The sequence below is a fragment of the Hydrogeniiclostridium mannosilyticum genome, assembly GCF_003268275.1.
Classification (GTDB): domain Bacteria; phylum Bacillota; class Clostridia; order Oscillospirales; family Acutalibacteraceae; genus Hydrogeniiclostridium; species Hydrogeniiclostridium mannosilyticum.
Window position 1 is genome coordinate 57,396 of the sequence record NZ_QLYR01000010.1, and the last position, 45,396, is coordinate 102,791.

Sequence of the window (45,396 nt, forward strand, 5' to 3'; positions counted from 1 at the left end):
AGGATAACGCCATAAAACAACAAAAGCGCCCGCCGTGGAATACAAACCCACGGAAGGGCGCTTCTGTTGTTGAGGCTCACAGCACCCGAACGCCTTGAAAATATCCATCGGCTCAGGCAGAAGCGTCTCCTCCTCTCCCGCACGTTCTTTCTTATACGCCCGGTAGGCCGCTGTCGTTCCCCTGGAAGCTTTAGCCTGGGCCGCATATCGAGCCAATCTTCTTTTGATTAAAACGCCTCTCCCGCTGTAAACGGGAGAGGCGTTTTATTTTCAGCGGTTCGACCGCCGCCAAATATGCATTTTTTCCGCTTCGGCAATCAGCTGCTCACGGAAATTCGGGTGCGCTACAGAAATAATTGCCTCTGCCTTTTCCCATGTAGACAGCCCCTTTAAATTAACCTTGCCGTACTCGGTGACCAGATAATGGATGTTTGCCCGGGTATCTGTAACAATGGAGCCGGGGTCAAGCGTCGGCAGGATCCGTGACTTCAGCTCGCCGTCCTTGGTTGTAAAGGTAGAAGAACAGCAGATGAAGCTCTTGCCGCCCTTCGAAAGATAGGCCCCCAGCACAAAGTCAAGCTGCCCGCCTGCGCCGCTGATTGGCTTCGTACCGGCGGATTCCGCATTGACCTGGCCGAACAGGTCCAAGTTCACGGCGTTGTTGATGGAGATAAAATTATCCAGCGCGGCAATCGAACGGACATCGTTGGTATAATCCACCGGAACGCTCATCAGCTCAGGGTTGTCGTTCAGGTAATCGTACATTTTTTTGGTACCGGCGCCAAAGGCAAAGGTCTGACGGAAGCGGTCGATGCTCTTTTGAGAGCCGTTGATTTTGCCTGCCAAGGCAATATCTACAAACGCATCCACGTACATCTCCGTATGAACACCTAAATTCTTGAGGTCGGAGTCCGCTATCATTGAACCGACGGTATTCGGCATCCCGCCAATCCCCAGCTGCAGGCAGGCGCCGTTTGGAATTTCCTCCACAATGAGCTTCGCCACTGCCTGATCGACCTCGGTGGGCGCTCCGCCCGCGCCCATTTCGGCAATCGGCGGGTTGCCGCCGGTAACAATCATATCGACCTGAGAAATATGGATTCCCTCCTGCATGCCGCCGAGGCAGCGGGGAAGGTTGTTGTTGACCTCAACAATGATGATCTTGGACTTTTCGCAGACAGCCGCCATATGAGACGCATTCGGGCCAAAATTGAAATACCCGTGCGCATCCATAGGCGCTACCTGAAACATTGCCACATCATTGGGCACAATATTTTCGCGGTAATAGCGGGGAAGCTCCGAGTACCGGATTGGTGAATAAAAAACCAGGCCATCCTTAACAAGCTTGCGCTCTATACCGGACATGTGCCAGGAATTCCACGTAAAATGCCTGGCGGCATCCGGCGCCTTAAAAATCTCCGGAACGCGCAGCAGGATGCCGCCGCGCAGCTTAACGTCGTGCAGCTCTTCCGCCCGGGCCGCCAGGGCCTTATCGAGCGCATAGGGCGTCGCGGTACACCAGCCGTAATCAACCCAATTACCGGATTGAACCACCTTTACCGCCTCTTCTGCCGTCGTCAGCTTTTCCTGATATTCCTTTTCAAAGCTCATAGATAGGAGGACCCCCTTGTTAATTATTTATCATTTTCTTCTATTATAAATGTACCTGCGGGGATAATCAAGCAGATCCTGTGCAAAAGGCAATTTTTTACGAAAAACCAGCGGTTTCCCCTGGAAGCTTCCGCAAAAAAAATTCTTTTGCACTTCCACAAAAATATTTTGAGGGCCTTCAATCATAAATACCGTTTTTTGGTGCATGCTAAAGGCGGAGGTGTATCAGAGATGATTAATGACGTTGAATTATTGCAGGATATCTGTGAAAGCTCGGAGATGGGCAGAGACTCCATCATGCATGTCATCAAGTTAACAGACGACCCCGGTTTTCGCAAAACCCTGGAAACGCAGCTGACGGAGTTTGCAAACATGTATGACACCGCGGACAAAATGCTGCAGGAGCGCGGCAGCCGTCCCTCCAGCATAGGTCCGGTAGCAAAGGCGGCCTCCTATGTAACGGCAACCATGAAGACGCTGAAGGAAAACACCCCCTCCTGCATTGCAGAAATGATGATTCAAGGCAGTACAATGGGCATTACCAAGTTGACCCGCCAGCTCAATGAATATGACGGCAGCGACGATTCCGCCGCACGTCTGGCCCAAAAGCAGCTGAAAACCGAGCAGGCAAATATTGACGAGATGAAAAAATTCTTATAAAAAGCATCCGCCAAACCATTTTACAGACTTAGTTCCCTAGTAAAAACAAACTTGACAAGAAAGGAGCAGCTTCAGCATGGAAGAAGCCTATACCCTTACAGACCTTTTGCGGAACGACACAAAAGCAATGGAGTTTTATGACAAACTGCCCGACTATGTGCAGGAGGCTATTGCACAGCGGCCGGAAGGCGTCGGCTCCTTTGAAAGCCTTCGCCATTACGCAGACAACCTGCTGGCAGGCGACCGTTAAGCATGGAAAAAGTGGATTACCTGGCTAACCCTGAGCTGGGCGAATACTTCGCCGCGCTTCCGCCCCGGGTGCAAGACTTCATTACCAGTTCAAACGCCGAAATCAGCACCTTAGGTGAGCTGATGAAAATAGGCGAGCATTTTAAACAAGAGCTTTAGGCAGTTTGTGAAAACGGGGAAACGCTTGCAAAAGCGTCTTCCCCGTTTATTGAAGGGCCAAGGAAATTCCTTTAATAATAAAGCCGCTGCCAGCGCACCCATTTTACTCTTTGTAAACCCGTGCATCCACGGAAGGCAAGCGGTATTTTTACAAAACGGCTGTCTTTTCCAACCGGCTTTGTCCGCAGGGAATCTACCGGGAATGTGTATATTTACCCTGCGGACAGGCCAGAATACCGTTGGAGGTGTAAGATGATGGATCACTATTCAAAAAACAAAAAAAATACAAAAGGCTTTTATATTGCGCTGGGCGTTTGCCTAATTGCGGTCGGCGTCGCCGCATGGACAACGTACGACAGCGTGTCTAATTTCATTTCCCCTGCCAACGAGAGCTCGCAATCCAGCACGGCGCCAGTCAGCTCATCCGGAGACAAGGCCGTGGACAAAACAATCAGCGGCGTACATGCCTCCTCTTCATCTGCGGCAAGCTCCCCAGCCTCTTCCGCGGCCCCTAAGAAGCCGGAGTCGCAGGCCTCCTCCAAGGCAGAGGAGCCGGCGTCTTCCAAACAGGCGCAGCCCACCGATGCGCCTGTGGTACAAACGCCCGATTCCCTGGCCTATCCCGGCGGCAAAACAATCATTAAAAACTTCAGTGAGGACCCGATTTACTCAGAGACAATGAAGGATTGGCGCGCGCACACTGGAATGGATTTTTCCGGTGCGGAGGGTGACGAGGTCAAGGCTGCCGCGGCCGGCGCCGTCAAGCAAATTTACACCGATGACTTCTACGGCGCTACTGTGGTCATCAGCCACGGGGAGCTGGAAACCCTTTATGCCGGGCTCGACCAGATTTTAGTCAAGGAAGGCGACGAAGTCAAGGCAGAACAAAAAATCGGCACCCTGGGCATGATTCCCTCTGAAAGCGCGGACGGCACTCATCTGCATTTTTCCGTACGGCGTGGAGAAAAGTGGATTGACCCTGCCACTCTGCTAAAATAATACGCCTATTTTGCCGTCGTTCCGCATAAAAATAGGATAAGACCGCCAGCCCTCGGAATGGATCTCGTTTAGGGGCGAAAAGTTGCCGGTTGACCTTTTCAGGTTGGCACGGCTTCTTTTTTGCGCTTTTTTACGTAAAAAGAACTGCGAAATAACAATAATAACAAAGATGTAACTGGTATTTTTCAGGATTGTGATATAATGATTATAGGAAGATGAAACAAAACCCGACGTTTTTCCTTTTTACAATTTGTTAATCTATTATACACGGCTTGTTTTGGAAAACATAGGTGAAGCAGTTATAATGGTGATAGTGGCGGGTGGCGCACAGAAAAAGCCAACACACATTAAGGTAGAGCCAAAAGAACTGTTTCCACCATTGCGGCAGCAGCGCGGCAGAAGCCGGGGTGGAGTTAAAGGACAATGAACGATTATAAAGCGTGTTCCAATATGGGAAAGGAGACCACAACTATGAAAAAGAAAACGGCGGTGCTTGTTTGTGTGACAGGCCAAAGAGATTGCGACCGTTTAATAAAGGCAGGCAGAAAAATTGCGGACCGGGAGGGGCTTTCGGTACAGGTGCTCTGTGTCCTGCCCATCCAGGCCGGCAGTAAGGATTGCAGCGAAGAGCTGGAGCATCTGCGCCAAACAGCCCGGGATGCCGATGCGGAAATGACTGTATTTTTCCATGATGACCCTGCGCTGATGGCCGTGGGCTTTGTCAAGCAAATCGGTGCAGTCCACATCGTCACCGGCATGGCAGAGGCCCCCGTCAATGGGTTTGTCGACGTCATCCATAACCTTCTGCCAAAAATTCCGATTGCCATGGTCGGCAAGGACGGCACCGTGTATAACCTGCTTCCGGAAAGTAACAGAACACCGGTGGTTCAAGCCCTGGCATAGCAGCAGCCGGCGGCCTGCTCCCCTATTAACCAATAAAAGGGCCCGGGCTTAATCGCCCGGGCCCTTGCCGCCTCTTCCGGTATTTTTAAAAAAGCATTAAATTGTAAACGTGAGCGCCCTTGAGCGGAAAATCTCCGCTGCCAGCTCTAATTCCTCCTGCGAAGGCTCCGGGGCTTCCGCCAGCGAAAACGGGAGCTTCATTGCCTTCCATTTATATGCCCCCAGCTTATGAAATGGCAGCAGCTCCACCTTTTGCACGCAGGTGAAGGGCTTGATAAAGTCCGCCAGCCGTTCCAAGCCTTCCCGGGTCAGTGTAATACCCGGTACCAGAACATGGCGCAGCCAGACCGGTTTGCTCCCCCGCTCACAATAGCGCAGTAAATTCAGCGCCTCGGTGTTGTCCCTGCCTGTCAGCGCTTTACAAAGCGCGGGTTCCAGCGCCTTGATATCCAGCAGCAGCAGATCGGCCTCATCCACGGCCTTACGGCAGTGTTCCAGGGGAACGGCTCCCGAGGTATCCACCGCCGTATGCAGGCCCTCCGCGCGGCAGAGCCGCAGCAGCTCCGCACAAAACTCCGGCTGTGCCAGCGGTTCGCCGCCGGAAAGGGTCACGCCGCCCTTCTGAATAAAGCTGCGATAACGGCTGATTTCCGCCATCAGCTCCGGCGCTGTAAGCGTCCGCCCCTGCTGAAATGCCCAGGTATCCGGGTTGTGGCAGTACCGGCAGCGCAGAGGACAGCCCTGCATAAAGACAACAAAACGCACCCCCGGGCCGTCCACCGTGCCGAAGCTTTCCAGCGAATGGATAAAGCCCTGTATCTCCTGCCCGGGTTTTACCTCAAAATCTTTCATGGAAGGTTCTGTGGATAACTTCCATCTGCTGTTCCCGCGTCAGCTTAATAAAGTTCACGGCATAGCCGGAAACACGAATGGTAAGCTGCGGGTATTTTTCCGGGTGGTCAACCGCATCCAGCAAGGTCTCCCGATTCAACACATTGACGTTGATATGGTGCCCGGTCTCCATAAAATATCCGTCCAAAAGGGTCACCAGGTTTTTCTCCTTATTATCCTCATCCTTGCCGAGCGCCTTGGGCACAATAGAAAAGGTATAGGAGATGCCGTCCTCACTGTAATCGTAGGGCAGCTTCGCCACGCTCATCATGGAAGCAACGCAGCCGTTGCTGTCCCGCCCATGCATGGGGTTGGCGCCCGGTGCAAATGGCTCGCCCTTTTTGCGGCCGTCCGGTGTGGAGCCCGTCTTTTTGCCGTAAACCACATTTGATGTAATGGTCAAAATAGAAAGCGTAGGCTTCGCTCCCCGATAAGTCCGGCATTTTTCCAGTTTTCCCATAAAACGCTTGACCACATCGCAGGCAATGCTGTCCACGCGCGGGTCGTTATTGCCGAACTTCGGGAAATCCCCCTCGGTAATAAAATCTACCGCCAGACCGGTCTCGTCCCGTACCGGCTTCACCTTTGCATAGCGGATGGCGGAAAGGCTGTCCGCCACTACGGACAGGCCCGCAATGCCGCCGGCCATGGTACGCAGCACATTGTCGTCATGCAGCGCCATCTGCAGTTTTTCATAGCAATATTTATCATGCATGTAATGGATGATGTTAAGGGTGTTGACATATAGCTTTGCAAGCCAATCGCACACAGCGTCGAATTTTTTCAGCACCTCGTCATAGTCCAGATATTCGCCGCCCGCAGGGGAAAACTCCGGTGCGACCTGCTCGCCTGTACGCTCGTCCCGCCCGCCGTTAATGGCATAGAGCAGCGCTTTGGCCAAGTTGGCGCGCGCGCCGAAAAACTGCATCTGCTTACCAGTCCGCATAGCCGAAACACAGCAGGCGATGGAATAGTCATCCCCGAATTTCGCGCGCATCAGGTCGTCGCTCTCATATTGGATAGAGGAGGTTTCTATCGACACCTTTGCGCAATACTCCTTAAACGCCTCCGGCAGGCGGTCGCTCCAAAGTACGGTGAGGTTCGGCTCTGGGGCCGGGCCCAGGTTCGTCAGCGTATGCAGGAAGCGGAAGCTCATCTTCGTGACAAGCGGACGCCCGTCGGCGCCGATGCCGCCAATGGATTCCGTCACCCAGGTCGGATCACCGGAAAACAGCGAGTCATACTCCGGTGTGCGCAGGAACCGTACCAGGCGCAGCTTCATTACAAAGTGGTCTGTCATCTCCTGGATCTCCGCCTCGGTATAACGGCCCTCCTCCAGGTCCTTGCGCGCATAAATATCCAGGAAAGTGGAGACACGGCCCAAAGACATCGCAGCGCCGTTCTGCTCCTTGACTGCCGCCAGGTATGAGAAATAGACCCACTGGAAGGCCTCCTTGGTGTCGCGCGCGGGCCTGGAAATGTCATAGCCATAGGACTGCGCCAGCCGCGCCAGCTTTTTCAGGGCGCGGATTTGCTCCTGAAGCTCCTCGCGCAGGCGGATAGCCGGGGAATCCATCACGTCAAAGGTCATGCCGTCGAGGGATTTTTTCTTCTGCTCAATGAGAAAATTCGTTCCATAAAGCGCCGTGCGGCGGTAATCGCCGATGATCCTTCCGCGGCCGTACGCATCCGGAAGGCCGGTGATAATCGCGTTGTGGCGGGCTTTGCGAATTTCATCGGTGTAAACGTCAAACACGCCGTCATTGTGTGTCTTCCTGTACTGAAACACCCGCTCAACCTCGGGATCCATAGTTCTGCCATAGGTCTCCAGCTCCTTGCGGACGAGCCGGATTCCGCCAAACGGCATAATGGCACGCTTGAGGGGGGCGTCGGTCTGAAGACCGACAATTTGCTCCAGATCCTTGTCAATATAACCGGGCTGATAGGCATCGATGTCCGAAATGGTGTGCTCATCAATATCCAAAACACCGCCCGCCTCTCGTTCCTTGGCAAGCAAATCGGTAATTTCAGACCAAAGCTTAACGGTCCGCTCTGTCGGCGGCGCTAAAAACTCCGCGCCGCCCGTATAAGGCGCGTAATTGCGCTGAATAAAATCCCGCACATCAACCGCATCGCACCAGTGCCCTTCAATAAACGTCATATAAAACCAACCAATCCCGGCCGCCCACGGTTTCCTTCTCCCCAGGCCGCAGCCGTTAGCCGGGGAGAAGGGTGATTCCTGCAATCAGTAGCCGAATGAGCCGGCCATGGATTCATCATTTTGAATCCATTCGTCCACATAGACCTCGGCAAACTCCCCCTTGGTCTTGCGAATAACCACTCGTTCGATTCCCGCATTGATGACCAGGCGCTTACACATAGAGCAGGAGGATGCATTTTCCACATAATCGCCCGTTTTCGCATCCTTGCCCACCAAATAAAGGGTTGCGCCCAGCATGTTTTTGCGCGCCGCGCTGATAATGGCGTTGGCCTCCGCATGTACGGAGCGGCACACCTCATAGCGCTCGCCGCGGGGGATGCCGAGCTTTTCCCGGATGCAGACGCCGGTGTCGATACAATTCTTCCGGCCCCGCGGCGCGCCGTTGTACCCCGTCGATACAATCTCGTCATGGTTGACGATAATGGCCCCAAAATTTCTACGCAGGCAGGTACCGCGCTCCGATACAGTTTCCGCAATATCCAGGTAATAATTTTCTTTGTCCGTCCGCAAGATTTGACATCCCCTCTCAAAATATGATTTCTTACTTTATAATCATAAAAGATATTCAAAAAATAATCAATGGTAATTACCGATGGATTATGTTATAATAACTTCATCAAATACTGGTAAAATCGTATATATAGTATGTTCATCTGCAAAAATCCCATAATATAGGATGTTTTATATGTTTTGTTTCGCAGTCCGGCCCCCGCAGGCCCGGCCCGCGAAACCGGGGCTCAGCCGGAGAGCAACACCGCGCTGGGCAAGAGGGAGGTTCCATGAATAACTTAGCAGATCCGGGCGTAATCAGCGATATTCTCAAGCGGCACGGCTTTACGTTCTCAAAGGGGCTGGGGCAAAACTTCTTGGTCAACCCAACCGTCTGCCCCCGAATGGCAGAGGCCTCCGGGGCCGGTCCAGGCGTAGGGGCTCTTGAAATCGGCCCCGGCATCGGCGTGCTTACCGCGGAGCTGGCCAAACGCGCCGACCGCGTTGTCAGCCTGGAAATTGACCAGCGCCTGCTCCCTATTCTACAGGAGACGCTCGCCGGGTTTGAGCAGGTGAAAATTTTGAACGCGGATGTTTTGAAAACCGATCTTCACCGCCTTATCGCGGAGGAATTTGCGGGCCTGGAAGTCGTAGTCTGTGCAAATCTGCCGTACTACATCACCTCGCCGGTCATCATGAAACTGCTGGAGGAAAACCTTCCGGTAAAAGCCGTTACCGTCATGGTGCAAAAGGAGGCGGCTCAGCGCCTGTGCGCCCTGCCCGGCACCCGTGCGTGCGGAGCCGTCAGCGCCGCCGTTCGTTTTTACGCGGAGCCGGAAATTCTCTTCCCCGTCTCCTGCGGCAGCTTCCGGCCCGCGCCGAACGTCGATTCTGCTGTTATTCGCCTGCAAATCCGAAAAGAGCCGCCGGTGGAGGTCCTCAGCCGAAAAAAATTTTTCGCAACCGTTAAGGCGGCCTTTGGCCAACGGCGCAAAACCATTCTCAACGCGCTCACCTCTCTGCTCGCTCTTCCCCGCGACCGGGTTGCACAGGCCTGCCAGGCTGCCGGCCTCCACGCCTCTATGCGCGCCGAGCAGCTGTCGTTGCAGGATTTTGCCGCTTTGTCAAACGCCCTGTTCCCCGATAGCTACGATTAAGCATAATCAAACGAAAGGTGGTTTTACTTTTGACAGACAGCAAACTGGCCTTTATCTTTTTTGAAATTGGTACCGCTCTGGCTGTGATCTCCATGATCCTAGGGCCGTTCAACATCAAAAGCTGGTCCATTGCCTGCGCCATTATCGCCAGTTTTATGGCCCTTGCCGGAATTTACCTTGCCGTCAACGGCTGGAATGAGCCGGACGAGCCCACCCCCTCGCAGCCCACTACTCCCGATTCCCCGCCTGTTTTACCAGAGGCGGACCACCGCCGGGAGGAGTTATGAAAAAGAACGAGAAAAAGCTCCGCAAAAAAATCAACTGGGGAAAAGTCGTTGCCATTGCGGTTTTTGCGACTCTGCTCTCCTCCATTCTCTTTATCGCTATCGCCATGGCGATGGCACCCTCTGAACCAAACCCCGCGGAGCCCTACCGCCGGGTCAAGGGGGATTATGTGCTTATGCTGCTGCAATGCATTGTCGGCGTGGCCGCTATGCTGCTGCCCAGCCTGCTAAAGCGGACCCTCAACCTGGTTATTCCCTCAAAGATGATGCTGCTGTTTGCTGTTTTTCTCTACTGCGCCATCTATTTAGGCGAAGTACGGGCCTTTTACTACAATGTGCCGCATTGGGACACTATCCTACACACCTTCAGCGGCGCCATGCTGGGGGCGCTTGGCTTCTCCGTCATCAATTTTTTGAATAAGACCGACCGCGTCCCCATGAACCTGAGTCCGCTTTTTGTGGTTGTTTTCGCCTTTTGCTTCGCGCTGGCCCTGGGCGTCGTCTGGGAGATCTATGAATTTACCGCCGACGCGCTGCTGCACACCAACATGCAAAAATTTGCGCTGGAAAGCGGCGAGCCCCTGGTCGGACGGGACGCGTTAATGGACACCATGAAGGATCTCATTGTCGACACGCTCGGTGCGCTGGCGATGAGCATCATCGGCTATATTTCATTAAAGTACAAAAAAGGTTGGGTTGAAAAACTGCTGCTGCATAGGCAGCGTAAGGCTGAAAAGACAACCCCGCCGCAATAATGCCGGCCGGTAAGGCTGCTTGTACCCGCCTTGTCTTTGCGGCGCAGCGGAACCGGAAACGCCATGCAAACCATCTTCAACCATCAAAAACGGATACCCGTTATGGGTATCCGTTTTTGATTTTAAACATCGGGTAAACAGCGTCAGGCGCACCGCTCAAAGCCCGCTGCCGAACCGTTCCCCCGCAAATTTCATGTTGACTAAAATGCTTTATCCATAATTTTACCGCAAAGATATTCATTGAAAGCGCGATATTCCTTTGGAGAAATCGGTTTAGGATAAGTCATTACCACAAGGCTGTGCCCGCTGTTTCCCCTGTGATATGGAGGATGCACATGCCGATACGGATTTTCAACAAAACCGCATCGTTCATAAAAGCCTTTCCGCCGCTCAGAAACGCTGTCCGCCGGCGGGTCAATTTCTAAAATTACCGTCTTATGCCGGGCCTTCAAGGCGGATAATACCTGCTCTCCATACTTTTTATTTCTTAATTCCGGTAAAATACATAGATGCTCAATGTAAATAGCGTCATCTGTTTCCCAATATAAAACCAAGCCTATAAAAACGGATTGATCGCATACCAAACAAAAATGGTATTCCCGGTCAAGTAAAATCCTTTCCTGCGACGGCAGCTCTCTTTGCTCGTGTAAAGGAAAGCTCAGCCGGTATAATGCCAGCGCCTTCTGATACATCGGATGCGCCGCATCTGTTACAGCTTCTAAATTCATCTTACCTGCCCCCAAAAATCACGTCCAAACCTCCGCCGTACTGCCGCCGTTTGCCGTCTTTCGCACCATAATCTGAGCGGCTATCCGGCTCTTGAGCTCACTCACATGGGAGATGATCCCCACCATTCTGCCCGTGCTCTGCAGCTGTGTCAGCGCTTTCATCGCCGTATCCAGCGTTTCCTGGTCCAGGCTGCCAAAGCCCTCGTCAATAAAGATGGAATCCAAGCGGACCCCGCCCGAATAATTCTGCACCACGCCGGACAGGCCAAACGCCAGCGAGAGCGAAGCCAGAAACAGCTCCCCGCCGGAGAGGGTTTCCACCGCGCGCACACCGCCTACCTGCGCATCCAGCACCTCAATATCCAGTCCGGAAAGCGCGTTGCCCCCTATAGCATCCCGGCGCCTGGTCAGGCTGTAGCGCCCGCCGGAGAGGGTGGCAAAAAAACTGTTGGCACAGGTGAGGACGTCGTCCAGCATCACCCCCAGCACAAAAAGCTGCAACGGAATTTTTCGCGCGTTCTTTCCGGAAAGCAGCTGAGCCAGCCGAGACGTCCGCCTCTGGCGCTGCTCAAGCGCGGCGCCGGCCTCTGCCTGCTGGCGCCACTCCTCCAGGGAGCTGATCCCGTTTTCTAATTTCTGGCGCAGTGCGCCGGTTTTCTGTGCATAGGATGTATTTTCCCGCTGGATTTGCTCAAAGCTCTCTTTAAGGGGCCCCAGCTCGGGAGCCTCCCGGCCCGCCAGCTCCTCAGCCAGCTCCAAAAGGCGCTGCTGCGAACCGGACAAATCACTTTTATAGGCCTCCAGCCGGCCTCGCCACTGTTCCAGCACCGCCGCCTCGACCATAATCTTTTCCAGATCGGCCTTTAACCCCAGTGATTCTGCCGCACCGGAAAGCTGCGCCTCAATTTCCTGAAGCGCCTGCTGGCTTTCGCGGCCGGCCTGCTGCGCCGCAAGCATTTTGGCGGTCGTGTCGGCAAGGCTCTTCTCAACCGCGGCAGTGTGCCCCTGCGCCTCCTCAAGGGCCTGACGGGCCTGCTGCTGCTCCGCATGCCGCTGGCGTAAAAGCGCCTGCGCCTTCGGCAGCTGTTCAGCCGCCTTCTGTGCCTCTCCCAGCCGCAAACGGATTTCCTCTAAATCCGGTGAAACCGCCGCCGGCCGGGGGTGGTGAACCGCCCCGCATACCGGGCACGGTTCACCGTCCGCCAGTAGGGAGGCCAACGAGGCCGCCGCGTCTTGCTCCAAGCGCTTTTGAAGCTCGCCGTTTAAGGCCGCTACCCGGCCGGACTCCGTCCGGCATTGCTCCACATAGGCCTCCCCCAACACACAACGCTTTTCCGCCTCCTGCAGGGCTGTCTTCGCCGCCGCTGCCTGCCCCATCCAACGCTGCCGCTCGCGCGTCTGCGTCTCCTGCGCTTTTTTACAGGACTCATATTCCCGGCGCTTCTCCTGAAGCGATTTTTTCAGCGCGGTATAGTGCGGAAAAACAGATTGCGCCTGCTCTGCCAGCCGGACGGTTCTTTCAAGCCTATCCATCTCCGGCCCGTCCTTGCGCAGCCGTGTCAGCCGTTTTTCAAGCTGCTGGCGTTCGGTAAATTTTTGTGCCAGCGCCTGGGCAGCCGTGTACTTCTGCGCGGCGGCCTGCAGGCTCTTCTCCAGCACGGCCAGCTTCCGCGTTTGCTCCTCCAGCTGCCCGCGGTACCCGGCAATATGCTCCTCCAGCTGCTCCGGGTTCTCTACCCCGTTCTGCCGGAGAATCGTATTTTTGAGGTCCTCTACACGGCTGAGCTGATTTGTCAGCTCCCGGGATTCCGCCACAAACCGCCGGGTGACCTCCTCCCACCGTGCGGTCGAGAACAATGTCTGAAAAATCTCCGCTTTTTCCCGGGAGCTGGACAGCAGCAGCCGCAAAAACTCTCCCTGCGGCAGCACAATAACCTGGGAGAATTGCTCGCAAGTCAAGCCCAGAAGCCGCTGGGCAGCCTCCCGGACACGGCTTTCCGCGCCGGAGACCAGCAGCGTCCAGGCTTCCTCCCGCCACTGGTAGCAGGCATGCTCCTCCCGGCTTTTCAGCTCCTCTGTTCCCCGGCCCTTATAAAAGCTGCGGCTGCGGCAAAAACGGTAGCGCTCCCGCCCGAGTGTAAATTCAAATTCCACCAGGGTTTCCTGCTCCGGCGGCGCCCCGGCGGCCCGCATACCGGCCCAGCTTCTCCGTCCACCGGTGGCGCGGCAGTAAAGCGCGAAGCACATCGCGTCCAGCAACGTCGTCTTACCGCCGCCCGTCGGCCCGCTGATAAGAAAAATCCGGTTTTCCCCGAGCCTCTCAAAATCGATCTCCGTGCGGTCGATATAGGAGCCAAAGGCCTGCAGCGTCAATTTCAACGGCTTCATGCTTCTTCCTCCTCACAGGCCTTCATCATCTGCACAAAGAGGTCCTGGTCCTCCTGGTCCGCCTCCATGCCGCAAATCTGATTGAAAAATTCCCGCAGCACCTGGCCGTCGCTCGCACGGTGATGCAGCAGCTGCTCCTTCAGCTCCGAGACTTCTCCCTGTCCCGCCCGGGAAAGCCACTGGCTGTGCAGCCCCAGCATATTGGGGTAGTAGGCGCGAAGGCGATCCATGGGCATATAAACAGGGCCGTCGTCCTCCAGCTCGGCAAACAGGTAATCCTCGCTGGGCGCCTGCCGGCCCTGCTCCAAAAGCGCGTCGAAGCGGCCCTGCAGCACCCGCAGGTCGTGAAGCGGCTGAAAGGTTCGTTGGCTGCGCTCAAGCCGCTTGCCGTCCAGCTCTAAAACCGTGATTCCCTTCCTTTGCCTGGCCTCGTCAAACGAATATTTCAGCGGGGAGCCCGCATACCAGCCTGTTTCCCCGGCCCGCTGGGGCGCGTGCAAATGCCCGAGCGCCACATAGTCGAACCCCGCAAACAGCGGCGAGGCCACCTCCCCGGTCCCCCCCACGTAAATGGGGCTTTCCGAAGCCGACGCCACACTTCCAGCAACAAAGCAGTGCGCTGCCAGGATGTTAACCGCCGATGGATCCAGCTGCGCACGGAGCTTGTCCAACAGGGCGCCGTACGCCTGCGAAAAGGTCCGCAGCTCCGGGTCCCCCAGCAGCTCCCGAAGCCGGGCCGGTTCACAGTAAGGCAGCAGGTATACATGCGCCTGTACTGCGCCCTTTGCCAGGCGGACCGGCTCAAAAATGCCGCCTGGGTCACCCGCGATATAGACGCCGCTGCTGCGCAGCAGCCCGGCGCCTACCGACATCCGCTCCGCGCCGTCATGGTTCCCGGCTATGACTGCCAGCGGGACGCCGAGCGTGTGCAGCTCCACCAGAAAATGGTCGAACAGCTGGATGGCCGCAACAGGCGCTACCTGGCGGTCAAAAACATCCCCTGCCAGAAGCACCAGGTCCGGGCGCTCTTCCCGCACCAGCGGCAGAAAACAACGGTTGATAAAATCCGCCTGGTCCTCCAGCATGGAGCGCCCATAAATATTTTTTCCCAAATGCCAGTCGGCCGTATGAAAAATTTTCATGGCTCCTGCTCCACCGGGAGGATTGCCTGGAAAACAGAATAATTCTTCATGGACAGCTTACGGTCGATGTGCAGGCTGCCAAAAAACCATTTCCGGTAAGTAATTTTTTTTGAGAGCGTTTCAAAATAGGCCTGAATCTGATTGTGAATATCGGGGGAGCCCGTCAAATTGGCCTGCATATGCGGGGGAGGCGAATGGGTGACAATATAGTCCACTTTCATCCCGGCCTCCCGCAAATGGGCGGCCCCCTCCTTCATCTCCTCCAGCGTAGGCATTTCACGTTCCCACCATTTTCCGGCAGCCTGGTACATTTGCTTTTCCGTGCTCTCCCCTCCGCCGAAGGTAAAGAAGGTTTTTTCCTCTATGGAAAAAACCTGTCCGCGCATCAGGTGGTACACGTTTTCATTGAGCTTATGAACGCTTCCGCCGTTCCATTCCTGCACCGGGTATTGCTCCAGCAGGTCAAAGTTTTCATGTGTGCCGTCCACAAACGCAATGGTATATTTTTTCTCTCCCAATTTTTTCAGGAGCTTTTCCTCCTCTTCCCCGCCTTCCCACAGCATGCCGAAATCGCCGCAGACTATCAGGGTATCCCCCTTTTTCAGCCGGCGTGCCGGCGCACCGAAGCGGCGAATATCCCCATGGACGTCCCCTGTTATGTAGACCATTGAAAATCCCTCCCTGGAAAATAAAAGCCCCACAGGCCCCGGGGCCTGTGAATCCTACAAAAAACTTACGGTTTTTATAATTTGCTTTATCTTTTACCGGAATACTGTTATACTAAATACACCTAATATTATTAATCATACCACAACGGAGGAAAAAGTGCCATGAAAAAAAAGCTGATTTCCCTGTTCATGGTTGTGGTGGTGACAGTCGTCAGTTTGCCGGTTTTTACCGCCTATGCCGACAGCGCCGCCGCAACGGATGGCTTTTCAATTGACGGGGACACGACAACGACACCGGCGCTCCTGCTGCTGAACCTGGACCTGAACACCGTGGTTTACGCCAAAAACCCGGACCAAAAAATGTACCCGGCCTCTACAACAAAAATTATGACCTACATTGTGGTCAGTGAATATATGAAGGAACATAACCTGGACCCCGACCAGGAACAGGTAACCATTGAGCAAAAAATCATTACCGAGCTGTCCGGCACGGGAAGCTCCATGGCAAACCTGCAGGCGGGCGACGTTTTTACCGTGACCCAGCTGCTGCACGCCATGCTGATCCCCTCCGGGAACGACGCCGCTCTGGCGCTGGCCTCCTACATTGGCCAGGGAGACGTTCAGGCCTTTGTGGACCTGATGAACCAAAAGGCCGAGGCGCTTGGCTGTACAGGCACCCACTTCATGAACCCACACGGCCTGCACAACGAGGAGCATTATACCACGGCGCGGGACCTCGCCGCCATTGCCGCATATGCCATGAGCTTTCCTGGATTTATGGACATCTGCAATACGACCTATGAGACCTACTCGCCTGTTGCCGGGCCAAACGCCGGCCAGGAGCGCGAGCTCTTCACCACCAACCTGCTGATTAAGAAAAACAATTCCGACTACTACTACGGCAAGGCCAAGGGCATAAAAACCGGGTCCCACGACCAGGCCGGCTACTGCCTGGTCTCCAGCGCCTTTGACGGCTCTTATAATTACCTGTGTGTGGCGTTGGGGGCTCCCTACCGGGATGAAAACGGCGAACGGATCTATGACCGCGCCGAGATGCGCGACAGCATCTACCTGTACAACTGGGCCTTTAATAACCTGGAGAGCAAACAGGTTGCCGATGTCAATGATGCCGTCACCAGCGTAAAGCTGGAATATGCCTGGGACAAGGACAAAATGCTGCTGGTTCCGGCGGAGGAATTTTCCATTCTTCTGCCTAAAGACGTCTCTGCCAGCAGCATTATTGCCACGCCCGATGTTCCGGAATCTATTGAAGCGCCGGTGAAAAAGGGGGATGTAATTGGAACCGTCACCTATAGCTATGCCGGGCAAAACCTGAAAACCGTCGACCTCGTCGCCACTGAGAGCATCGAGCGCAGTGAATTTTTGAAAAGCGCAAACAGCATCAAAGAGGTCGTGACCTCTCCCTGGTTTCTGCTTATCATCGGCCTGATTGTGCTCCTGGTGCTCGTCTATATTGTTCTGGCCGTCATCTATAATCGAAAAAAGAAGAACCTGCGCAAGGTGAAAAAATATAAGGATCTGTGAGGAGGATGCCTGCGTGACAAACCAATCTCCCGCCGTCTACCCGGCGCTGCTCTTTGACGCAGACGGCACCCTGCTGGATTTCGACCGTTCGGAATACCGCGCATTAACTCGGGTATTTCAGCGCCACGGCTACCCGTTTAATGATGAAATTTTCCAGAAATACAGGGCGATCAACAGCCGGGCCTGGGCCCGCTATGAAAAAGGCGAGATTGAAAAGCCCATCATTCACTCCACCCGCTTTCAGCAATTATTCGACGAGGCCGGCATAACCGGGGACGGCGCAGGCTTCAACCGGGAATATCTGGAGGCCCTCTCTGAGGAGCCCTGGACCATGCCGGGCGCGCTGGAGCTGTGCCAAAAGCTCAGCAAACACCGCACGCTCGCCATTGCCTCCAACGGCGTCTCCTTTGTACAGCGGCGCAGGCTGAAGGATTCCGGCCTCCTGCCCTGCTTCAGCAAGCTCTTTATTTCAGAGGAAATCGGCGTTATGAAGCCGCACGCTGGCTTTTTTGACCATGTGCTGGCAGCGTTTCCGCAGCTGCCCCCTCAGAAGCTGCTGATCATCGGCGATTCCCCGACCTCTGACATTGCGGGCGGCAGCCGGGCCGGCCTGGGCACCTGCTGGGTCAACTTCCGGCACAAACCGCTGCCGCCCGGCATTCCTCAGCCGCTTTACGAGGTAGATTCTCTCGAAGCGCTGGGCCCGCTCCTGCTGGAAGCCCCCGCTGCCGCCCGCAAGTAAACCGAAAAGCTCCCTCAATCAACATAGAAAGGAGTCCACAAGCATGGCAAATATCTGGCACGACATCAACCCCTCCCGGATTAGTCCAAGCGATTTCATCGCAGTAATTGAAATTGAGAAGGGGTCCAAAAACAAATATGAGCTCGACAAGGAAACGGGCTCTATTATCTTGGACCGCATTCTTCACACCTCCACGCATTACCCCGCCAACTACGGCCTGATCCCCCGCACCCTGGCAGACGACGGCGACCCGCTTGACGTGCTGGTACTCTGCAGCGAGGTCATCCACCCGCTTAGCCTGGTACGCTGTTACCCCATTGGGGTAATCAAGATGCTCGACAGCGGTAAGCTGGATGAAAAAATTATTGCCATTCCCTTCAACGATCCTACCTACAGCTCCTATAAGCATATTGATGAGCTGCCCGGCCATATTTTCAGTGAAATGCGCCACTTCTTTTCTGTTTATAAGAGCCTGGAGGGCAAAGAAACCGTCGTGGACGAGGAAGAAGGGCCGGAGGAGGCCCGCCGGATTATCACCACCTGCCTTGATAACTACATCGAGCATTTTTGCCGCTGACAGCCCGGCAGACAGGAGCCCTATGATGCGCGTTTGTTTTCGTTATTTGGAAAAGGCGGCCTTCAGCGTGTATGCCGCCAGCCTCTTTCAGATCCTTGCTGGTAATATGTCGGCCATTGCCCCAACCGGCAACCCCAGAAGCAAGGACTATGCCGCCTGGAAGCGGGCGGTTACGGAAGGACTCAACAGCACGGCACGGCGGATCATTTTGATTTATGCAGGGGATCCGGAGCATATCGTTGGGTATTTTCAATATTCCGCGGACAAAGAGCTTTTTATGATGGAGGAAATTCAGATTGCCGCTCCCTATCAGCATAAACACGCCATCTTCAGAAGGCTCTACGCCTATGCGCTGGAAAATTTAGAGGAAGAGCCCGCTTTCGTTGAGGCGTACGCCCATAAAAACAACCTTAAGTCTATGGGTATATTAAAAAAGATGGGGCTTGAGGAGATTGGCCAGAATAAGAACGGAACCTCTTTTCTCTTTCGCGGAAGCTTCCAATCCCTGCTCGACTGGTCGCACACCCGGTAAACCTGATGCCAAGCCCGGCGTCTATTTGGGCCTCGGCCAATCAAAAATGCAGGGCCGTCCCGCGCCCGGAGAGCCTGGTTCCTTCCCGCGGCGTCCCCAGAGCGCTCCGGCGGTAACCGCGCCACAAGGCGGCTTTCCTTGTTAAAGGGCTATGAAAAGGATATTCTCCAATTATGAATGATGGAGCTGAACACTCGCAGCCCCAAAAAGGTTTGCAGCGGCCGGAGCGCCGCGGGCGTATTTACAAACGAACAGCAAAGGCGCTGCGCGACCTTTTTCGGAAAAAAGCCGCTGTGGAATAAGCGCATCTGCAGTGTGCCGGCTCTATATGGATTTTTTCCCTGTTCATAGCCATGGCTTGACGCGCAAATAAAGGCCGGTGGATTTTTCATCCACCGGCCTTTGTTGTTTACCGGGCTTTTCCTGCCTCAGACGCATGGCCGCCTTCACCGCCCGGCGCCTCCTTTGCTTTCAGCAGAATACCGCTGTAAGCCGCTATGCGAACACGGCAACCCGCTTGCCCCCGCACCGGCTCCGGGGCAAGCGCCTTAACATCAGGGCAACCGCCACCAAAGACAGCCGCTTCCGTATAAAGTATAACCTCATAGCCCGAGGGCCGCGCAGGCAGAGTGAGCCATTGCTCCTGAGCAGAGAAATTGAGGCCCACCTGCAGGGCCGTTTCCCCTGCTCCCCGCCGGTATTGGAACACACAGGCCCGCGGCCCTACCGCCTCCGGTTGTTCCTGCCACGCAAAGCTGCGGGCATCATAATCGCCGCGGTAAAGCGCTGGCTGCTCTAAATAGCAATGCTGCAAAGCCGAAAAAAAGCGGGTAAAGCATTGGTGGGCCGGATAATCCGTCAGGTTCCAGCCCAATTCCTTCTCCGCATCCCATTCCCGGAATTCAGCCAGCTCATTGCCCATAAAATTCAGTTTCTTGCCGGGGCGGGTGTACTGGTACAGATACAGCGTACGAAGCTGGGCGAATTTCTCATCATAGGAGCCATACATCTTATCAATGATTGTTTTTTTACCGTGCACAACTTCGTCGTGGGAAAAGGGCAGCAGAAAAATATCCTGGTAAAAATAGCGCATGGCGTGCTCAAAAAGCGCTCGTTCCTGCTCCCGCCGGGCGGGCGGAAGCGCCAGGTAACGCAGGGTTTCATTCATCCAGCCCAGATCCCATTTATAGTCAAACCCCAGCCCGCCATAGGCCACCGGAGCCGTCACCTTCGCAAACAGGGAGGAATCCTCTGCAATCAGCATTGCGCCGGGATGGCGCTGCTGCAACTGATAATTTGTGTTTTTTAAAAACCAGATGCCCGCCTCATGCCTGCCCAGCTCCTCGCAGCCCTTTACATAAAGCAGGTTCGAGACGGCGTCGTAGCGTATGCCGTCAAAATGGTAGACCGTCAGCCAAAAATCCAGCGCCGACTTTACATAGCTGACCACATGCGGTTTGGTAAAATCAAAATAGACCGTCCCCCACTCGCTGTAACGCGCATCTGCCTGCTCACTTTCATATAAACAGCTGCCGTCGAACTGCTGAAGCGCATAAAAATCCGGAATAAAATGGGCGGGAACGAAATCAAGGATAACGCCGATCTTCTCCTGATGGCAGCGGTCTACAAAATACATCAGACCGGCGGGCTCTCCATATCGGCTGGTGGGGCTGAAGCAGGAGGACATCTGGTACCCCCATGAGGCATCCAGCGGATGCTCCGCCAGCGGCAAAAATTCAATATGTGTAAAGCCATTCTCCTTCGCATAGGGGAGCAGGGTGTCCGCAAGCTCCGCATAGGTGTAAAACCGCTCGCCGCCGCGCTCGCCATGTATTCTCCAGGAGCCGGCATGCACCTCATAAATGGACAGCGGACGGTCAAAGCCCTTGGCCCCTATATCCTTATGCGCCGATCGCCAGGCCTGATCCTGCCAAACATATTGACTGAGCAAATAAATGCTGGAGGCTGTATTAGGGCGCTTTTCCGCATAAAAAGCCATTGGATCCGCCCGGTCGAAGCTTTCGCCCTGCGCGGTCGTAATACGGTATTTATAGAGGTCCCCCACGCGCGCGGAAGCTGACTCCAGCACCCAAAAGCCAGTGGGCAGCCGCTTCATCGGCTGAGGACGCCAGCCGTTAAAGGAGCCAATTAAACCCACTTGCTTAGCCGCTGGCGCATATACCGTAAAGCGGATCCCGGCCTGTGCTGCGCCCATCGGCTGAGCGCCCAAAAAGCGGTAGGCTGTACAGGAGTCTCCCTGCAAATAACGCTGGGCCTCTTCCTCAAAGGCAGCCACAGCCTCCGTCCGCAAAGGTTTCAGTACCTCTGGCACACCGCAATAAAGGCGCACCACACGCTCTGCCTTTTTCGCCAGGTAGCAGCAGGCCCTGCCGGTCTCCTCACGCCAGCGGCGTTCAAAGGCATCGATGGGCACGACGCCGCAGCCGATTTCGTCGCACACAATCACAATCTCCCGCCGCGCCAGCTCCTCCGCCACCGGCATAACCGCTTTTCCGTCCTGGAGCAGCCTGCGGCAGAGCAGGTGAAAATGGTTCAATATGGGCTTTCCTGTTAAAACGCCATCGTCGACCAACTGCTCCGGCGTCCCCTGGCAGCCGGACTGTGAAAGCGCATAATCAAGCTTTCCCTGGCCGGTACCGCCGATTATCAGTTCCAATGCCTGTCCCCCCTTTTTAAGCTTACCTCGCCCCGGCCTGCCGGGAAAAGCCAAAGCTTCTATTGTTTTTATAAAATCAGCACGAAGGTTCCGGCTGCAATCAGCGCGCTGCCAAGAATCACCTTCCAGGAAATGGCCTCATGAAGGAAGATGAAAGCCAGCAGAATCGTGATGACCAGGCTGCTCTTATCGACCGGCGCTACCAGCGAGGCATCGCCGAGCTGCAGGGCCCGGTAATAAAACAGCCAGGAAGCCCCCGTTGCCAGGCCTGAAAGCGTCAAAAAGATCCACGCGCGGGGTGTTATGCCGGAAATTCCCTGCTGCGCGCCGGTTAGGAACACCATTCCCCAGGCCATGACCAGCACCACTACGGTGCGGATTGCCGTTGCCAGGTTCGAGTTGACCCCATCCATACCAACCTTGGCTAAAATTGTTGTAAGCGCTGCAAAACAGGCTGAAAGCAACGCGAAAACAAACCACATTCTGTTTTTCCTCCCCGCCTTTTCCATAAAGCTCCTCTTTTTCGCAACTAATTTCCATTCATAGCGGTAAAAAGCCGGGCAACCTCCGCCCGCAGCCCCGCGTGCGCTTTTTCCTCCAGGCCCGGGTCGGTCCGCAGAAGCTCCTGGGCTGCCTGCTGAGCCTGCTTCAGGGCCTCCATATTCTCCATCATATTGGCGATTTTCAACTCCGGCAGGCCATGCTGGCGTGAACCGAAAAAGTCGCCCGGCCCTCGCAGCTTAAGGTCCTCATCGGCAATTTCAAAGCCGTTGCTGGTCCGGCACATAGTTTGCAAGCGTGTTACCGCCTCCTGATTCTGCGCATCTGAGACCAGGATGCAGGTCGATTTTTCCGTGCCCCGCCCAACGCGCCCACGCAGCTGATGCAGCTGTGACAACCCGTAGCGCTCCGCGTTTTCAATCATCATAATCACCGCGTTGGGCACATCGACCCCCACCTCCACCACGGTGGTGGAAACCAGCACATCCAACCGCCCCGCGGCAAATTCATCCATCACGGCATCCTTCTCCTTGGGCTTCATCCTGCCGTGAAGATGCCCAATCCGTGCAGCGGGCATCAGCTTCCGCAGCCGCTGGGCATAGTCCAGCACACTTTTTCGGTCCCCAGCGGCGCCGTCTTCGCCCGCATTGTCAATCATCGGGCAAATAATATACCCCTGCAGGCCCCGGTCAATATGCTTTTGCAGGTAGCCAAGCGCCCGCAGGCGTTTTTCGCTGGTAATGGCGTAGGTTTCAATTTTCTGCCGGCCCGGCGGCAGCTCGTCCAAAATCGAAAGATCCAGATCCCCGTAAATCATCAATGCCAGCGTGCGGGGAATAGGGGTCGCGCTCATGACGAGCAAATGCGGGTTGTCCCCCTTTGCCGCCAGCGCCGCCCGCTGTTCCACACCGAAGCGATGCTGCTCGTCGGTGATCACCAGCGCCAGCCGGTGAAAGGCAACCTGCTCTGAAAGCAGCGCATGCGTGCCCACAAGCAAGGAAATCCCCCCCTGTGCAAGCGCTTGCAAAATCTCCTTTTTCTCCGCCGCGGGCGTAGAGCTCGTCAGCAGAGCAACCTGAATATCCGCTCCCATCATTGAAGCCAGCGTCTGGTAGTGCTGGCGGGCCAGCAGCTCTGTAGGCGCCATGAGCGCCGACTGAAAGCCGTTGCATGCCGCATTGTAACAAAGGGCGGCGGCTACCGCCGTTTTACCGCTGCCCACATCCCCTTGAACAAGCCGGTTCATCGGCCTGCCGCTTTGTAAATCCATCATTGCCTCGCCAACCGCCCTCTGCTGCGCGCCCGTCGGCTGAAAGGGCAGTAAGCGGTAAAAATCCGGGGTGAAATTCTGCGTAAAGCGCAGGCTGCTTTCGCATCTCGCACGCCCCTTCATTTTCAACAGCCCCAGCTGCAATACAAAAAGCTCCTCAAAAACCAGCCTTTTGCGCGCCCGGAGAAGCGCCCCCTGGGAGGGCGGGAAATGTATTTCCTCCAGGGCGGTGCGCAGGCTGCATAAGTCGTACCGCGTGCGCAGAGGCTCCGGCAGCGGGTCTTTAATCTCTGACGGCAGCAAAAGCAGAGCATTTTTTACCGCGTTTTGGATCAGCCTACTAGAAAGCCCCTCTGTCTGCCGGTAGACGGGCCGAATGGCAGGACAGTCCGCTGCGGGAAAAAACTCCGGCGAAGCCATCTCCTTTTTTAAAAAGCTGGCAGTTACCTTGCCGTAAAAGATATACTCCTCTCCCGCTTTTAATAGGTTCTTAATATACGGATTATTAAAAAAGGTGAGAAACAAATCGCTCTCCCCATCCGTAATGGTGCATTTATAGAGCGTCATTCCACCGCGTATCCTCGTCTCGGCAGGCCTTTGCAGCACCGTCGCCCGAACAGCGCTTACCTCGCCTGGGCAGGCCTCGCGGATAGAGAGGGGACGGCTTAAATCCTCATAAGCGCGCGGGTAAAAGCGCAATAAAGCGCCAACGGAAAAGACGCCCAGCTTTTGAAAAAGCCGGGCGCGTTTTTCGCCGACGCCCTTTAAATCTTGAATCGGTTTGCCGTAAAGTGACATGGTTATTCTACAGAGACCATGAAGTAATAGACCGGCTGCCCGCCGTTGACCAGCGTTACCTCAATGTCGCTGCTGATCTTATTCTTAATACGGTTATAGGCATCATTTGCCTGCTCCTCAGTAACTTCCGCGCCGTAAATAATCGTGATAAAAGAAGTGGTCCGCGAAACCATGGATCTTGTCAGCTTGCTGCACGTGTGGACAATATCCTTTTCAATCAACGTGAGCTTGCCGTTTTCCAAGCCGAGGATGTCGCCTTCCTTGATTTTATGCCCGCCAAACTCAGAATCGCGGGCCGCAAACGTGACCTGGCCCGTAGCAACATTACCGGCGGCCTTCATCATGGTAATCGTATTTTGTTCAATGGACATATCCGGGTCATAGGCCAGCATAGCGGAAAGCCCCTGCGGCACCGTACGGGTCGGCAGAACAATCACCTTGCGGTCCGTGACCAGCGGAATGGCCTGCTCCGCCGCCATAATGATATTTTTATTATTGGGCAGCACCAGCACATTTTTTGCCGGGGTTGCAAGCACCGCGGCCACAATATCGTTGGTGCTGGGGTTCATGGTCTGTCCGCCGCTGACAACCTGTGCGCAGCCCAGATCCGTAAACAGGGTTTCAAGGCCCTCCCCGGCAGCCACCGCGACAAAGCCGATCTCCTCTGCCGGCTCCACGCGCTCCAGCTCCTTCTTGGCCTTTGCCTTGGCCTCCTCGTTAGCCTCCGCCGCCAGGCGGTGCTGCTCCTTCATATTCTCAATTTTGACCGTCAGCAGCTGTCCGAAGGTCAGGCCGGCCTGCAGCGCGTTGCCGGGATCCTCGGTGTGTACATGGACCTTGATAATCTCGTCGTCATCGACTACGACGACACAGTCGCCGATCCCCTCCAAATAAGCGCGGAGCTCCTGGGGCTCCTTGGCACACCCGGCATCGCGCCCCACAATAAACTCGGTGCAGTAGGTGAAGTTAATCACCTGGTCAAACTCAGCAGCCGCATTGCGGAAGAAATCGTCCCTGCCGGCTTCGGCGGCAGGCTCCGCGGCATCGCTTGCGACCACTACGCCATCCTTAAAGACACTCATCATACCGTCAAAAATATAACACAGGCCCTTTCCGCCTGCATCCACAACCCCTGCCTTCTTCAAAACAGGCAGCAGCTCCGGCGTTTCTTCCAGGGCCTCCGCCGCGCCCTTGCAAATGGCGCTCCATACATAGACGACGTCGTCGTCTATTTCCGCAGCGGCCTTGCCCTTTTCGCAGGCAACACGGGAAACCGTCAGTATGGTGCCCTCCGTCGGCTTCATGACTGCTTTATAGGCAGCCTCAACCCCCATGCCCAGAGCATTGGCCAGATCGGAGCCGCTGGCGGCCTCCAGCCCCTCCAGGCCCTTGGAAAAGCCCCTGAATAAAAGCGAGAGGATGACGCCCGAATTTCCGCGCGCCCCCCTGAGCAGTGCCGATGCCGCCGTATGAGCCACCGCTCCTACCGTGCCGCCGTCGCTCTTGACAAGCTCTTTTAGGCCCGCAGTCATCGTCATGCTCATATTGGTTCCTGTGTCCCCGTCCGGAACCGGGAAAATATTCAGCTCATCCACCTGGGTTTTATGCCCCGCGATATTGTTGGCACCTGAAATAATGGCGTTTCTCAAATCATTTCCATTAATCACCGTCAGCACTCCCTTGCTTTCATTAATATTAATCTATTTCTGAAAAAGCGGCTGGATTACTACCGCTAACTATTTATTTACTTTGAAATTATAACATATTTAACCGGGAACATCAATCTAAATTTATCATTCGCCTCCGGTTTAGCCGTTGACAGGACCAAGATAACATTTTACAAAAAAGTCAAGCCCTACTTTACATAATCTAAAATAAAATTTTATGATTCCTGCCTGCAAAAAATAGTTTTGAACATTTTCCACCGAGTTTTCAACCATATTTAAGCGTGGAACCCGCATAAATATTATTTTTTTCTGTTCAGAAGGGTAGTTTTCAACATTTCCCACCGAAATATCCCCCAATCAAATTGGTTTACATAAAACCCAAGTGAATCACTGGTAATTTGAGCCCCCTCCTACAAGCTCCGGCAAATTCCGGCCCCCGAAGGCAGAAAAATGCTTTAAATTTGATTTTTGCAAATTCCCCTCTTTACGGCGTTCACGCATGGGCGTATAATGGGCCTATATCAAAGCGACGCAGAAAAAACAGGGAGGAATACAATGAGAAATGAATGGACCGGAAACGGCCTGAACGGTTCCTGGTGGGTCCGCCCGCAGGCAACCAGCACACGTGAGCAACGGGCCGCCTATTTCCGTTTGGAGTTTCAGCTGGCTGAAAAGCCGGAAACAGCGGTGGTAAACCTGAGCGCCGCCGACCGCTACCGCCTTTATGTAAACGGCAGGCCTGTCTGTGCCGGGCCGGCAAAGGGAGACCACTTTAACCACTATTACGAAACGCTTGACCTGGCCCCCTATCTGACAAGCGGCCTGAATGCCATTACCGCGCGTGTGGTTGCTTTCGCCGGTGAGGCAACACAGTCCATGGCGCGCGCCACTCCATCCGTTTTTTCCACCGGAACCGGCCCGGCTTTTTTGCTGTGTGGACATGTGGCCGGTAAAAGCGGAAGCTGTCAGGACCTTTCGACCGGAACTGCCGGCTGGACCGCGGTTCCCGACGAGGGCCTGTTTCTGCGCACCCACACCTTATATACCTTTGACTGGGAGCGCAACGACCTCGCCCAGAGCCCCGCAGGCTGGCGTACCGCGGAGCCGCTGGGCTGGCCGCGGACAGAGCGCTTTTTTGAGGCGGGCGTCAACCCCTATGGTGAGCAATCCTTTATCCCGCTGGAGCCACGCCCCATTCCAAACATGTATGAGCAGGAGGCCGGCTTTGTCCGGGAGATGCCCAGCCACGAAGGGGAGCAGCGCCTTGTCTTCGATGAAAAGGGCTTGGCTGTTGTCGAGCCCCACACCCGGGCCGTCCTGGAGCTGGACGCCGGCTGCGAGAGTACCGCTTACCTCCGTTTAGCCGCACAGGGAACCGGCGGACGGATTTTACTCTATTGTGCAGAGCGGTATTTCCCTGCCGATGAAGCCGTGCGCCCGGGAAGCTTTGCCCGCGACAACTCGCAAGCGGGCGTGCTCTTCGGCGCCAGCGGCCGCCCCTCCATTGCAGGCATGGGCTGCGAGCTTCTCCCCTCTGCCGCCTGGACCGAATGGGACAGCTTCTGGTTTATGACCTTCCGCTTTGTACGGCTTGAGGTCATTGCCGGAGAGGTGCCCGTCACTCTGCAAAGGCCGGACATGATCTGCACGGGCTATCCGCTTGACATTCAGGCACGGTTGCAGCTTCCCTCTGATGAGATGAGCCAGCTCTGGGAAATTTCCCTGCGCACGCTCGAACGCTGCATGCACGAAACCCACGAGGACTGCCCCTACTATGAACAGCTGCAATATATTATGGACACCCGCCTGCAAATTTTATTTACCTATGCCGTGTCCGGCGATACCCGCATGGCACAGCGTGTCCTTTGGGATTTTCACTGTTCTCAGCTGCCGAACGGGCTGCTGCAATCCCGCTACCCTTGCGCGCGGACGCAGGTCATCCCCTCCTTTTCCTTCCATTGGATCTTTATGCTGGAGGATTATCTGGTTCAAACACAGGACACCGGGACCGTTCGTTTTTACCTGCCCACCATGGATCGTATTCTCGCTTATTTCGACCGCCGCGTAAACAGCGACGGATTGATGGAAAAGGCAGGCTTCTGGGATTTTTGCGACTGGGTACCGGAGTGGGACAAAGACCGCGGCACACCGTCTGCCGTGGCAGCCGGCCCCTCCACCGTTCACAACCTTACCTACGCGCTGGCGCTGCAAACAGCCGCGCAGCTTGTTAAGGCCGCAGGGCGCGCCGCTCTTGCCGCCGAATACACGGAGCGCGCCGATGCCGTCTGCTGCGCAGTGAAAAGGCTTTGCTGGAACACTGAAAAGGGCCTCCTGCGGGAGGGGCCGGGCTTTGAGCAGTACAGCCAGCACGCACAGGCGCTTGCCGTATTAACCGGCCTCATTCAGGGCCCGGCTGCCGCAGAGCTGATGGACCGCGCGCTGAGTGCTGAGGGGATCCTGGCCTGCACCTTCCCATGGCATTTCTATCTCTTCCGCGCATTGGAGAAGGCGGGACGTTACGAGCGCTGTGCTTCTATCTGGGCCCCCTATCGTGAGATTCTGGCCCGCCATCTCACCACCATGCCGGAAACGCCGGGGGATAGCCGCAGCGACTGCCACGCCTGGAGCGCGGTGCCGCTGTTTGAATATGTCCGCATGAACCTGGGGGTTCAGCCTTCGGCGGAAAAAGGATGGGAGGAAATTGTCATACGCCCCTATCCCTGCGGCCTTTCTTCCCTGTCCGGCACGGTTCCCACCCCGAAGGGGATGGTCTCTGTTTCCTGGCAGATGGACGCCGCCGAAAATGCCCTGCACATTCAGGTAAAAGCTCCTGCGGTACCGATTCGTGTGCTGCTGCCCGACGGCACGGAGCTGACCACTGCCTCCGGTGAGCTGCAATGCTGATAAAGCGGAATACAACTAAAGAACCTATAAAATATGGGATCCGATCGTCTTTTCCAAGCCGGTAATTCTTCTCCCTACCGGCAAGACCCACCGTGCTTCCCATTCCTATTTTTACACATCCATTAAATGATTGGCAAAATGAGCCTTTAAATGAAAAAGGAGCGGCTGCACACGTGCAGCCGCTCCTTTTTTGTCTAATTTTCAGTCAGGAATTTCTCAAAAGGCGCCTGTTTCCAGACGCTCACCCCCGGCTGTCCGCTCCAGCCTGAACAACGGTATGCGGGATCACCAGCTCGGCAAGGGGCCGCTTTGGTACATAATGGACGTCGTTTTCATCCCGGTAATAGGCTGTACTGCCATCCTCCGGCATACCAGTCAACACGACGGTTTCATCGGGTTTTCCCACCGCCACAATCAGTTGGGGGACAAGCGTCTCCGGGAGCCCCAGGGCCTCGCGTATGCTTTCCGGTACAAAATTGCCGACCATGCAGCCGCCAAGGCCCTTTTCCGCCGCCGCAAGCAGCATGGTCTGTGCAGCGATTCCAACATCCTTTAAAAAGGCGTTCAGCGAGGCACTGATTTGGATATCCTGGCAAATGACGATAAACGCCGGCGGATAATGCCCCGCATGCGGCAGCGTCACCTGCTGGAGGGCGCCGGCCCATTTTGTCAGCGCCTGGATGGCCGCAGTCTCTTCCTGCTCCCATGCCAAATAGTACTTGAGTGGCTGCCGGTTCATAGCGGACGGCGTTAGGCGGGCGCAATCCACCAATTCCAGCAGATCCGGCTCCGTAAGCCGGTATGAGGGGTCATAGCCTCGAAAGCTCCTGCTTTTTTCCACTAAATCTCGAATCATTAAATTTCCCTCTTTTCCAGTAGGCAAAAATGGTTTTATACGTCCAGCTGGTAGACCTCCAGTTCTTCCCACAGGCACTCGGCATTGCGGGCAACAAAGCCCACTCTGCCGGAGGCCTTATCCAGCAGGGGGAAGCTCTGCACCAGCAGACCGTCCACATACAGCTCTGCCATTACGCCGCGCACAAAGAGCTTGAACCCATGCAGCGCCCCGGCATCCACACCGCGCAGCGTCGCACAGCCCTCGCCGGTTACGTCCAAAACCTCGTTGTGCACGGTTAACGCTTCCAGGGTCAGCGTCTCCACCGTGGAGGTCCGATGATAGGGGTGCCCAAGCTCAAGCAGAAACGCCAGCCCCGAAGCGCGGCCTTCATATTCAATGTAGAGGCCAACCGCGGCATTCCGCCAGCAATCCGGCCAGGCATTTTCGCCCATACCGGCAGGATTGATCGCCGCCGTAAAGTTCCCCTGGGCCAGAATGCCCTGCTCCAGGTCATATTCCGCCGTCTGGACCGCCAGCGTATAAGCATCCGTCAGGGCAAACCCCGGGTGATCCCGATCGGACGCAATGAGCAGCTCCGTCCTGGACCGCACCTCAAGCCTGCCGCCCTCTCCTGTTCCTCTCCGGCCCGGGCGCTCGGTGATCAGGGTGTTATAGCAATTTTCCAGTGGCAGCGGCCTGCCCTTAGCCCGATCATTTTTCTCCCAGTAGCCCAGGTGCAGGTGGCCTTCTTCATCTACTACCACGCTCCGCATCGGCAGCAGCCAAACATTTCCCGTGCCGCCGGCATCGAAAGCGTTGCTGACCAGCAGCTCACCGTTCTCACCCCGGCAGAAAGCCGCCAGGTTCTGGGTGAACACCCGCCCCGGCAAACGGTCGAAACCGCAAAGGCGAAACGCCGTTTCATCCGGATAAAACGGCCCCGTGGGTGAAGCAGAGCGGAAGGTATAGAGGCCATAGCCGCCATTGCGCGCATAGCCGCCGGCGCCTCCGATATAATAATAGCTGTCTCCAATTTTCTCACAGCCACCGCCTTCCAGCATACCGATTTCAGGCAGCTTCCCCCACTCAATCACAGGCGGCGGCAGGATCTCCCAGCAATAGCCATCCGGGGATTCCAGCAGGCCCCAGGCGGAATGGTACTCCGGAAGAGGGGTGGCAACTACATAACCCCAGTAGCCCGCTCCATCATCCTTCGGCGTCACATACATATGGTCCCAGCGCCCGGAGGCCTTATACCAGCGGCTGTCGGGATGGTTTTCCAGGAACTCCGTCCAGGTCCTCATATCCTCCGACTCACAAAAATACAGTGTGTCATTGTCCTTTCCGGGGATTGTACGGCTGGAGCCATAGTTGATCAGGCATTTGTCCCCGCAGATATAGGCAAACATCTTGTAGACGTCATGCTCTGCCGTCAGGACACAGCCCACATCCTTCCAGTGCACGCCGTCCTCCGACTCAGCGGCCCACATGCCGTCCCATTTTTCACTTTCCGGGCGGAAATACATGCAAAGCGCATAGTACTTCCCCTTAAAGTACAAGACCGAGGGGTCCCATATTCCCCCTTTTTCCGGTTTATAAAACATAGCCTTTCCTCCCTTTGCGGCCTGGCTGCACCAAGCTGACTGTACCTGCTATTGTACGGGATCCCGGCAGCGTTTACAAGGGGCATACTGATAATTTCTCACAAAAGAACCGCCTGCTCCAGGAGCGGGCGGTTCTGGTTCACAGCCGGGCAGCGTTGCCGGTTCTCTTTTTCATTTGCTACCGGATCTCGACCGTATATTTATCCAGCAGGGCGACAGGATGGTAGGAAAGCTTTGAGGTCCGCAGCCCTTCATCGCCAACGTCCTCCTCCCGGTTGACGTAAGCCACCTGCGGGGTGACAAAGGCCTTGGCAAACTGGTTGACCAGCATCTGATAGCTCCCCGGGTAGCGGCGGCTTGCCTTTTCGATGTGAACATAAAGCGTGTCCGCAATAATTTCACCCATCGACATCCCAATGACCTCGTCCTCACCAAGGAGCATACCGCCCAGCATTCCATAGGCCTCATAATGCTCCAGCACCTCCAGGACCTTGCGCGCCTCCTCACGGGCCAGGTCCGACTCCTTCGCATATTGGCCCTCATAGGCCAGGAAGAAGTCGCGGGCCGCTGCCAGATTTTCCGGCTGTATTATTTCAAAGCGCCAATTTGGGCAGGCCTTTTCAAACTTATGCATATTATTCCGCTGGCCGCTGAACCTTCTGCCCGCAAAGCAGGCCATATCCGCGCTGTTGTATAAATAGTCCGACCAATCCCGCTCTGCGTGCATATCTAGGCGGTCCTTCCCAAACACCTCCTGCAAAATCTCCAATTCCTCCACCGGAACTGTGCAAAAGCGGACCGGCAGGCCCTTTTCCAGGCAGTAGGCGGTAATCCGCTCGTAACCCAGCCGTCTGTCAGGACCTAACGGGGGCGTAAACGCCGTTTCATGGTCTAAATAATTCGTCTTAAAATAAAGGGTATCCTCTTCAACGGCAAACTCAGCCGAAAAATAATCCCGCCACATAAATATCCCACCGATGGTTGCGTCACAGGTACGGTACGGCCAGCCTTTCAAGTAACGCCGCACCTGTGGGATTTGCTCCAATCCCAACGGCTGAAATGAAAGTGCCGGGCGGCCCAGCCGTTGCGAAGGGGCTGCTTCTTTTAACATGCTGTAAAACTCGCTTTCTTTTGCTTAATGTAAATTTTCGAGGGCCCCGGCTCTTAAAAGCACCAGGGCCCTCCTGCCAAACAGCCGCCCTTTCCATGGAAAAATGAAAATTTTTCTGGGGAGGCGCGGCATTTTAACCTTATAGATAGTATAACCCAAACTATTGTTTCATAGCAAGTGTAATTTATAAAAGGATGGTAAATTTTATGCTGCGCGGCACTCCAGCAGCCCTTAGAAGCACAGGTTGAGATGCTCGGCTGCCAGCGGGGCAATCCGCCCGTCGTTCAGTGCCGTCGGGTCGCTGCCGTACAAAAGCTCAAGGGGCATAAAATAGGCTAAGGTTGACCAGCCCCAGAACGGGTTGAGCCCCTGTCCGATGCCGGTTTCGGCATTATAGAACTCGCGCACCTCTTCCTCCTGGCTAACCATTTCAAAGCTCTTTAAGGCCAGCTGCTCCGCTTCCGTCTTATAGCCATAGCGCACCAGACCATGCATAGCCATATAATTGATTGGTACCCAGCAGGCGCCCATCCAGGTGCATTCACCCGATTTTCTCTGCTGGTAATAGCCCTTCTCATTTTTAGCCCAGGAAGCCAGCGGGTATTCCAGCCAGAACTCCTCCGGGTTGAGCAGATGCCGTTCGATTAGGATTTTCGCCTGCTCCTCCGAGGCGACCCCGGCCCACAGCGGTGTCAAGGAGGAAGCCGATTTATAGCGGATGCGCTCCCCAGTCCTTTCATTCCGGTCATAATAAAAGCCGTCCTGATCATCCCAAAGAATGGTGTTGATGCAGTCTCTGAGTTTCTCCGCATGCTGCCGGAAGGCCTGCGCGTCGGCGGCCTCGCCCAGCTTATTCGCAATGATTTCCATCGCCAGCAGCTCACGGTACAGATAACAGTTCAAGTCCACCCCCTCGGCAATCTGCGCATCGAGCGACCCCGCTCGCAGAACCTGGTTATCCATCCCCGTATGGTCGGCACTGTCCCAAACCGCCAGCCCGTTTTTATCAAAGTCCAAATACCAGAACCAATAATCCAGGTACTTTTTAAGCCTTTGATAATAGCGGTCCTTCACCCATAGGATGTTCTGCCCCTGCTTCAGGCCTAAAAGCACAACCTGCGCCAAAAAGGGTTTAAAATGCTGGCGCATACGGGGTGAAAGCAGGGTTCTGGCCACAAAGCCACACGCAAGCTGCTGGTCTAAAAAGGCCTCTACATTATTGCGGCAGTACTTCGCCACACCGAAATAAGCCATATAAATATTTTCAAAATACAGGTCCCAGTCATAAAACTCGCCGTAAGCATAGCCGGTCAGCAGTTCGCCCATCGGCAAGTACAGTTCGCTGACCCTTGTGCCCAAAATCCCCTTGGTACGAATGTTTCGGTTGACCTTTTCCAGGCTTTTCCGCAAATGCTCCCGATCAAGCTTTTCCCACCAGCCGGCAACTGTTTTTTCCATGGTTCATTCCTCTTTTCCTTTAATACATTTTTGTTTGGGATGAATCCCGCTGAGCCCTTCGGGCCCCGGCAAAATACGCCCTCCACGAAAGGCGGCACAGATAGAAAAGCCGACAGCAGAAGCCCGCTGACATCAATCAACGGGCTCCGGCCAATCAGGCTGCCAGCCGCAAAAGCACGCGCGGGCCGGCAAACGGTTTATGCAAGATAAATTTTGAAGGTTTTAATCTCAAACGGACGCATGGAGAGGGTTAATTCCTGCTGCTCAAAGGTTTCTCCGAGTCCCTCTTCCAGCAGGTTGCAGCTCTCTACCTTTTTCCAGGCAAAATCAGAGCTCAGCGTAAAGCCGACGGTACTGCCGTGGCATTCATGCAGCCGTACAACCAGGCAATCTTCATCCTCTGCCTTCTTCACAACATCCACCAGCACGGCATTGGTCGAAACCTTTACAAGGCGGCGGCTGTCCTTTGCCGTGCTGCCGGCAACTGTCAGCGCGGGCAGGTTCAGGCGGTTGGCCTCTTCGATCACCATGCCGTCGAGGAAAGTGCCGGCATGGGGCAGCAGCGCATAGGTAAAATCATGCTCGCCCATATCCGCAGACGTGTCCGGATATTTCGCACTTTTGAGAAGGCTCAGCTTCATGGCGTTATCCTTAATATTATAGCCATACTTACAATTGTTGAGCAGGCTCACGCCGTAGCCGGTCTCTGAAAGGTCCGCCCACTTGTGGCCGCAAACCTCAAAACGTGCCCAGTCCCAGCTGTTATTCCAGTGAGTCGGCCGCTCCACATGGCCAAACTGGATATCGTAGGTTGCCTTGGTGGAACGGATATCCGTATAAAAGGCCGTTTTCAGCAGGCGGTGGGATTCGTGCCAATCCACATGGGTTTTAAAATCAATCCGTCTGGAATCGCTGTAGACAGTCATATCCTGGCAGATCTCCGAATCATTGTAGCGATAAGTGAACCGCAGCACAGTCTTCAGCGCCCCCTGCTCCACCAGCTCGGCCGGCTTAGACAGGCTGACAATCTCTTTTTTCTGCTGGTAGAAAATATCAATATCCCAGGCATCATAGTCGATGGGCTTATCCTCAAAAATTTCCAATACGTTGCCATACTGGTGATCCTTCAGTACGGAACGCTGATTCTCCTTGTCAAAGAGACGGCTGAGCATACCGCCCTCTTCCCAGCCAATGGAGTAGAACGGCGTTTCCAGCGTACGTGCAGCCAGGTCTACCTGGAAGGCAGACTCCGGCGCCCTGACCTGAGCCGGGCGGAACTCAATGGTCTTCAGCGCAAAGGGCGTCATATCCACCAAGACGTCGTAACCACCGGCGGACTTCTGAGCAGGCAGCTGCTGCGCTCCGTCGTAGAAGGCCCCCTCGCCCGTCACGGCAAGGTGAACCAGCTCCTTGCCCGCAAAGCTACAGGATGAGAACACGGTAAAGCTGTTCTCCCGGTTTTCCGTCAGGAAGGTCAGGGCCATGCCGCGCGCGGCATCGGCCTTCTGCTCCGCGGCCTCATAATTTTTGTGGGAATCTTCGTAAACTTCATGAATAGAGGAACCCGGAATAATATCATGGAACTGATGCAGCAGCACGCATTCCCAGCTGTCGTTGATAGCCTCCTGGTCATAGCTGCCGCCCAGGATATAGGCGATGGAGGACAGGCACTCAGTCTGTGCCAGCTTATTCTCCAGCCGGCGGTTCATCTTTTTATTGTACGCCTGAGAGGTGTAGGTGCCCCGGTGATATTCCAGATACAGCTCGCCGTCCCAGGTGTGCACATACTGGTCCGTGTTCTGCACATCCTCATGGATTTTGTGGAAGAACTCCCGTGCCGTATCCGTTTTGACATGGGGCAGGCCCGGCAGGCGGTCCATCCTTCTGCGCATCTCCAGCATATCCCTGGTGACGCCGCCGCCGCCGTCGCCATAGCCGTAGGAAATCAGCACATCCTTGCTGAGCTCCTTATTTTTGAACTTTTTCCAGGACCCCAGAACCGAATGCGGGGTCAGCAGGCCGTTATATGTGGCATAGCGGGTCGAAATATCCTGACCCTCGCCGGGGGTGTCCACAAAATAGGTCAGCACCTCCGTGCCGTCAATGCCGCGCCAACGGAAGAGATCATCCGGAATCTCGTTATACTGGTTCCAGCTGATTTTAGTCGTCATAAAGGTCTTAATATTGCAGAGCTTCAAAATCTGCGGCAGCGCCCAGCTATAGCCGAACACGTCCGGCAGCCAGAGGTACTCGCATTTTTTCCCGAACTCCCGCTCAATAAAGCGCGTTCCATGCAGGAACTGGCGCACAAGCGCCTCTCCCGAGGAAATGTTGCAGTCGGCTTCTACCCACATGCCGCCGTCCGGCTCCCATTTACCTGCGGCAATACTCTTCTTCATGCGTTCATAGAGCTCCGGGCAGTCGTTTTTCACATATTTGTAAAGCTGGGGCTGCGTTTGCAGGAAAATATATTCGTCGTACTGTTCCATCAGACGCAGTACGGTGGAGAAGGAGCGCTGCGCCTTTTCACGGGTATGCTTCAGCCGCCACAGCCAGGCGACATCAATGTGGGTATGTCCAACCACATGGACGGTAACCTCGCTGTTTTTCTCCAGTTTATCCAGCTCATCCATCAACAGTGCCAGCGCCTGCTCAACGGTCCTGTAGAAGCAGTCGTCATCCCAATTGATAACCTTCAGCGCGCGCTCCAGCGCCGCCATCAGGTTGACTCTGTCCGTGTTTTCTTCCGGCAAAAGCTCTACCGTCTGTGTAATTGCGCGGGCAAAATAATAAAAATCATCTGTCGCCTGATGCAAATAAGCCAGGTCTGCCTGCTTCAGCTGATGATGGAACGTCCTGTGTTCGCCGCCGCCTTCCAGGCCAGTCCAGAGCAGGAAGGTCAAGCGGGCCTTTTGCCCCTCCAGTCCGTTGAAAAACACCTCATTATGATAGGTGTCGACCCCCTGGTACGGTTTACCGTCCAGGTAAAGCAGGGATTCAAAACCGGAATTGAAGCCGCCCCCGGTCTCGCCAAAATCAAATAAACCAATGACCGAGCAGCCTTCTTTAGCCGGAAGCAGCTCAACGTCCTTTTCTGCCCACAGGTAGCGGTCGCGCCCAATGAATAAATCGTTCAGGCCAAAGGTACCGCCCTCAATTTTATTGGGCACCTCACGGTAGGACTCGTCAACAGGAAGCGTCCCTGGCATTGAGACAAACGGGGCAATGGTACGGTTCCCGAAATAACGGCGTTTGCTCAACTCTTCTACGCGGCGTTGAAATTTTTGCAGCGTCATCAAAAACATAGCTCTTTCTCCTTCTATTATTGGGATCTTATGGCAGCCGCCAAATGGACGCCCTGTCCTGTCAGCTGCCGTTCAATTAAAAAACTTTTTGGCCATGTAGCTTATTATAGCATCTTCCCGGCAACATGAATAGGGAATATTTTCTTTTTCATCAGAAAAAATTAACAGGTTTTCCCTCCGGTGGTTTTTACGCCCGCAATCAGTATACCCGCCTCTTTGGACGGCACTCTTACCCTTTATATTTTATCCAGCATTTGATGCTTTCTATCCGCCCAACTGAAAACAACACAAAACTAAAACAAAACCAGCCATAGAACCACAGTAAAACAAACGCGGGCAAAGGACGGCGCTGCCCGCAACGGACAGCGGGCCTGCGGCATGAAAGCCAGTATACCGCCCTTATCAAATCGGAGAACTCCGTTGATAAAGCTTATACAATTGGTAATATTTTGTCGAAACCATCAATATTGTAATCAAAATATTGCAATCTTTGCTGTTTCGGCTTAATCTCCGGATATTCCGCAAGCCAAAGCAGTGCACGAAGCAGGCAGAACGAGTCTTTCCCCCGGTTTGTGGGCAGCGGAGAGTCTGTTCCCTTTGATCTACAGTGTTCGCCTCTAAATAGGCCAATATTCAATCCAAATAGTTTATATTTTCTAAAAATATACAATAAGTATTTATTATTTCTCGATTTCGACTGTTTTTCCCACACGCTGCTTACACGGCCTGTCTGACACGCCCATCACTTCACCTAAGCCGGCGTAAGGGTGCGACACCGTAAGCAGGGAGCTCCGCCTCTCCACAGAGGACCTCGCCGGTAAAACAATTCTCCATTGGCACATGAACCCGCGCCCGCCGCACTTCTCCCTGATAATTGAGTAAAAACAGGGTCTCCTGAACGCCTTCCCCACGCACCGCTACTTCTACATCCCACGGTACACTGACAAGCGCCCCGAAGGTCTCCGCTAATTCCAGTTTTTGCAGAAAGACCGCTGCGGTTTCACGGGTAAATGCCGCTCCATAGTAATAAACACGCCCTTTTCCCAGTTCACGAACCGTCAGGGCGGGTTCGCCGTCATAATAGCTGCCACAGAAGTGCCCCAGCACCTTTGTCCCCTCTAGGGGCACAAGTATTTCATGAAATTCTGGTGCAGGCAGCTGCTCCCCATCCCAGTCCACAGTTTCCGGTTCATCGGCCGGGGACTGAATTGTAAAGTCTTCTACTTTTACACCCGCCAGCTGCATGGCATAGCCTGGCATTGGCCGCATCGGGCAGCGCCCATACTCATCCTTGTACCCCGTACGCACACCGAAGACCAATATTCCGCCGGCCTCCACATACCGGCGCAGCAGTTCTGCACGCTCACTGGTCAAGATAGCGGGGTGCGGATAAACCAGCAGCTTGTAATGCAACAGTTCCTCCAGCTCCACGGTACGCTGGCTTCCGTCCTCAGGCAAATAGACAAAATCCATCGGCGCATGGCAGACCTGTGAGGCCTCATACCAGCCGGTGTCACTGATTGCATCCTGATGCCGCCACTCATCCAACTCGCTGTCCCATTGATTTGAATAATCCTTGAGCATGGCAATAGCAGCACGGTACTTCGTCCCGGCCAGATCTGCCAACCTGCGGGCCTCGGTTGAAACCTGAGCCAGCTCACGCAGCCGGCGCGTAGGTTCATTGCTGTAATTCAGCAGGCCATGCCAATAAATTTCCGTTCCCACCGGGGCGGTACGCCAACGAAAATAGGAAACCGCATCCGCACCATGGGCAAAGCTCTGCCAGGTCCAAAGGCGCATTTGCCCCGGCTTGGGCGAAGGCTGACGCATACGGCTGACCCAGCCGCCGGGGCCGGACTGCTGCTCCATAATGCCAAAATTCGGGGAGATCGAGCGGCAGCGTGTCAGGCTCCAGGAGCTTCTGCGGTCGTTGAAAGCGCCAGGCTCCTTGGGGTTGCTGTTTCCGTCAAATGCAAAATTCGGGTAGCTGTCATAGGTCATAAAGGAAAGAGTGGTTTCCGTCAGTTCATGACTGTCCAAATTACCGAAAATGCCATTTGTGGTGATAAAGGCCTCTTGTGGGATATAGCGCCTTAATATCTCTGCCTGCCGTTTGCAATAACGGATAACTGCTTCACTGATAAAACGTTTTTCCATTAATTTCAGGTGCGGGTTATAGCCTTTTGACGGCGCCGGGCGGGGCAGAAAAATTTCTTCCCAGCTGGTATAGGTCTGATTCCAAAAAACCGTTCCCATTTTTTCATTCAAATTCTCCAGCGTTTGAAACCGGGCCTTGAGAAAAAGCCGAAACGCCTGCTGATCACTTTCGCTATGGTACTCATTGACCTCACAATTAAACTCGTTATCAATCTGCCACCCGGCCACTGCCGGATGACGGCCATAATGAATGGCCATTTGGGTGACGATGCGGTCACAAAACGCAAGGTAAACCTCGCTGGTGTAGTTGTGATGCTGACGCAGCCCATGGCGATAAAAGACACCGTCCTCCCGCGCATTGAGCACTTCGGGGTATTTTTCCGTCAGCCAGGCAGGCGGCGTGCAGGTCGGCGTACCGAATACTACCCGCATATGTTCTTGTTGGCACAGGTCTAAAAAGCGGTCAAAAAAGCTAAAGTCAAAAACACCCTCGCGGGGTTCTATTTTGCTCCAGGCAAACTCTCCAATCCGCACCACTTCAATCCCGTGTTCCTTCATGCGGCGCAAATCCTCCGCCCACAGCGAAGCCTCCCAATGCTCTGGGTAATAACAGACGCCCAGCACCAAATGTGATAGATTTAAAGATTTCTCCATTTCGACAAAACCTCCCCCTAAAGCAAAATTGCCCCGCTCAACGGGGCAATTCCATCCTTGATTATTCTCTTGCTAATTTAGTGATCAGTCTCTTGCTAATTTAGTGATCAGATCGTAAGCAAATTCCAGCTCCTCAAGCGAGCAGTGATCCTGTACAAAATGAGTGGTACAGCAAATCCAGCGTTTCCCCTTCAGCAAGCTAAATACCCGGCGTATTTCTTTTTCCAGGCGGTCATAATCGCCAAAACCCAAGGTAGTCTGAATACAGATTCCTCCCAGGATGGCAAATTTATCAGCGTATTTATTCAAATACAGGTCGTAGGACATGCCGGCAGACTCCTGCCAGGGATGGACAACATCATAGCCAAGCTCACAAATACCGTCAACCGCGTCCACAATACAGCCGTCAGAATGCAGGCTGAGGAAAGCGCCGGCCTTTTTAACGGCGTCAGCTGTAATTTTATGGTTGGGATAAATCAAATCCCGCCAGAGCTGCGGGCTGAACATCAAGGATTTCTGCGCGCCCCAATCATCGGAAACATGAATCATGTCCACACCGAGCTCAATCGCATTCAGTGCAAACTGTTTGTTCCACTCAGCCTGACGATGATAGACCTCCGCGATCTCATCGGGGTACAGCAGCATATACATCAGGTGGTTTTCAATGCCGAAGGGATCATTCAGGCATTCAAAAATACCGTTGGACTGAAGGTAGCAAAAACGATCCCGCTGATGGTGAAAGTCCAGCTGCTCTACAATGTTCTGATACTGGCTCATATCGTTTGGATCCGGCAATGGATAAGAGAGCAAAACCTCCGGAGTAATTTCCTCACCGGCATCACGCAATTTAGCTACCTCAGGATTGAGGCAGCCGGGACCGCCAAAAATATGGGACATATCAAACTGATAGTGATCCTCAAAATTACGCACACTGCCGTACTTCTTGGATATCACATCGCTGAGATTGGCCTCTACCCAGCCATAAACCGGGGTACGGCCTGGATTTTCTCCCTTTATTGTCTTAATCACCAATTCCTTTGAAGTCATTAAAACCGTCACCTTTCATCATTCAAAATCCTGTAGCCCTACTATACATGAAACGCAGAAAAAATTCAATCCTAATTACCAAACAAAATTCGGAGACGGGTATTGTTTTTCCCTCTGGTTAAGATTGACATTTTTTCTAAAAGCTATATAATATTTATTAGGACAAGAACTACTGTTTGAAGCATTCATTTTGTGTGATGGTTTTCAAGCAGTTTGTTTTGTATGAACCAAACTTAAGGAGGACAACAATGAGAATGTCCATAGAAAATAAGTGGATAAAAAAAACAATCCTCTTTTTGTGTGCATTGCTAGGTACTATTGCTGTTTCCGCGGACCGTACAATTGAACTGACTTCATATGATAACTTCGTTGAGCATATGGGCGCTAATCATGTATTTTCACTAATTGTACTCGTTGCACTATGGTTGCTACTATCAAAGATCTTATTTATTCCTCATACGAAAAGGGTTCAGCATTTTTCCGTATTTTCGGCTGCGCTTTTTGCACTCATTGCATACTTTGGTTTTAACATTGACCGCTATTCTTCACTGTTCGCTCCCCACGGGATTAATAAATATGTTATAATTGATATTTTCTTACTATTAAGCGGGTACTTCTTATTATTTTTTCCTGCAATTCGTTGGTTAATGATCAAGGCACAGGATTATTCGTACTCTTCTATCGGAAAAGAGAGAGCTTGGTTTACTGGAAATGCTCGATCTATTTTTTTAGTAACTGTGGTTATTTCTGTGCTTTGGCTCCCCTATTATTTTATAAACTTTCCGGGGGTTGTTACATGGGATTCGTATTATCAAATTAATCAAGGGCTTGGCTTTGTCCCATTAAGCGACCATCAGCCTTTTGTTCATTCGCTAATACAAGGTCTAGTTCTCAAGATTGGTATTGCGCTTTTTGGAACCATAGATCAAGCTATTGCCTTATGTTCTGCATTGCAAATATTAAGCTTCGCTCTCATCTTCTCCTTTATTATTTACTGGCTTGCCCGTTGCGGCGTGAGCAGTCGAATCCGTCTGTTAGTTCTTGCTTTTTTAGCTCTAAACCCTTTAATCGGCTGGTATAGCGTGACTTTATGGAAAGATATTTGGCTGGCCATGTTTATCCTTCTCTACGGAACTGCATTATATATTTTTTGTGGTGAACACACGCTTTGTTGTAAAAGCAGGATCCACACGACTGTATTATTATTAATTTCTATATTAGGAGTTCTTTTCTTTAAAAAGACCGGAATTTATATTATTGTTTTAACGGTACCTTTTTTATTTTATTATGGAAAAAAACATCGGCGTCGGATTCTGCTAACCGTATTGGCGGCTTTTGCTGTTTATGGTGGTATCTACACAGTTTGTATGAATCAGCTTAACATTCAAAAAGGAGATATGCGCGAAGCATTATCAATTCCGATGCAGCAAATTGCGAGAACTGTTAAATATCATGAGAGTGATATAAGCGAAGAGGACAAGCTCAGCATTAACCGCTTTCTTCCTTACGACCAATTGGGTGAATTATACAATCCTAAAATCTCTGATAATGTAAAATCAGAGTTCAACACACAAGCTGTTAAGGACGATATAGGTTCATTCCTCACTGTTTATTTTAAATTAATGATCCAGCATCCCAAGACTTATCTGGAAGCATTTTTAGCTAATTCCAGTGGCTATTGGTATCCATTGACCGACTACTGGATGATTTCCACTAACAGCTACCAACATATGCTTTCCTTCTATAATGAAAATCAATGGACTATTTATGATGAAAATTATTTATCGTATCAAACAAATCCCAGTCAATCCCAACTTCAACTACACGCCGAACATTTTGTTAATCAGCTTCGTAAAATACCAATTATCTCTTTATTTTTCGGCATAGGCTGTTACACTTGGTTATGTTTGCTTTTATTTTTTATCGGTATATTGAAAAAAAACAAAAGTATACGCCCCTTGTGTGTTCTAATTGGGGCAGTCCTCCTAACCTGCCTAATCTCCCCTGTTTATGCGGAAATGCGCTATGCATACCCAATCTTATTACTGACCCCCATTCTAACCGTTTTACTTTTCAGGAATCAACGAAATGATCATCAAGAAAGGGATATACAAAATGGATAAAATAGCGATATTAATTCCCTGCTATAATGAAGCTAAAACCATCCGAAAGGTGGTTGCCGACTGGAGAAAGGCTCTCCCTGAAGCAGTAATATATGTTTATGATAACTGCTCAACAGATGGTACCGCAGAAATCGCCACTCAGGCTGGGGCAATTGTACGCCATGAATATCAGCAAGGAAAAGGGAATGTTATTCGCCGTATGTTCCGCGAGATTGATGCTCAATGCTATTTAATGGTCGATGGAGATGATACTTATCCAGCTGAATATGGCAGGAATATGGCAGATTTAGTTCTAAATAAAAATGTTGATATGGTTGTTGGCGATCGTCTCTCTTCCACTTATTTTCAAGAAAACAAAAGGCCGTTTCATAATTTGGGTAATAGCGTTGTACGAAGTACAATTAATCGGTTATTTAAAAGCAAAATTAAAGATATTATGACTGGTTATCGAGCATTTAGTTATTTGTTTGTGAAAAGTTTTCCCGTTCTTTCTCAAGGTTTTGAAATAGAAACAGAAATGAGTATTCACGCTGTGAATAAAAACATGATGGTTGAAAATGTAATAATTGAATATCGGGATCGTCCACAAGGCAGTGAATCCAAGCTAAACACTTATAGCGATGGCTTTAAAGTGCTTAAAACTATTTTTCGCTTATACAAAAATTACAAGCCTATGGGTTTTTTGGGGTTCTATCGCTTATCCTGCTTCTTATCTCTGCCGGTATGTTTATTCCTGTTTTCTATCTTTTCTTAATAACAAACCGTGTTGATAATTTTCCAACATTAATAGTCAGCGGTTTTATTGCGTTAGCAGCAATTATTTCATTTTTTGCTGGATTGATTCTTTCTACCCTTGTCGAAAAAAGCCGTCAGGACTTTGAATATAAGCTTTGTATAATTGAAATGGAATGGAAAAGACTATTATACCATGAAAAAACTAATTAAGCAGGCAATAAAATTCGGCGCAGTAGGATTATTATGCTTCGGTATTGATTATGGGATTTTGATTTTCCTTACAGAGCAATTTCTAATAAATCCTTTAATCTCCAGTGCGATATCTTTTTCTCTATCCGTAATTATCAATTATCTTCTCAGCATAATTTTTGTATTTGATACTCAACGAAATACAAAGGCATTAACCAGCTTTCTAATATTCATTGGGTTAAGCATAATCGGCCTGCTGATTAATCAACTAATTATGTGGTTCATGGTCGACTTATTCCTTATCCATTACATGATCTCAAAGCTTGTAGCAACAGCTATTGTTATGGTGTACAATTTTATTTCAAGAAAGCTTCTTCTTGAAAGACGCTAAAGTAATTTATTCGATCTTTCTTTACAACTCCTCTGCAATAAAAACATATCTATTTCCAGGAATTTATTACAGGTATCACCATCGCGTGTCCTCCGTCTACTTCCATGTAAACAGGTGGCAATAATAGCATGCCCCATGCAATGTACTTGTTTTTACTATTGCGTATATATTTTTCAAATCAAAACCAAATTGATGCTTTTTTTACTTTACCTAGGTTAAGCCCGGGGCTTCGCTTAAGTGGAAAATAAAAAACTATTATAATATATGAAACAAAGTACATCAAAAATTAACCAAAAATATCCTAAAAAGAATACTCCGGGAGCATTCTGCAATCTTTACTCCAAAAGAACCATCCCCATCCTCTCCCTCCTCCTGCAATAAATTTGTCAAAATTATTTTTATAAAATAAGGAAGTACTAACACCTGATATTTTGAACGCTCACACTCACACGCCTCTATTAAATCGACCGTCCACCTCTTCATGTTCTAGCATTCTCATAGCCTATAACTGATTACAAAATAATTAAGCTATACAAAAAGAAAAAGATATAGCTTAAGCAAAAACTTAAACTATATCTTTTTGGCTCCCCAAGTTGGACTCGAACCAACGACCCTGCGATTAACAGTCGCATGCTCTACCGGCTGAGCTATTGAGGAATATAAGTGTTGGCATCCTCCTATTGTCCCGGGCCGTCACCAGCCAAGTATCGTCAGCACGTGCGAGCTTAACTTCCGTGTTCGGAATGGAAACGGGTGGACCCTCGCCGTCATCAACACCAACTCCAAAGTCTTCTAACTTTGTTCTCTATTCTCTTTTCCCTCTTGCTCCCGGTCTCCTCCTCGGAAACCCTTTGGTGACCCGTGCGGGAATCGAACCCACGTTTGCGGCGTGAGAGGCCGCCGTCTTGACCGCTTGACCAACGGGCCGTCTTCCGCCAGCCAGTCTCTTACCCCCAGCCGGCGCTTTCCTTTGGTGCACCATCAGGGACTCGAACCCGGGACACCCTGATTAAGAGTCAGGTGCTCTACCAACTGAGCTAATGGTGCAAAGCACATAATCTCTTCAGAAAACATACCCTGAAAACTGAATAAAGGGACCCGCAGATAAACGAACCAAACCTACAATCTCAAAGGCTTTCCACAGTTACCTATGGTCAAGCCCTCGGCCTATTAGTACTGCCAAGCTCAATGTGTTGCCACACTTACACACGCAGCCTATCAACCTTGTAGTCTTCAAGGGGCCTTACTAGCTTTCGCTATGGGATAT

At 52.9% G+C, this 45,396-nt stretch carries 35 protein-coding genes, 3 tRNA genes, 2 rRNA genes and 1 pseudogene; 16 read left to right on the forward strand and 25 right to left on the reverse strand.

What is annotated here, in order from left to right:
* Positions 1–270 precede the first annotated feature (270 nt).
* Positions 271–1,611 carry a butyryl-CoA:acetate CoA-transferase gene (locus DPQ25_RS12015; protein WP_112333423.1) on the reverse strand — a complete coding sequence of 447 codons (1,341 nt, stop codon included), beginning with the start codon at positions 1,609–1,611 and terminating at the stop codon, positions 271–273.
* 231 nt (positions 1,612–1,842) lie between these two features.
* Here DPQ25_RS12015 and DPQ25_RS12020 point away from each other — a divergent pair, with 231 nt between their 5' ends.
* The 5 genes from DPQ25_RS12020 (at position 1,843) to DPQ25_RS12030 (ending at position 4,581) form a co-directional block, all read left to right on the forward strand.
* Positions 1,843–2,271, forward strand: a complete 429-nt coding sequence (locus tag DPQ25_RS12020) for a hypothetical protein (RefSeq protein ID WP_112333424.1) — start codon at positions 1,843–1,845, stop codon at positions 2,269–2,271.
* Between the two features lie 76 nt (positions 2,272–2,347).
* Positions 2,348–2,521: a hypothetical protein gene (locus DPQ25_RS14750; RefSeq protein WP_177577045.1), complete on the forward strand. Its 174-nt coding sequence runs from the start codon at positions 2,348–2,350 to the stop codon at positions 2,519–2,521.
* Positions 2,522–2,523: 2 nt separating this feature from the next.
* Positions 2,524–2,679, forward strand: a complete 156-nt coding sequence (locus tag DPQ25_RS14755) for a hypothetical protein (protein WP_177577047.1) — start codon at positions 2,524–2,526, stop codon at positions 2,677–2,679.
* Positions 2,680–2,931: 252 nt separating this feature from the next.
* Entirely contained in the window at positions 2,932–3,678 is a 747-nt protein-coding gene (locus tag DPQ25_RS12025; RefSeq protein ID WP_112333425.1) for a M23 family metallopeptidase, read from the forward strand.
* A 423-nt stretch (positions 3,679–4,101) separates the two neighbouring features.
* Positions 4,102–4,581, forward strand: a complete 480-nt coding sequence (locus DPQ25_RS12030) for an adenine nucleotide alpha hydrolase family protein (RefSeq protein WP_242978335.1) — start codon at positions 4,102–4,104, stop codon at positions 4,579–4,581.
* Between the two features lie 96 nt (positions 4,582–4,677).
* Here DPQ25_RS12030 and pflA read toward each other — a convergent pair whose 3' ends face one another.
* The 3 genes from pflA to DPQ25_RS12045 form a co-directional block, all read right to left on the reverse strand.
* Entirely contained in the window at positions 4,678–5,433 is a 756-nt protein-coding gene (gene pflA / locus DPQ25_RS12035) for a pyruvate formate-lyase-activating protein (RefSeq protein ID WP_112333426.1), read from the reverse strand.
* The gene (gene pflB / locus DPQ25_RS12040; RefSeq protein ID WP_112333427.1) at positions 5,420–7,633 is read right to left on the reverse strand and encodes a formate C-acetyltransferase; all 2,214 of its coding nucleotides are present in this window, start codon (positions 7,631–7,633) and stop codon (positions 5,420–5,422) included. The genes pflA and pflB overlap by 14 nt, the downstream gene beginning before the upstream one ends.
* 84 nt (positions 7,634–7,717) lie before the next feature.
* Positions 7,718–8,206 carry a deoxycytidylate deaminase gene (locus tag DPQ25_RS12045; RefSeq protein WP_112333428.1) on the reverse strand — a complete coding sequence of 163 codons (489 nt, stop codon included), beginning with the start codon at positions 8,204–8,206 and terminating at the stop codon, positions 7,718–7,720.
* Positions 8,207–8,472: 266 nt separating this feature from the next.
* On the opposite strand from DPQ25_RS12045, the gene rsmA reads away from it, so the two are divergent.
* The 3 genes from rsmA to DPQ25_RS12060 are packed head-to-tail and all read left to right on the forward strand — an operon-like array spanning position 8,473 to position 10,378.
* Positions 8,473–9,339 (forward strand): 16S rRNA (adenine(1518)-N(6)/adenine(1519)-N(6))-dimethyltransferase RsmA, encoded by an 867-nt coding sequence (rsmA, locus tag DPQ25_RS12050; protein WP_112333429.1) that lies wholly within the window; start codon positions 8,473–8,475, stop codon positions 9,337–9,339.
* A gap of 29 nt (positions 9,340–9,368) precedes the next feature.
* Positions 9,369–9,626 (forward strand): hypothetical protein, encoded by a 258-nt coding sequence (locus DPQ25_RS12055; RefSeq protein ID WP_112333430.1) that lies wholly within the window; start codon positions 9,369–9,371, stop codon positions 9,624–9,626.
* Positions 9,623–10,378 (forward strand): hypothetical protein, encoded by a 756-nt coding sequence (locus DPQ25_RS12060; RefSeq protein WP_177577049.1) that lies wholly within the window; start codon positions 9,623–9,625, stop codon positions 10,376–10,378. Before DPQ25_RS12055 ends, DPQ25_RS12060 begins: the two co-directional genes overlap by 4 nt.
* A 200-nt stretch (positions 10,379–10,578) precedes the next feature.
* Here DPQ25_RS12060 and DPQ25_RS12065 read toward each other — a convergent pair whose 3' ends face one another.
* From DPQ25_RS12065 to DPQ25_RS12080, 4 genes are read right to left on the reverse strand one after another with little or no spacing between them, the layout of a single operon-like run.
* Positions 10,579–11,106: a GNAT family N-acetyltransferase gene (locus tag DPQ25_RS12065; RefSeq protein WP_112333431.1), complete on the reverse strand. Its 528-nt coding sequence runs from the start codon at positions 11,104–11,106 to the stop codon at positions 10,579–10,581.
* Between the two features lie 18 nt (positions 11,107–11,124).
* Positions 11,125–13,494, reverse strand: coding sequence for an AAA family ATPase (locus DPQ25_RS12070; protein ID WP_112333432.1), 2,370 nt, complete (start codon positions 13,492–13,494; stop codon positions 11,125–11,127).
* Entirely contained in the window at positions 13,491–14,636 is a 1,146-nt protein-coding gene (locus DPQ25_RS12075; RefSeq protein WP_112333433.1) for an exonuclease SbcCD subunit D, read from the reverse strand. The genes DPQ25_RS12070 and DPQ25_RS12075 overlap by 4 nt, the downstream gene beginning before the upstream one ends.
* The gene (locus DPQ25_RS12080; RefSeq protein ID WP_112333434.1) at positions 14,633–15,304 is read right to left on the reverse strand and encodes a metallophosphoesterase; all 672 of its coding nucleotides are present in this window, start codon (positions 15,302–15,304) and stop codon (positions 14,633–14,635) included. The genes DPQ25_RS12075 and DPQ25_RS12080 overlap by 4 nt, the downstream gene beginning before the upstream one ends.
* 162 nt (positions 15,305–15,466) lie before the next feature.
* Between DPQ25_RS12080 and DPQ25_RS12085 the strand changes: the two genes are divergently transcribed.
* The 4 genes from DPQ25_RS12085 to DPQ25_RS12100 are packed head-to-tail and all read left to right on the forward strand — an operon-like array spanning position 15,467 to position 18,700.
* Entirely contained in the window at positions 15,467–16,849 is a 1,383-nt protein-coding gene (locus DPQ25_RS12085) for a D-alanyl-D-alanine carboxypeptidase family protein (protein WP_112333435.1), read from the forward strand.
* Between the two features lie 13 nt (positions 16,850–16,862).
* Positions 16,863–17,591 (forward strand): YjjG family noncanonical pyrimidine nucleotidase, encoded by a 729-nt coding sequence (locus tag DPQ25_RS12090; protein WP_177577051.1) that lies wholly within the window; start codon positions 16,863–16,865, stop codon positions 17,589–17,591.
* Between the two features lie 43 nt (positions 17,592–17,634).
* On the forward strand, positions 17,635–18,168 hold the full coding sequence (locus tag DPQ25_RS12095) for an inorganic diphosphatase (protein WP_112333437.1): 534 nt from the start codon (positions 17,635–17,637) through the stop codon (positions 18,166–18,168).
* A 25-nt stretch (positions 18,169–18,193) separates the two neighbouring features.
* Complete coding sequence (locus DPQ25_RS12100; protein ID WP_112333438.1) at positions 18,194–18,700, forward strand: hypothetical protein; 507 nt, start codon at positions 18,194–18,196, stop codon at positions 18,698–18,700.
* 409 nt (positions 18,701–19,109) lie between these two features.
* Here the strand turns inward: DPQ25_RS12100 and glgB are convergent, their stop codons facing one another.
* From glgB to DPQ25_RS12125, 5 genes are all read right to left on the reverse strand, one after another.
* Entirely contained in the window at positions 19,110–21,377 is a 2,268-nt protein-coding gene (gene glgB, locus DPQ25_RS12105) for a 1,4-alpha-glucan branching protein GlgB (protein WP_112333439.1), read from the reverse strand.
* A gap of 68 nt (positions 21,378–21,445) precedes the next feature.
* On the reverse strand, positions 21,446–21,859 hold the full coding sequence (locus DPQ25_RS12110; RefSeq protein WP_112333459.1) for an EamA family transporter: 414 nt from the start codon (positions 21,857–21,859) through the stop codon (positions 21,446–21,448).
* A gap of 47 nt (positions 21,860–21,906) precedes the next feature.
* Positions 21,907–23,946 (reverse strand): ATP-dependent DNA helicase RecG, encoded by a 2,040-nt coding sequence (gene recG / locus DPQ25_RS12115; protein ID WP_112333440.1) that lies wholly within the window; start codon positions 23,944–23,946, stop codon positions 21,907–21,909.
* Between the two features lie 2 nt (positions 23,947–23,948).
* Positions 23,949–25,613, reverse strand: coding sequence for a DAK2 domain-containing protein (locus tag DPQ25_RS12120; protein ID WP_112333441.1), 1,665 nt, complete (start codon positions 25,611–25,613; stop codon positions 23,949–23,951).
* Between the two features lie 141 nt (positions 25,614–25,754).
* On the reverse strand, positions 25,755–25,955 hold the full coding sequence (locus DPQ25_RS12125; RefSeq protein ID WP_112333442.1) for a hypothetical protein: 201 nt from the start codon (positions 25,953–25,955) through the stop codon (positions 25,755–25,757).
* 213 nt (positions 25,956–26,168) lie between these two features.
* On the opposite strand from DPQ25_RS12125, the gene DPQ25_RS12130 reads away from it, so the two are divergent.
* Complete coding sequence (locus DPQ25_RS12130) at positions 26,169–28,517, forward strand: alpha-L-rhamnosidase-related protein (protein ID WP_177577053.1); 2,349 nt, start codon at positions 26,169–26,171, stop codon at positions 28,515–28,517.
* A gap of 241 nt (positions 28,518–28,758) precedes the next feature.
* On the opposite strand, the gene DPQ25_RS12135 is transcribed toward DPQ25_RS12130, so the two are convergent.
* The 7 genes from DPQ25_RS12135 to DPQ25_RS12165 all read right to left on the reverse strand — a co-directional run bounded on the left by DPQ25_RS12135 (position 28,759) and on the right by DPQ25_RS12165 (position 40,691).
* Complete coding sequence (locus tag DPQ25_RS12135; protein WP_112333444.1) at positions 28,759–29,373, reverse strand: nitroreductase family protein; 615 nt, start codon at positions 29,371–29,373, stop codon at positions 28,759–28,761.
* 35 nt (positions 29,374–29,408) lie between these two features.
* On the reverse strand, positions 29,409–30,959 hold the full coding sequence (locus DPQ25_RS12140) for a hypothetical protein (RefSeq protein ID WP_112333445.1): 1,551 nt from the start codon (positions 30,957–30,959) through the stop codon (positions 29,409–29,411).
* Positions 30,960–31,137: 178 nt separating this feature from the next.
* The gene (locus tag DPQ25_RS12145; protein WP_112333446.1) at positions 31,138–32,070 is read right to left on the reverse strand and encodes a DUF2156 domain-containing protein; all 933 of its coding nucleotides are present in this window, start codon (positions 32,068–32,070) and stop codon (positions 31,138–31,140) included.
* A gap of 231 nt (positions 32,071–32,301) precedes the next feature.
* Complete coding sequence (locus DPQ25_RS12150) at positions 32,302–33,528, reverse strand: MGH1-like glycoside hydrolase domain-containing protein (RefSeq protein ID WP_112333447.1); 1,227 nt, start codon at positions 33,526–33,528, stop codon at positions 32,302–32,304.
* 197 nt (positions 33,529–33,725) lie between these two features.
* On the reverse strand, positions 33,726–36,833 hold the full coding sequence (locus DPQ25_RS12155; protein ID WP_112333448.1) for an alpha-mannosidase: 3,108 nt from the start codon (positions 36,831–36,833) through the stop codon (positions 33,726–33,728).
* A 747-nt stretch (positions 36,834–37,580) separates the two neighbouring features.
* Positions 37,581–39,644, reverse strand: a complete 2,064-nt coding sequence (locus DPQ25_RS12160) for a beta-galactosidase (RefSeq protein ID WP_112333449.1) — start codon at positions 39,642–39,644, stop codon at positions 37,581–37,583.
* Between the two features lie 84 nt (positions 39,645–39,728).
* Positions 39,729–40,691: a uroporphyrinogen decarboxylase family protein gene (locus DPQ25_RS12165; RefSeq protein WP_112333450.1), complete on the reverse strand. Its 963-nt coding sequence runs from the start codon at positions 40,689–40,691 to the stop codon at positions 39,729–39,731.
* A gap of 248 nt (positions 40,692–40,939) precedes the next feature.
* Between DPQ25_RS12165 and DPQ25_RS12170 the strand changes: the two genes are divergently transcribed.
* From DPQ25_RS12170 to DPQ25_RS12180, 3 genes and pseudogenes are all read left to right on the forward strand, one after another.
* Positions 40,940–42,814 (forward strand): DUF6020 family protein, encoded by a 1,875-nt coding sequence (locus tag DPQ25_RS12170; protein WP_112333451.1) that lies wholly within the window; start codon positions 40,940–40,942, stop codon positions 42,812–42,814.
* Positions 42,807–43,759, forward strand: a pseudogene (locus DPQ25_RS12175) (glycosyltransferase family 2 protein). Before DPQ25_RS12170 ends, DPQ25_RS12175 begins: the two are co-directional and overlap by 8 nt.
* Entirely contained in the window at positions 43,743–44,129 is a 387-nt protein-coding gene (locus DPQ25_RS12180; protein ID WP_112333452.1) for a GtrA family protein, read from the forward strand. Before DPQ25_RS12175 ends, DPQ25_RS12180 begins: the two are co-directional and overlap by 17 nt.
* A gap of 581 nt (positions 44,130–44,710) precedes the next feature.
* Here the strand turns inward: DPQ25_RS12180 and DPQ25_RS12185 are convergent.
* The 5 genes from DPQ25_RS12185 to DPQ25_RS12205 form a co-directional block, all read right to left on the reverse strand.
* Positions 44,711–44,786 (reverse strand) — tRNA-Asn (locus DPQ25_RS12185).
* A gap of 7 nt (positions 44,787–44,793) precedes the next feature.
* Positions 44,794–44,910, reverse strand: a 5S ribosomal RNA gene (gene rrf / locus DPQ25_RS12190).
* 71 nt (positions 44,911–44,981) lie between these two features.
* Positions 44,982–45,056: transfer RNA gene (locus DPQ25_RS12195), tRNA-Glu, on the reverse strand.
* A 44-nt stretch (positions 45,057–45,100) separates the two neighbouring features.
* A tRNA-Lys gene (locus tag DPQ25_RS12200) sits at positions 45,101–45,176 on the reverse strand.
* Between the two features lie 103 nt (positions 45,177–45,279).
* Positions 45,280–45,396 (reverse strand): 23S ribosomal RNA (locus DPQ25_RS12205); the annotation flags it as partial.

Excerpts from the sequence above, each read along its gene's own strand:
- DPQ25_RS12015 (WP_112333423.1), bottom strand. The coding sequence starts at position 1,611 with ATGAGCTTTGAAAAGGAATATCAGGAAAAGCTGACGACGGCAGAAGAG.
- DPQ25_RS12020 (WP_112333424.1), top strand. The coding sequence starts at position 1,843 with ATGATTAATGACGTTGAATTATTGCAGGATATCTGTGAAAGCTCGGAG.
- DPQ25_RS14750 (WP_177577045.1), top strand. The coding sequence starts at position 2,348 with ATGGAAGAAGCCTATACCCTTACAGACCTTTTGCGGAACGACACAAAA.
- DPQ25_RS14755 (WP_177577047.1), top strand. The coding sequence starts at position 2,524 with ATGGAAAAAGTGGATTACCTGGCTAACCCTGAGCTGGGCGAATACTTC.
- DPQ25_RS12025 (WP_112333425.1), top strand. The coding sequence starts at position 2,932 with ATGATGGATCACTATTCAAAAAACAAAAAAAATACAAAAGGCTTTTAT.
- DPQ25_RS12030 (WP_242978335.1), top strand. The coding sequence starts at position 4,102 with ATGAACGATTATAAAGCGTGTTCCAATATGGGAAAGGAGACCACAACT.
- pflA (WP_112333426.1), bottom strand. The coding sequence starts at position 5,433 with ATGAAAGATTTTGAGGTAAAACCCGGGCAGGAGATACAGGGCTTTATC.
- pflB (WP_112333427.1), bottom strand. The coding sequence starts at position 7,633 with ATGACGTTTATTGAAGGGCACTGGTGCGATGCGGTTGATGTGCGGGAT.
- rsmA (WP_112333429.1), top strand. The coding sequence starts at position 8,473 with ATGAATAACTTAGCAGATCCGGGCGTAATCAGCGATATTCTCAAGCGG.
- DPQ25_RS12060 (WP_177577049.1), top strand. The coding sequence starts at position 9,623 with ATGAAAAAGAACGAGAAAAAGCTCCGCAAAAAAATCAACTGGGGAAAA.
- DPQ25_RS12065 (WP_112333431.1), bottom strand. The coding sequence starts at position 11,106 with ATGAATTTAGAAGCTGTAACAGATGCGGCGCATCCGATGTATCAGAAG.
- DPQ25_RS12070 (WP_112333432.1), bottom strand. The coding sequence starts at position 13,494 with ATGAAGCCGTTGAAATTGACGCTGCAGGCCTTTGGCTCCTATATCGAC.
- DPQ25_RS12075 (WP_112333433.1), bottom strand. The coding sequence starts at position 14,636 with ATGAAAATTTTTCATACGGCCGACTGGCATTTGGGAAAAAATATTTAT.
- DPQ25_RS12080 (WP_112333434.1), bottom strand. The coding sequence starts at position 15,304 with ATGGTCTACATAACAGGGGACGTCCATGGGGATATTCGCCGCTTCGGT.
- DPQ25_RS12085 (WP_112333435.1), top strand. The coding sequence starts at position 15,467 with ATGAAAAAAAAGCTGATTTCCCTGTTCATGGTTGTGGTGGTGACAGTC.
- DPQ25_RS12095 (WP_112333437.1), top strand. The coding sequence starts at position 17,635 with ATGGCAAATATCTGGCACGACATCAACCCCTCCCGGATTAGTCCAAGC.
- DPQ25_RS12100 (WP_112333438.1), top strand. The coding sequence starts at position 18,194 with ATGCGCGTTTGTTTTCGTTATTTGGAAAAGGCGGCCTTCAGCGTGTAT.
- DPQ25_RS12110 (WP_112333459.1), bottom strand. The coding sequence starts at position 21,859 with ATGTGGTTTGTTTTCGCGTTGCTTTCAGCCTGTTTTGCAGCGCTTACA.
- recG (WP_112333440.1), bottom strand. The coding sequence starts at position 23,946 with ATGTCACTTTACGGCAAACCGATTCAAGATTTAAAGGGCGTCGGCGAA.
- DPQ25_RS12130 (WP_177577053.1), top strand. The coding sequence starts at position 26,169 with ATGAGAAATGAATGGACCGGAAACGGCCTGAACGGTTCCTGGTGGGTC.
- DPQ25_RS12135 (WP_112333444.1), bottom strand. The coding sequence starts at position 29,373 with ATGATTCGAGATTTAGTGGAAAAAAGCAGGAGCTTTCGAGGCTATGAC.
- DPQ25_RS12140 (WP_112333445.1), bottom strand. The coding sequence starts at position 30,959 with ATGTTTTATAAACCGGAAAAAGGGGGAATATGGGACCCCTCGGTCTTG.
- DPQ25_RS12145 (WP_112333446.1), bottom strand. The coding sequence starts at position 32,070 with ATGTTAAAAGAAGCAGCCCCTTCGCAACGGCTGGGCCGCCCGGCACTT.
- DPQ25_RS12150 (WP_112333447.1), bottom strand. The coding sequence starts at position 33,528 with ATGGAAAAAACAGTTGCCGGCTGGTGGGAAAAGCTTGATCGGGAGCAT.
- DPQ25_RS12155 (WP_112333448.1), bottom strand. The coding sequence starts at position 36,833 with ATGTTTTTGATGACGCTGCAAAAATTTCAACGCCGCGTAGAAGAGTTG.
- DPQ25_RS12160 (WP_112333449.1), bottom strand. The coding sequence starts at position 39,644 with ATGGAGAAATCTTTAAATCTATCACATTTGGTGCTGGGCGTCTGTTAT.
- DPQ25_RS12165 (WP_112333450.1), bottom strand. The coding sequence starts at position 40,691 with ATGACTTCAAAGGAATTGGTGATTAAGACAATAAAGGGAGAAAATCCA.
- DPQ25_RS12170 (WP_112333451.1), top strand. The coding sequence starts at position 40,940 with ATGAGAATGTCCATAGAAAATAAGTGGATAAAAAAAACAATCCTCTTT.
- DPQ25_RS12180 (WP_112333452.1), top strand. The coding sequence starts at position 43,743 with ATGAAAAAACTAATTAAGCAGGCAATAAAATTCGGCGCAGTAGGATTA.